This window comes from Thiomicrorhabdus sp. (genome assembly GCF_041583835.1).
Taxonomy (GTDB): domain Bacteria; phylum Pseudomonadota; class Gammaproteobacteria; order Thiomicrospirales; family Thiomicrospiraceae; genus Thiomicrorhabdus.
In genome coordinates, this window is record NZ_JBFHFC010000019.1 from 1 (window position 1) to 45,823 (window position 45,823).

General features: G+C 46.5%; 44 protein-coding genes, 3 tRNA genes, 1 pseudogene and 2 riboswitches. Of the genes and pseudogenes, 30 read left to right on the top strand and 18 right to left on the bottom strand.

Annotation, left to right across the window (positions count from 1 at the left end; genetic code table 11):
* The 4 genes and pseudogenes from ABY044_RS09255 to ABY044_RS09270 all read right to left on the bottom strand — a co-directional run.
* Positions 1–402: metallophosphoesterase (locus ABY044_RS09255; protein ID WP_373020116.1), on the bottom strand; the 402-nt coding region annotated here is incomplete at its 3' end.
* Positions 399–1,097 carry a metallophosphoesterase gene (locus tag ABY044_RS09260; RefSeq protein ID WP_373020118.1) on the bottom strand — a complete coding sequence of 233 codons (699 nt, stop codon included), beginning with the start codon at positions 1,095–1,097 and terminating at the stop codon, positions 399–401. The genes ABY044_RS09255 and ABY044_RS09260, both read right to left, overlap by 4 nt.
* A gap of 309 nt (positions 1,098–1,406) precedes the next feature.
* Positions 1,407–1,874: a hypothetical protein gene (locus ABY044_RS09265; protein ID WP_373020120.1), complete on the bottom strand. Its 468-nt coding sequence runs from the start codon at positions 1,872–1,874 to the stop codon at positions 1,407–1,409.
* 642 nt (positions 1,875–2,516) lie between these two features.
* Positions 2,517–2,912, bottom strand: a pseudogene (locus ABY044_RS09270) (thioredoxin family protein); the annotation flags it as partial.
* A gap of 101 nt (positions 2,913–3,013) precedes the next feature.
* Here ABY044_RS09270 and ABY044_RS09275 point away from each other — a divergent pair.
* Positions 3,014–3,442 carry a rhodanese-like domain-containing protein gene (locus tag ABY044_RS09275; protein ID WP_373020122.1) on the top strand — a complete coding sequence of 143 codons (429 nt, stop codon included), beginning with the start codon at positions 3,014–3,016 and terminating at the stop codon, positions 3,440–3,442.
* Positions 3,443–3,658: 216 nt separating this feature from the next.
* The gene (locus ABY044_RS09280; protein WP_373020123.1) at positions 3,659–4,561 is read left to right on the top strand and encodes an SMP-30/gluconolactonase/LRE family protein; all 903 of its coding nucleotides are present in this window, start codon (positions 3,659–3,661) and stop codon (positions 4,559–4,561) included.
* 93 nt (positions 4,562–4,654) lie between these two features.
* Here ABY044_RS09280 and ABY044_RS09285 read toward each other — a convergent pair whose 3' ends face one another.
* Positions 4,655–5,266 carry a superoxide dismutase gene (locus tag ABY044_RS09285; RefSeq protein WP_373020124.1) on the bottom strand — a complete coding sequence of 204 codons (612 nt, stop codon included), beginning with the start codon at positions 5,264–5,266 and terminating at the stop codon, positions 4,655–4,657.
* A gap of 158 nt (positions 5,267–5,424) precedes the next feature.
* A complete protein-coding gene (locus ABY044_RS09290; protein WP_373020126.1) occupies positions 5,425–5,721 on the bottom strand; it encodes a YcgL domain-containing protein in 297 nt (98 codons plus the stop codon).
* A gap of 128 nt (positions 5,722–5,849) precedes the next feature.
* Between ABY044_RS09290 and ABY044_RS09295 the strand changes: the two genes are divergently transcribed.
* Positions 5,850–6,821, top strand: coding sequence for an NAD(P)H-binding protein (locus ABY044_RS09295; protein ID WP_373020127.1), 972 nt, complete (start codon positions 5,850–5,852; stop codon positions 6,819–6,821).
* A gap of 91 nt (positions 6,822–6,912) precedes the next feature.
* Positions 6,913–8,160 carry a multifunctional CCA addition/repair protein gene (locus ABY044_RS09300; protein ID WP_373020129.1) on the top strand — a complete coding sequence of 416 codons (1,248 nt, stop codon included), beginning with the start codon at positions 6,913–6,915 and terminating at the stop codon, positions 8,158–8,160.
* A gap of 97 nt (positions 8,161–8,257) precedes the next feature.
* Here the strand turns inward: ABY044_RS09300 and ABY044_RS09305 are convergent, their stop codons facing one another.
* Positions 8,258–8,824 carry a DUF3365 domain-containing protein gene (locus ABY044_RS09305; RefSeq protein ID WP_373020131.1) on the bottom strand — a complete coding sequence of 189 codons (567 nt, stop codon included), beginning with the start codon at positions 8,822–8,824 and terminating at the stop codon, positions 8,258–8,260.
* Between the two features lie 312 nt (positions 8,825–9,136).
* On the opposite strand from ABY044_RS09305, the gene ABY044_RS09310 reads away from it, so the two are divergent.
* The 7 genes from ABY044_RS09310 (at position 9,137) to fba (ending at position 21,282) form a co-directional block, all read left to right on the top strand.
* On the top strand, positions 9,137–10,378 hold the full coding sequence (locus tag ABY044_RS09310; protein WP_373020133.1) for an efflux RND transporter periplasmic adaptor subunit: 1,242 nt from the start codon (positions 9,137–9,139) through the stop codon (positions 10,376–10,378).
* Entirely contained in the window at positions 10,375–13,578 is a 3,204-nt protein-coding gene (locus tag ABY044_RS09315; protein WP_373020135.1) for an efflux RND transporter permease subunit, read from the top strand. The genes ABY044_RS09310 and ABY044_RS09315 overlap by 4 nt, the downstream gene beginning before the upstream one ends.
* Before the next feature lie 336 nt (positions 13,579–13,914).
* A complete protein-coding gene (tkt, locus tag ABY044_RS09320; protein WP_373020136.1) occupies positions 13,915–15,903 on the top strand; it encodes a transketolase in 1,989 nt (662 codons plus the stop codon).
* A gap of 61 nt (positions 15,904–15,964) precedes the next feature.
* A complete protein-coding gene (gene gap / locus ABY044_RS09325; RefSeq protein ID WP_373020138.1) occupies positions 15,965–16,963 on the top strand; it encodes a type I glyceraldehyde-3-phosphate dehydrogenase in 999 nt (332 codons plus the stop codon).
* A gap of 278 nt (positions 16,964–17,241) precedes the next feature.
* Positions 17,242–18,423, top strand: coding sequence for a phosphoglycerate kinase (locus ABY044_RS09330; RefSeq protein ID WP_373020140.1), 1,182 nt, complete (start codon positions 17,242–17,244; stop codon positions 18,421–18,423).
* 249 nt (positions 18,424–18,672) lie between these two features.
* A complete protein-coding gene (gene pyk / locus ABY044_RS09335) occupies positions 18,673–20,115 on the top strand; it encodes a pyruvate kinase (protein ID WP_373020142.1) in 1,443 nt (480 codons plus the stop codon).
* 102 nt (positions 20,116–20,217) lie between these two features.
* Complete coding sequence (fba, locus tag ABY044_RS09340) at positions 20,218–21,282, top strand: class II fructose-bisphosphate aldolase (RefSeq protein WP_373020143.1); 1,065 nt, start codon at positions 20,218–20,220, stop codon at positions 21,280–21,282.
* Positions 21,283–21,409: 127 nt separating this feature from the next.
* Here the strand turns inward: fba and ABY044_RS09345 are convergent, their stop codons facing one another.
* The 5 genes from ABY044_RS09345 to ABY044_RS09365 all read right to left on the bottom strand — a co-directional run bounded on the left by ABY044_RS09345 (position 21,410) and on the right by ABY044_RS09365 (position 27,440).
* Entirely contained in the window at positions 21,410–21,973 is a 564-nt protein-coding gene (locus ABY044_RS09345; protein WP_373020145.1) for a hypothetical protein, read from the bottom strand.
* Between the two features lie 125 nt (positions 21,974–22,098).
* Positions 22,099–24,336 carry a nitric oxide reductase activation protein NorD gene (locus ABY044_RS09350; protein WP_373020147.1) on the bottom strand — a complete coding sequence of 746 codons (2,238 nt, stop codon included), beginning with the start codon at positions 24,334–24,336 and terminating at the stop codon, positions 22,099–22,101.
* A 161-nt stretch (positions 24,337–24,497) separates the two neighbouring features.
* Entirely contained in the window at positions 24,498–25,316 is an 819-nt protein-coding gene (locus tag ABY044_RS09355; protein ID WP_373020149.1) for a CbbQ/NirQ/NorQ/GpvN family protein, read from the bottom strand.
* 329 nt (positions 25,317–25,645) lie between these two features.
* Positions 25,646–25,999: a ribulose bisphosphate carboxylase small subunit gene (locus ABY044_RS09360; RefSeq protein WP_373020185.1), complete on the bottom strand. Its 354-nt coding sequence runs from the start codon at positions 25,997–25,999 to the stop codon at positions 25,646–25,648.
* A gap of 22 nt (positions 26,000–26,021) precedes the next feature.
* On the bottom strand, positions 26,022–27,440 hold the full coding sequence (locus tag ABY044_RS09365) for a form I ribulose bisphosphate carboxylase large subunit (RefSeq protein WP_279420572.1): 1,419 nt from the start codon (positions 27,438–27,440) through the stop codon (positions 26,022–26,024).
* Between the two features lie 221 nt (positions 27,441–27,661).
* Here ABY044_RS09365 and ABY044_RS09370 point away from each other — a divergent pair, with 221 nt between their 5' ends.
* The gene (locus ABY044_RS09370; protein ID WP_373020151.1) at positions 27,662–28,588 is read left to right on the top strand and encodes a LysR family transcriptional regulator; all 927 of its coding nucleotides are present in this window, start codon (positions 27,662–27,664) and stop codon (positions 28,586–28,588) included.
* Positions 28,589–28,683: 95 nt separating this feature from the next.
* Positions 28,684–28,953 carry a hypothetical protein gene (locus ABY044_RS09375; protein ID WP_373020153.1) on the top strand — a complete coding sequence of 90 codons (270 nt, stop codon included), beginning with the start codon at positions 28,684–28,686 and terminating at the stop codon, positions 28,951–28,953.
* On the opposite strand, the gene bioD is transcribed toward ABY044_RS09375, so the two are convergent.
* From bioD to ABY044_RS09390, 3 genes are read right to left on the bottom strand one after another with little or no spacing between them, the layout of a single operon-like run.
* Positions 28,930–29,589 (bottom strand): dethiobiotin synthase, encoded by a 660-nt coding sequence (gene bioD / locus ABY044_RS09380; protein WP_373020155.1) that lies wholly within the window; start codon positions 29,587–29,589, stop codon positions 28,930–28,932. The two genes, ABY044_RS09375 and bioD, sit on opposite strands and share 24 nt — an antisense overlap.
* A 52-nt stretch (positions 29,590–29,641) precedes the next feature.
* On the bottom strand, positions 29,642–30,529 hold the full coding sequence (locus ABY044_RS09385) for a phosphoribosylaminoimidazolesuccinocarboxamide synthase (protein WP_373020157.1): 888 nt from the start codon (positions 30,527–30,529) through the stop codon (positions 29,642–29,644).
* Between the two features lie 28 nt (positions 30,530–30,557).
* Positions 30,558–31,028, bottom strand: coding sequence for a phosphate-starvation-inducible protein PsiE (locus tag ABY044_RS09390; protein WP_373020158.1), 471 nt, complete (start codon positions 31,026–31,028; stop codon positions 30,558–30,560).
* Positions 31,029–31,208: 180 nt separating this feature from the next.
* Between ABY044_RS09390 and rpe the strand changes: the two genes are divergently transcribed.
* From rpe to ABY044_RS09445, 11 genes are all read left to right on the top strand, one after another.
* The gene (gene rpe / locus ABY044_RS09395; RefSeq protein ID WP_373020159.1) at positions 31,209–31,913 is read left to right on the top strand and encodes a ribulose-phosphate 3-epimerase; all 705 of its coding nucleotides are present in this window, start codon (positions 31,209–31,211) and stop codon (positions 31,911–31,913) included.
* 100 nt (positions 31,914–32,013) lie between these two features.
* A complete protein-coding gene (locus tag ABY044_RS09400; protein ID WP_373020161.1) occupies positions 32,014–32,694 on the top strand; it encodes a phosphoglycolate phosphatase in 681 nt (226 codons plus the stop codon).
* 252 nt (positions 32,695–32,946) lie between these two features.
* Positions 32,947–34,452, top strand: a complete 1,506-nt coding sequence (gene trpE, locus ABY044_RS09405; protein WP_373020163.1) for an anthranilate synthase component I — start codon at positions 32,947–32,949, stop codon at positions 34,450–34,452.
* 22 nt (positions 34,453–34,474) lie between these two features.
* On the top strand, positions 34,475–35,056 hold the full coding sequence (locus ABY044_RS09410; protein WP_373020165.1) for an aminodeoxychorismate/anthranilate synthase component II: 582 nt from the start codon (positions 34,475–34,477) through the stop codon (positions 35,054–35,056).
* 15 nt (positions 35,057–35,071) lie between these two features.
* On the top strand, positions 35,072–36,100 hold the full coding sequence (gene trpD, locus ABY044_RS09415) for an anthranilate phosphoribosyltransferase (protein ID WP_373020166.1): 1,029 nt from the start codon (positions 35,072–35,074) through the stop codon (positions 36,098–36,100).
* A gap of 28 nt (positions 36,101–36,128) precedes the next feature.
* Positions 36,129–36,530: a YbaN family protein gene (locus ABY044_RS09420; protein WP_373020167.1), complete on the top strand. Its 402-nt coding sequence runs from the start codon at positions 36,129–36,131 to the stop codon at positions 36,528–36,530.
* Positions 36,531–36,585: 55 nt separating this feature from the next.
* Positions 36,586–37,383: an indole-3-glycerol phosphate synthase TrpC gene (gene trpC / locus ABY044_RS09425; protein WP_373020169.1), complete on the top strand. Its 798-nt coding sequence runs from the start codon at positions 36,586–36,588 to the stop codon at positions 37,381–37,383.
* Between the two features lie 239 nt (positions 37,384–37,622).
* Positions 37,623–38,120 (top strand): adenosylmethionine decarboxylase, encoded by a 498-nt coding sequence (gene speD, locus ABY044_RS09430; protein ID WP_373020171.1) that lies wholly within the window; start codon positions 37,623–37,625, stop codon positions 38,118–38,120.
* On the top strand, positions 38,113–38,961 hold the full coding sequence (gene speE, locus ABY044_RS09435) for a polyamine aminopropyltransferase (RefSeq protein ID WP_373020173.1): 849 nt from the start codon (positions 38,113–38,115) through the stop codon (positions 38,959–38,961). Before speD ends, speE begins: the two co-directional genes overlap by 8 nt.
* On the top strand, positions 38,961–40,160 hold the full coding sequence (locus ABY044_RS09440; RefSeq protein WP_373020174.1) for a type III PLP-dependent enzyme: 1,200 nt from the start codon (positions 38,961–38,963) through the stop codon (positions 40,158–40,160). Before speE ends, ABY044_RS09440 begins: the two co-directional genes overlap by 1 nt.
* A 29-nt stretch (positions 40,161–40,189) precedes the next feature.
* Positions 40,190–40,609, top strand: a complete 420-nt coding sequence (locus ABY044_RS09445) for an OsmC family protein (protein ID WP_373020175.1) — start codon at positions 40,190–40,192, stop codon at positions 40,607–40,609.
* 60 nt (positions 40,610–40,669) lie between these two features.
* On the opposite strand, the gene ABY044_RS09450 is transcribed toward ABY044_RS09445, so the two are convergent.
* Positions 40,670–41,080: a DUF805 domain-containing protein gene (locus ABY044_RS09450; RefSeq protein WP_373020177.1), complete on the bottom strand. Its 411-nt coding sequence runs from the start codon at positions 41,078–41,080 to the stop codon at positions 40,670–40,672.
* 188 nt (positions 41,081–41,268) lie between these two features.
* Here ABY044_RS09450 and ABY044_RS09455 point away from each other — a divergent pair, with 188 nt between their 5' ends.
* Complete coding sequence (locus ABY044_RS09455) at positions 41,269–41,946, top strand: class I SAM-dependent methyltransferase (RefSeq protein ID WP_373020179.1); 678 nt, start codon at positions 41,269–41,271, stop codon at positions 41,944–41,946.
* Positions 41,947–42,002: 56 nt separating this feature from the next.
* Here the strand turns inward: ABY044_RS09455 and ABY044_RS09460 are convergent, their stop codons facing one another.
* Positions 42,003–43,289 (bottom strand): adenosylmethionine--8-amino-7-oxononanoate transaminase, encoded by a 1,287-nt coding sequence (locus ABY044_RS09460; RefSeq protein ID WP_373020181.1) that lies wholly within the window; start codon positions 43,287–43,289, stop codon positions 42,003–42,005.
* 274 nt (positions 43,290–43,563) lie between these two features.
* Positions 43,564–43,648: riboswitch (cyclic di-GMP riboswitch) on the top strand.
* A 115-nt stretch (positions 43,649–43,763) separates the two neighbouring features.
* Positions 43,764–43,846, top strand: a riboswitch (cyclic di-GMP riboswitch).
* Between the two features lie 73 nt (positions 43,847–43,919).
* Between ABY044_RS09460 and ABY044_RS09465 the strand changes: the two genes are divergently transcribed.
* Positions 43,920–44,240: a hypothetical protein gene (locus ABY044_RS09465; RefSeq protein ID WP_373020183.1), complete on the top strand. Its 321-nt coding sequence runs from the start codon at positions 43,920–43,922 to the stop codon at positions 44,238–44,240.
* A gap of 132 nt (positions 44,241–44,372) precedes the next feature.
* Here the strand turns inward: ABY044_RS09465 and ABY044_RS09470 are convergent, their stop codons facing one another.
* Positions 44,373–45,119 carry a pseudouridine synthase gene (locus ABY044_RS09470; RefSeq protein ID WP_373020184.1) on the bottom strand — a complete coding sequence of 249 codons (747 nt, stop codon included), beginning with the start codon at positions 45,117–45,119 and terminating at the stop codon, positions 44,373–44,375.
* Positions 45,120–45,306: 187 nt separating this feature from the next.
* Between ABY044_RS09470 and ABY044_RS09475 the strand changes: the two genes are divergently transcribed.
* From ABY044_RS09475 to ABY044_RS09490, 4 genes are all read left to right on the top strand, one after another.
* A tRNA-Tyr gene (locus ABY044_RS09475) sits at positions 45,307–45,391 on the top strand.
* Between the two features lie 5 nt (positions 45,392–45,396).
* Positions 45,397–45,471: transfer RNA gene (locus ABY044_RS09480), tRNA-Gly, on the top strand.
* A 73-nt stretch (positions 45,472–45,544) separates the two neighbouring features.
* Positions 45,545–45,620: transfer RNA gene (locus tag ABY044_RS09485), tRNA-Thr, on the top strand.
* Between the two features lie 62 nt (positions 45,621–45,682).
* Positions 45,683–45,823 (top strand): GTP-binding protein (locus ABY044_RS09490; protein ID WP_373020187.1); only part of this gene is annotated, 141 nt, incomplete at its 3' end.

Sequence of the window (45,823 nt, forward strand, 5' to 3'; positions counted from 1 at the left end):
ACCTTCTGGAATTTTGTTCCAGTGCTCTTCCACATTATGTGGATATAACTGAAACGCCCAGTTATTAAACGCGGGCGTATAGGGAGAGCCGTAGAATTTAACGCCATCAATTTCGACCGCTTCATCAATCAGCAAAGTGATCTCTTCGGGGACAACCCTGTTTCTCTCATGAGGATCTTTTTCAAGACGAACCATGAACCGATCGTGGTTCCCCGGCACAAGAATCTTGTGTTTAAAATCCAGGTTTTTGAACCACTGGAAAAACAATTTTGCCTCGCCCCATGTACCGCGGTTAGAAAAGTCACCGGAGTGTACGATCACATCGGCTTTAATTGTCTTCAGCCATAATTCAACTTCGCCTTCATGACACCCGTGAGTATCGGATAGATGTACAATTCTCATTTTTCGATTAGGTCCGCTATGTTCAACAAAGTTAATTTCCCTGTTTTGTCGTAAGTGTCTATAAAAAGGCTATTGCCAACTTTCTTGGGAGATTCAAAACAGGTATGACCATGAACTGTCAGAGCGATATTCTTTATGGTTCGATTCAATTTAGGTGCTTGGCGTGTTCGTAATACAAGTTCTCTAGTATTTCTATCATCAAGCTGAGACTTAAGTGCATTCCAGTCATTAATATCAGGAGGCACACCCGCATGGCAAATACCAACTGAACCATGTGTTGTTTCAAGTTCAATCAAATAAGGCAATTCGACGAGTTTGCGATAGAACCACCGACGATCATCCTCAGCCAATGCTGCAAACCACTCTCCCTCTAAGGCTAGATGAATCTCTTCAGGGCTATAACCTTCATATTGATACCGCAATACTCGCTCTTCATCATATTGATCAATGATGAACTGGTCATGATTTCCACGGACTGGAAAGAACCAAGTTTCATCAACTAACTCCGTTACAAGTCGGTGCTGATTTCCCCTATCAATTAGATCTCCTACCGAAAACAAACGGTCACAGGAGACATCAAATTCAATCTTTTGGAGTTCAAGCATGAGTTCATCGAAATGGCCATGGATATCGCCGATGATAAAGTCTTGTCCACGCTTGTTTTGACTAACTTTTTCTAAATAATTCTTTTCCATTTCACTATCGATTAAATGTATTTGTCGTAAGGATATCAAGAGAAGGGTTTTTCCAAAGGGGTTAGAAGGTTTTTTAAAAAAACTTCAGGGCAATGAAGCTAAAATATGGATAAGAGGGGGGATCATATGCAGACTTTTTTTCAAATTTTGTTCGGTTTTATTTCTTTGATTTTGGCCGCTAAAATTCTTTATAGCGGATTGAGTTGTGTTTTGTTTAATAAAGCAAACAAGTCAAATGACTTGGTCAAAACTTCATCTTGGTAGGCTTCTTTTTTCAGTATCAATCCCGTCAAGAATTACTTATAAGTATTAGGTGATTTGTCTTGCGGCCACTACTATCTGAACTGCATAATCTGTGAATTTTTCATTTACATACAATGGTTCATCTTCCTTGATATCGGATAACCGAACATTACATGTTTCATCCCAATAATCTTCACCATTATTGAGTTTGAATAAATACATAGGTTGGTTATTTCTATGTGATAGTAAAATTTCACATACTGACGATGCCATCCAGTTTTTACCTTCATGTGCAGGAATGAAGATCGCGATTGATACCCCTTCCTTTCTAGGATTATCAATACCCAAGGCAAGTAGCTTGTTAGATGTTGTAGCCATGATTGTCCCAGATCCCGGTGTTTCTCCCTCAGGAAAATCAATTATGAAAAATGGTGTCTTTAAAACTAGTTTTATGAATTTATAGTAGTGATAGTCTTGGCTGTATTCGATCTTAAAAAACTGGGATTCCTGATGGCAGCATGCTTCTAACATCACTAATGTTCTCTTTTCTAAATGTTTCTGAGTTATGCATTGTCGAAATGCTTTTACACTCATGGATTATAAATAGATTAAAAATGCGGTCAACTAAAAAATCATTTAAAAACAATAAGTTACGTTTGCGTAAGTGTGTTTTAGGTGTGTTTTTTCAGGTTTAATAATTAGTGAGTTGTGGGTGGGGGCTGTCCTGGGAGGGCGTGGGAGGCTTTGGGTGAAACCAGCGCTTAAAAAATGGAATATTGCATAATTGCCAATAGTTGTTGCAAATTTAAAATAAATTATCGACAATTTAATTGCAGTCCTGTTCCAGCAGTTAGCCTTTATGGAGCATTGATCTGAACTGGAGCGACCTACTAAGAGCCATGAAATCTTAGCCATGCGTGCCGATAGGGCTGTAAATTCATAAACTTTCCAAACTCATTTACCTTTCCCCTATGCTTAAGAGCTGATGCATGTTGCCACGTAAAATTTTTCATGAGTTGGAATGGTCAGTCATTGAATTAAGTTTTGAATAACTTATCTGCTTTCCTCAAGAATATTAATCTTCTTGACGTTATTGTTTCCCAAGGTATGGTTGTTAGTAATGTAGAAAGGGCGTGTCTATGGAGTAGTAAGTAAGGTGTTAATGTCTTATGCAGTTAACTCGCATGTATAGCCAAAGAAATCCGGGGTGCAAACTGCACCATAGGCTTTTGCAATCTCCTGACTCTCGTCCATGACATAAGGAAACGGAAACTGCCAAAGTTCTGAAACCTTCTTCATATTATAGAAGGAGTCTTCCTCGTATTCATTGGGATCGTTTGACATGATTGCGATGCTGTTGATGCCGAATTCGTCGCGCAGGATACGGGTATCCTCGACCAGACGTTTGTGAATGGCTTTGACATAAGGGCAGTGATTGCAGATGAACATCACCAGTAGGCCGTTCTTTCCTTTGGCTTTTTCCAACGTCCAGGTTTGTCCGTCTATGCCGGGAAGTTCGAAATCAATGGCAGGTTGGTCAAAGTCGCAGACCGGCGTGGTTAAACTAACCATATTTTTTTCCTTATTTTTTAATGTATGGGGTTTAAAATAAATTCGTCTTATTCCATATTATAGAAATGGGAAATAACTTTAATCAAAGCGGGAGAGTACAGTTGAAAAGTTTAATGGATTATATTGAAGCGGCCAAGAAAGAGATTCAAGAGGTTTCTCAGGAAGAAGGGCGTGAGCTGGTTGAGAAAGGGGTTAAGGTGCTGGATGTTCGTGAACCCGGTGAGTTTCTTTCAGGTGCGATCGAAGGTGCGATTAATGTGCCTAGAGGGGTTTTGGAACCGGCCGCTGATTTGAATTATCCAGGTGCAAATCCTGCTTTGCGTGATCATCGCGACGATGCGTGGTTGGTCGTGTGTAAGTCGGGTGGCCGTGCCGCGTTGGCAACGCAGACGTTAAAAGAGATGGGATTCGGTAAGGTTATTAATCTGATTGGCGGTATGGATGGCTGGCAGTCTCAAGGTTTTCCGATGGTGGCCCCGTCCGATGAAAGCATGGCGATCATGTTGAAAGAGCCTTGCCGTATCGACTGATTCCGTCCAAACGAAAGTTTTTGAGGCGGCGAATATAAGCAGCCGCCTCATCGGTTCTGTCGATTTAAACGATTGATATGTAAAACCCCGCGTTGCGGGGTTTTTAGGTTTGGCCTTGTCGTTGTATTATTATGTCTAAAGCTCAATGGGTGTGTTTATGAGCAGTCAGGATGTATCGAGTAATTAAATCAATATAACAATGTAAAAAGGGTGGTTATGAATTTAAACAAATTGCGTTTGTCTCATCTTGGTTTGAAAGCGTCGGTTTTATGGTTGGCGAGCTTGTCGGTATCGGCGGTGCATGCGGAGGATTTGGTGATTAAGGGCGTCGGATTCGCGACACCGGAGTCGGTTGAATATGCGGCGGCGCAAGATGAGTATCTGGTGACCAATATCAATAGTAGTCCTTTTGATAAAGACGATAACGGTTTCATTTCCCGTTTGTCGCCGAGCGGAGAAGTGTTGCAGCTTAAGTGGATTGCCGGCGGTCAAAACGGTGTGACGTTGGATGCGCCTAAAGGGATGGTATCAATCAAGGATCGTCTTTATGTGGCGGATATCGATACCGTCCGAGTATTCAGTCTGCCTTCCGGAAAGCCTTTGGCCGATTATAAGATCGAAGGCAGTTCATTCCTGAACGGAATCTGCGCTTCTTCGTTAGGCGGTGTATGGGTTACCGACAGTGGTATGGGGCCGGGGTTTGCTGCGAACGGTAAGGATGCGATCTATCATCTTTCGGAGTCGGGCAAGGTCACGACTTTAGTTAAGGGTGAGGATTTAGGGCGTCCGAACGGTATCGTGGAGACGGCGGATAAGCAGTTGGTCATGTTGTCGTTTGCCAGTGGTGAAGTTTATCGTTTTGACTTGAAAGGGAAGGTGATCGATAGCCTGCTTTTGGAAAGCAATAACCTTGATGGATTGGTTGTTGATAAGGAAGGAGACTTGATTTTTTCCAGCTGGACAGCGAAAGCGATTTTGAAAATGAAGGGCGACGATGAGCCTGAAGTGGTTTTTGCCGGTTTGGATTCACCTGCGGATATCGATATCGACACCAAGCGTAACCGTTTGCTGATTCCGTCGTTTAACGGAAACGAAGTTTTGATTAAGACGTTGCCGTGATGATTTGAATTGGAATCGATCTGTTTATCGATCTATTTAAGACATAAAAAAACCGGGTTTGTACCCGGTTTTTTTACGCTTGCAGTTTGCTTATTAAGCTTTTGCGGCAGAGTATAGTTCTGAAACTTTGTTCCAGTTAACCACATCCCACCAAGCTTGCATGTAAGCAGGGCGTAGGTTTTGGTAACGTAGGTAGTATGCGTGTTCCCAAACGTCCAATCCTAGAATTGGCGTGCCTTTTACTTCGGCAACGTCCATCAACGGGTTGTCCTGGTTAGGCGTTGAAGAGATTTCCAATTTGCCGTCTGCAGAGACAGTCAACCAGGCCCAGCCTGAACCGAAACGGGTTGCACCGGCCGTGTTGAATTTTTCTTTCATTGCGTCAAAGCCGCCGAAAGTCGCGTTGATGTCATCAGCTAATGCGCCGGTTGGTGCGCCCATGCTGTCACCGGTCATCACTTCCCAGAAGAAAGAGTGGTTCCAGTGTCCGCCACCGTTGTTACGTACTGCCGGAGAGATTGAACCGGCGTTGGCAATCAATTCTTCCAAAGACTTTTCTTCGTTTTCAGTGCCGGCGATCGCATTGTTTAGGTTGGTAATATAAGTGTTGTGGTGTTTTGTGTGGTGGATTTCCATCGTGCGCGCATCAATGGAAACTTCAAGTGCGTCGTAATCGTAAGGTAGATCAGGAAGAGTAAAGGCCATGTTAAATTCCTTTTAAAGTTAACAGTATTTGGAAAAGTATAGTTTGTAGACGTTTGCTATTGTAGTCAACCGTGCTGTTTTGTAAATAGTTGAGTTATTTTATCGGGTATTAGTGCGCCGGTCTTGAAGTGTCCGGCGCAAACCAGCGGGTAAAGGGTTTAGCAGATATTGTCCAGTCTCTCCGGAGGCGGAGCAATGTCGCTGAATTTTTCGACTTCGTTAGGCGGCATTTGCATGAAGTAGCCTTTTTTCAGCAAGGCTTCAATCACTTTGGCGCTCTCTTCGCGAGCCAGTTTACGCTCCGGCGAAAGTTCGAAGTCGATGACGTGGGCCGGTTCGCCGAACATGACCAATAATTCGTTAGGCAGTTTTTCCAGTCCGTCGTCTTGCGGAACGTAAAGGAACAATTCCTCTTTTTTTGGGCTTTTGAAGACAGATACATTAATGGTAGTCATATGTTTCTCTTAAATATTGATTCAATGAATTGCGGGTATTGTAACAAAAACTAAGGCTTAAAAGCTTGACCTTAAAACGGCGATTCCTTATCCTTGTCAGGTTTTGATTAAAGAAATTGGATTCGGGCATGATGTTAGGAAACAAAGTTACCGTCTTTAGTGGTACAGGCTATATTGGTCGCGAGATCGTAAATGCGTTATCAAAAGAAGGCTATGAAATTACCGTTTGCGCCCGTCGTCCTGAGCGTTACCGTGATTTCGCGTTGTTTGCGAACACCAAAGTAGCGAAGTTGTCGTCTTATGACAATGCAGAGGAATTGGGTGCGGTGCTTGACGGTGCGGATATTATCGTCAACCTGACTGCCGACCGTTTGAACGGAACCGAAATGGTGGCAATGGACGACTTGGTTCACGTCAATCAAAAAATTAAGCAGGCGGCGGAACACGCCGGTGTTAAGCGTGTATTGAGCTTGTCGCAAATCGGCGCGTCGTCGAATCAGGAAGAGAACGAATTCTTGTGCAAACTGGGTGAGGCGGATGCATTAATGCATACGACGGCCAGTGCTGACGTCACTATTTTTAGAACCAGTTTGTTGATTGGCGAAAACGACGATACTACTCAGCGATTTGTAAACCAGCTTAAGCGTTTCGGTTTGTTGATGGTGGCGGAAGGCGACACGGTTGTTCAGCCTGTTTGGGTCAGAGATTTTGCTGCGGCATTGGTGTCTTCCGTTAAAAAATCGGATACTTTTGGGCAGAAGCTTGAGGTTGCCGGCGAAGAGCGTTTGACGATGAAAGAGTTAGGCGAATTGGTTTCGGATCTGATGCAGAAAGACGTAATCGTATTTCCTATGTGCAGCCTGAATGCCAAGATTATGACTATGATGGGGGCGTTTGCTCCGATGGTTTCAGTCTCTAAGGCCCAGTTGTTGATGTTGGACCAGGACTTGGTTTCCGATGCCGATTTCGCGACTCAGTTCGGGTTTGCTCCAAGCAGTCTGGAATGGGTGATTTCGAATTATGCGGCTCCGCATCATATTCGCGAGCGTTATAATTTCTTCCGTAAAGAGGCGAAACGAAACTCGGAAGAGTTGGTTTGAAGCCGTCGATTTAATTCGATGAAGTTATGATTGAAAGCCGTCGAATGTGACGGCTTTTTTGTTTGTATTGTGCAGTGAGAAAGGATCCTTAATGGAATTTAAAGCCTATTTGGTCGGTGGTGCGGTGCGTGACGCCCTGTTGGGGATTGCGGTATATGATCGCGACTGGGTGGTGGTCGGAGCTACGCCGCAAGTAATGCTGTCCGCCGGTTTTGATCAGGTCGGTAAGGATTTTCCGGTTTTCCTGCATCCGCAGACCAGAGAAGAATATGCTTTGGCCCGTACCGAACGCAAGGCGGGCGTCGGTTATCACGGTTTTGAAATAAGTGCTTCTCCCGATGTGACGCTGGAAGAGGATTTATTGCGTCGTGATTTGACCATTAACGCAATGGCGCAAGACGAGTCCGGTAATTTGATCGATCCGTATGGCGGTCGACAAGACCTTGAAAATAGGATTTTGCGCCATGTTTCGCCGGCATTTTCGGAAGACCCTTTGCGGGTATTGCGCGTGGCACGGTTTGCCGCCAAGTTAAAGCCGTTTGGATTCGCTCTGCATGACGATACGCGATTATTGATGACGCAGATGGCCGAGTCGGGGGAGTTGGAAAGTTTGACGCCGGAGCGCGTCTGGCAGGAAGTCGTTAAGGCGTTGAGTACCGATAAGCCGAGTGTGTTTTTCGAGGTCTTGAGGGAAGTCGGAGCATTGAAGGTGTTGTTTCCCGAATTGGATTGTCTTTATGAAGTCACGCAACCGCCTCAATATCATCCCGAAGGCGATGTCGGTATTCATACGATGATGGTATTGGATGCTGCCGCCGAATTGAGTGACAGTATTGAGATACGTTTTGCAGCTCTGGTGCACGATTTGGGTAAAGGTGCGACGCCGCGTGAACTTTGGCCTAAGCACCACGGGCATGAAGCGGCCGGCGTGCCGATTGTAGCTAAATTGTGTCAGCGTTATCGAGTGCCTAAGAAAACCCAACAGTTGGCCGAGAAGGTGACCGAGTGGCATGGCTTGATACATAAGGGGCTGGATTCGGAGGGGCGGCCGGCTCTTAAACCTAAAACCTATCTTAAGGTGGTTCAGGCTTGTTCCTATTTTAAGAATGCGGATGTTTTGCAGTCGGTTCTGTTGGCCTGCGAAGCGGACGCCAAGGGACGAACCGGTTTTGAGTCGGTTGCTTATCCTCAACGTTTGTTTTGGTTGCAAGTAGCTGAAGCGGCCAGTCGCGTGGATAATCGTGAAATCATACAGAAAGGCTTCCAGGGAGCGGAAATCGCTCAAGCGATCGAGCAAAAACGCTTACAGTTGATTGCCGACTTTTTGGATGCCTTTTAATTTACCGCGGCTTTCGGGCAGGGTGCCTTAAGGATGTTGTTCGTTAAATAAAAAAACCGCCGAAAAGGCGGTTTTTTTGTGTAAGGCGATTCGAAATTTATTGTTTCAGCTGCTTGAAGCTGAAAGCACCTCGAATTTCGCCTTTGTGGTAACCGGTCGCTTTATCGTTTGGATAAAGTGCCAATACTTTTTCTTTAACGCTCGCAGGTACGGCGGTACCGTGGCAAGTTAAGCAGACATCGCCGGTCGGGATTGCTTTCATGTAGCGGTAAGTATCCTGGCCGTCCAGTTTTACGATTTCGAATTTTTCCAGTTTGGTGACGTCTTTGCCTGCAGCGGCTTGTTCATCAAACCATTTCAATGTCTGAGTTTCCCAGCTGTCCGGTTTTGCGGTCGTTGCGCGTGGTTTAAGACTTACGCGGTTGACTTTCCATCCCGTACTGGCGGATAGCTGTTGAGCGATCTCCGGTGAAATTTCATGGCATTTTCCTACGGCATGAACCGGGCCGCCGGTTTTCATGGCCTTGCCTAGTTCCGGTTTTAGTGTGCCCAGGAATTGCTTGGCGACTTGGCGGGCTTCCATTTGTTTCTCTGTCAGTGTGTCTTGGGCCATGAGTGTCATGGGTAGAGACATAAAGGCGGTGGCGATGATGAGCTTTTTCATTGTTGTTTCCTTTTGCTGATTCGATATTGGTTAATGAGGGTATAACTTAATTTTATGTTTTGTGAATATAGCAACTCGGAAGATCATTAACAACAATAAAAAAAGTGTGGTAATGGAGGTATTTCTTTTTGAATCAGGTTTGTTTTAGGGAAATGTCGGGGTGAATCAGATTGTTCATCCGTGTTGATTTATAGAATCAAATTAATCCCGGATAAAAGATGTCAAATAGAAAGCGTTTACTAATGTGGTGAAATTTATTCGAATTCCTTTAGAATGACGTGATATTTCATCACATAACCGGATAAGAATAATATGTGGACAACAACAGTAAAACGGTTTCTCCTGCCTGTCGGTATCGTCGCTTTGGCGATTGTTTTGTTTGTATATATGAAATCGACCAAGCCCGAGCAGCCTCCGGTTCAGGTGAAAGAAAAAGTGTGGATGGTCGAAGCGATGGAAGCCCGATATGAGTCTTTGGCGCCTGTCTCGCGTTTATACGGTCAGGTTGAATCCAATTCTTTGGTGGCGGCTTCTTCGCCGATTTCCGGTGTGGTGGAACACGTTTGGGTTAAAGAAGGGCAGGAACTTAAGGCCGGTGATCGATTGGTAGGCATGAATCAACAGGATTTGCAGATTCCCTTGCAGCAAGCTAAAGCCGACGTTGCGGATGTAGAAGCACAGTTGCGACTGGAAAAATTGGCCTATCAGGCGAATGTGGAACGTTTGGCGCACGAGAAGAAAGTTTTAGAGTTTAAAAAATCGGATGTAGTCAGAACGCAGAAGTTGTTGGATAAGGACTTGACCTCCACCACCGCACTGGAGCAGTCCAAAGAAGCGTTGGCCAAGCAAGAATATGTGGTGGTCGGTGCGCAGTTGGCCGTTGAAGAGCATAAATTGAAGTCTCAGCAGAATCAGGCGCGTTTGGACAAAGCGAAGGCCGTTCTGGAGCAAGCTGAGTTGAATCTGGAGCGCGGTACGGTTATTGCACCTTATGACGGGCGGGTTGCAAGTGTGAAAGTGAGTGCGGGCGACCGCGTTAATGCCGGTGCGGTTTTGATTGAATATTACGGGTTGGAAAGTCTGGAGTTGAGGGCGAAACTGCCGGTTGCTGAATTTCACGATGTCAATCAACGCATCCAGCATGGCGATACGGTAACGGCGCTGTATCGGAACGCTTCGGGTGCAAAACCGGTTTCCTTAAAGGTCGATCGTATGGCGGGTGAGGCTTCTACCAGTGGAGTTGATCTACTGTTTGCGTTGCCTGACGAAATGAAAGCGTTGCGTCCCGGTGATTTGCTTGAGGTGGAATTACAGGGAGCAAAACGCGATCGAGTGGTGGCTGTGCCTTATAGTGCGGTTTATGGAAACGACCGCGTTTACTTGGTCGAAGATCAGCGCCTTAAGGCGGTGAATGTTAAATTGCTGGGGGATTTGACGGTTGACGGCGCGTTGTGGGCGCTGATCGAACCGAGTTTCCCGCAAGGCAGTAAGGTCTGTATTACACATCTTCCAAATGCCGTGAGTGGGTTGAAAGTGTCTGAGGGGGCGGAATGAGTTCATTAGAAAGAAATGAACAGGAGGCTGTGACGGCATCCGCCAATCAGGCCGGTGACGATTTGGATAACGATTACCGCATTAAGGAAAAGTCGTTTAAATCGCACGGGTTGATCGGGATTTTTGCTCGACACAAGGTGGCGCCTAATTTATTGATGCTCATTATGATTTTGATGGGGGTGGTTGCCTTATTGAAGTTGAATGTGCAGTTTTTCCCTAATTTTGAGCTGGACTATGCCACTGTCAGAGTGGTTTGGCCGGGTGCCAACGCGGAAGATGTGGAGACCAGTATTACCGATCCGATCGAGCGCGTTTTGCGCAACTTGGACGGTTTGGACGAAATGACTTCCACTTCGGCTTTGGGGCTGTCTTCTATTTCGATGAAATTCAAAGAAGGCACGAATATGATCGAGGCGCGCAATCAGATCGATCAGCGAATAAGCGAGCTACGAAACTTGCCTCAGGATTCTGAAAGACCGATTGTGGAGCGGGTTATTCGTTATGAATCGATCGCGCGCGTGCTGTTGATGGGCGAAGATGCTTCTTTGACCGAATTGCGTTCCTTAGCCAGGGATTTCGAACGCCAGTTGCTGGCACTGGGAATCGATAAAATTAATTTTAAAGGATTGCCTACCCAGGAAATGGCGGTGGAAGTTCCTCAGCAGGCGTTAGAGCATTACGGGCTTTCGTTGGAACAGGTCGGGAACCAGGTTGCGGGTATGAGCCGTGATTACCCGGCCGGTTCGGTCGGGGATGATGACAGTATTCGCGATATTCGCGCACTGCAACAGAAGCGCAGCGAAACGCAATTCGCGCAAATGCCTTTGGTGGTGAATACCTCCGAGAATATCGCTTTGGGTGATATCGGCCACATTGAGCGCCGTCCGACTAAAAATTCGCCTTATCTTCAGGTTGACGGCAAACCTGCAATTGAATTGCAGCTTATGAGGGCGGAAAGCGGCGATACTTTAAAGTCGTCCCGGATTATGGATCAGTGGCTAAAAGAGACGTTGCCGCAACTGCCTAAGGGTGTGGATTTAAAGGTGTACGACGAAACCTGGTCGTTGGTGAATCAACGTATTATGTTGTTGGTCAATAACGGGGTCGGCGGTTTGATTTTGGTCGTGTTGATTCTTTACCTCTTTTTGAACGGACGCGTGGCCTTCTGGATTGCAATCGGTATCCCGGTTTCATTCATGACGACCTTGATGATTATGTATCTGGCGGGCGGCAGTATCAATATGGTGAGCCTGTTCGGCTTGATTATGGCGCTGGGGATCATCGTCGATGACGCCATCGTGGTGGGTGAAGATGCTTTGGCTCATCATGAAATGGGTGAGAGTCATTTGCATGCGGCCGAGGGTGGGGCGCATCGAATGTTCTGGCCGGTAACGGCTTCTTCGTTGACGACGGTGGCGGCGTTCTTGCCGTTGATGATGATCGGCGGAGAGATGGGAAATATCTTGTTCGCGATTCCGCTGGTTATTATTGCGGTAATTTTCGCGTCCTTGATTGAGAGTTTTACCATTCTGCCAGGGCATTTACGTCATGCATTGGCGGGTGTGAAACCGACTGTTGAAGGTTCTTTGCGGGATCGTCTGGAGCGCGGGATTGATCATTTGAGACATCATCAGTTCAGAATGATGATCCGTTGGGTGTTGCGAAACCGCGCCGCTACGCTGGCAAGTGCCTTGGCTTTGATGATTTTCGTTGTCGGGTTGTTGGCCGGTGGCCGTCTCGGTTTTGTGTTTTTCCCGTCGCCGGAGTCGACCAAGATTAATGCGGATGTGCGTTTTGTCGCCGGAACTTCGGCTGAAGTGACGGGCCGATATGTAGAGCATCTTTACGAAGCGTTGCTGGAAACGGAAAAGGAGCTGGAGCCGGGGATCGTTAAAACCGCTGTGGTGCACTTTAACGAAACCAGCCGTGAAACCGGGCCAAATTTCGGTGGCATTAATATTGAATTGGCGGAGCCGGATCAGCGGAACACTCGCAATACGGAGTTTATTCGGGTTTGGCAGCAAAAAGCCGGAACCGTTCCGGGCTTGGATGTGTTGACGATGGAAGCACCGCGTATGGGGCCTCCCGGTAGCGATATAGATATTCGATTGACCGGGGCGCAGCCGATGAATTTGAAACAGGCTTCACTTGATCTTCAAGAAGTGTTGAGCCAAATTTCGGGGGTCAGCGGGATTCGTGACGATTTACCTTTTGGTCGGGATCAGTTGGTTTATCAGTTGACGCCTCAAGGTAAAGCGCTCGGACTGACGTATGTCTCGTTGGGTCGGCAGTTGGCTGATGCGTTTTCTGGGCGTTTGGTGCAGATATTCACCGACAAAGAAGATGAAATCGAGGTTCGGGTGCAGTTTTCAAGATCCGAGCAGGCGACGTTGGCCACCATTAATCGCATGCAGGTGGTGACGCCGAGCGGTGAGCGTGTGGCATTGAGTTCCGTGGCCGATTGGCATACGCGCCGCGGTTTTGACGTTATGCGTCATGTGGACGGTCAGTTGGCGGTGACCGTGGTGGCTGAAGTCGACAAAATGGCCAATAATGCAAATCTGATTCTGGCTCAGTTGCAGCAAAGTACTTTGTCGGAATTGGTTCGAAAATATGGTCTGAATTATTCGCTTGAAGGGCAGAATGCGCGTCAAGCCGAAACCATGGCGGATATGAAGATCGGACTCTTGATCGGTTTGTCGATTATTTATATCGTGCTGGCCTGGGTGTTCGGTTCTTATGGCTGGCCTTTGGTGGTGATGATGGCGATTCCGTTCGGATTGGTCGGTGCGATCATGGGGCATTGGTGGATGGGGCTGGATATGACGATCCTGTCGTTGTTCGGTTTCTTCGGGTTGTCCGGCATCGTGGTCAATGACTCGATTATTTTGGTCAGTTTTTACAAGCGCTTGCGTGAATCCGGTTTGGGGGTTAATGAGTCTCTTGAAGAGGCGGCCGTTCAGAGGGTGCGTGCGGTTATGCTGACGTCTTTGACGACGATTGCCGGTTTGACGCCACTGCTGTTCGAGACTTCCGTTCAGGCTCAGTTTTTAATTCCAATGGCGACGGCGATCGCCTTCGGATTGATGTTTTCGACTTTCCTGATCTTGTTGGTGATTCCGGCATTACTTTCTTATTACGAGCACTCCCATGCAGCGATTGCCTCCTGGAAGAGGGTGCTTGTCACAAAATTTTCATAAAACCGTATTTAGGCCATAATCTGCAAACGGAACAATGTGGCTATCATGGTTCCGGCAGCGCTACGATGTTGCGGCGCAACCCGTAACATCGCGGTTTAACCGTTGTGGATTGAAAAAATGGCCTTAATACAACGGCTTCTGCTGCTCTGGGATGATTTCCGAATCGGCTTCTAAGGCTAATAATTACATAAGAAAACTTGATGATTTTATAGTTTTAGGAGAGAATAATCGTCCAAATTTATATTGTGGGACGAATTTTGGATGTGTTTTAGGGTGCCTTTTGGGGCATTTTTCGTTCTACAGACACCGAATTTTTTACAAAGTTGAGGAAGTTGTATGACAACTCGTAGAGATCTTGCAAATGCAATTCGTGCCTTGAGCATGGATGCTGTTCAAAAAGCAAATTCTGGTCACCCAGGTGCACCGATGGGTATGGCGGATATCGCTGAAGTTCTGTGGAATAGCCACATGAAGTATAATCCGACCAATGCAAATTGGGCTGACCGCGATCGTTTCGTATTGTCTAACGGTCATGGTTCTATGCTTATCTATTCTTTGTTGCACCTAACAGGTTTTGACCTAAGCATCGAAGACATTAAGCAGTTCCGTCAATTGCACGCTAAGACAGCAGGTCACCCTGAGTATGGTTATGCAGATGGTATCGAAACAACCACTGGTCCTCTTGGTCAGGGTATTACCAACGCCGTAGGTATGGCGATTGCCGAGCGCACATTGGCAGCTCAGTTCAACCGTCCTGGTCACGACATCGTTGACCACCACACTTATGTATTCATGGGTGACGGTTGTTTGATGGAAGGTCTATCTCACGAAGCAGGCGCAATGGCGGGTGCTTTGGGTCTAGGTAAATTGATCGCATTCTGGGATGACAACGATATCTCTATCGACGGTCACATCGGTGACTGGATGGAGCGTGACGTTGCAGGTCGTTTCGAATCATACAACTGGCACGTTATCCGTAATGTAGACGGTCACGATGCAGACGCAGTTAACAAAGCGATTGAAGAAGCGAAAGCGGTTACCGACAAGCCTACTTTGATCTGTACTCGTACTATCATCGGTTTCGGTTCTCCGAACCTATGTGGTTCTCACGATTGCCACGGTGCGCCTCTTGGAGATAAAGAGATTGCAGCAGCGCGTGAATTCTTGAACTGGCCGCATGCGCCGTTTGAAGTTCCTGATGACATTTATGCCGGCTGGGATCACAAAGAACAAGGTGCTAAAGACGAAGCGGAATGGAATGCCCGTTTTGAAGCATACCGTGCTGAGCACCCAGAATTGGCTGCTGAATTCGAACGTCGTATGGCGGGTGAGTTGCCGGCTAACTTCGAAGTTGAAATGGATAAGTTCATTGCGCACACGCAAGAAGAAATGCCAAACATCGCTTCTCGTAAAGCGTCTCAAAACGCAATCGAAGCAATGGGTCCTTTACTACCTGAAATGTTCGGTGGTTCTGCTGACTTGACCGGTTCTAACCTGACTAACTGGTCTGGTACGGTTAAGGTTAATCACGATAACGCAAACGGTAACTACATTTCATGGGGTGTTCGCGAATTCGGTATGGCTCACATGATGAACGGTATGGTTCTTCACGGTGGTTTCAAAGTGTACGGCGCAACGTTCTTCATGTTCATGGAATTCATGCGTAACGCTTTACGTATGTCTGCATTGATGAAGATCGGAACGATCTATGTTTATACTCACGATTCAATCGGTTTGGGTGAAGACGGTCCTACTCACCAGCCTGTAGAACAGTTGGCGACAATGCGTGTTATCCCTAACTTCCAAACTTGGCGTGCTTGTGATGCGATCGAGTCTGCGGTTTCTTGGAAGATGGCTATGATGCGTGGTAATGCTCCGACTGCATTGGTATTCTCGCGTCAGAACCTAACGCCTATGCCTCGTACTGCCGAGCAGGTTAAGAACATCGAGAAAGGTGGTTACGTACTGAAAGATTGCGAAGGTACTGCGGATATCATCTTCATCGCAACCGGTTCTGAAGTGGGTCTAGCGGTAGAAGCGGCTGAAGCGATGGATGCGAAAGTTCGTGTTGTTTCTATGCCGTCTACTTGTGCGTTCGATGCTCAAGATCAAGCTTATAAGGATTCTGTATTGACTCCTGGCGTTAAGCGCGTAGCGATCGAAGCCGGTGTTGCCGAGTCATGGTACAAGTACGTTGGTCTAGAAGGCGACGTTGTTTGCATGAAGACTTTTGGTGAATCTGCACCAGCTGGCGAACTATTCAAAGAGTTCGGCTTCACTGTAGAAAACGTTGTTGCAACTGCAAACGCGGTTTTAGCTAAGTAATAGATTTTAGTTTTCCAGGTTCGGAAGTTTAGCGGACCTGGTCATTTTAGGAGTAAAAAAGATGACAATTAAAGTTGGTATTAATGGTTTCGGCCGTATCGGTCGTATGGCTTTCCGCGCTGCAGCGAAAGACTTCAAAAACATTGAAGTAGTTGCAATTAACGATCTTCTAGATCCAGAATACCTAGCTTACATGCTTAAGTATGATTCCGTTCACGGTCGTTTTGACGGTGAAGTTTCTGTTGAAGGCGGAAACCTGGTTGTAAACGGTAAAACAATCCGTATTACAGCAGAGCGTAACCCAGCCGACCTTAAGTGGGACGAAGTTGGTGCAGATCTAGTTATCGAATGTACTGGTTTCTTCCTAACCGAAGAATCTTGTCAAGCGCACATCGATGCGGGTGCTAAGAAAGTTGTTCAGTCAGCACCTTCTAAGGATCACACTCCAATGTTCGTATACGGTGTTAACCATGAAGAGTACGCAGGTCAGGCGATCGTTTCTGCCGCTTCTTGTACTACTAACGGTTTGGCTCCGGTTGCTAAAGTATTGAACGACAACTTCGGTATCAAGCGTGGTTTGATGACTACTGTTCACGCTGCAACTGCAACTCAGAAAACGGTTGACGGTCCATCTATGAAAGACTGGCGCGGTGGTCGTGGTATCCTTGAGAACATCATCCCATCTTCAACTGGTGCGGCTAAAGCGGTAGGTAAAGTACTTCCTGCTCTTAACGGTAAGTTGACTGGTATGGCTTTCCGCGTTCCAACTTCTGACGTTTCTGTTGTTGACCTAACGGTTGAGCTAGAAAAAGAAGCAACTTATGAAGACATCTGTGCAGCAATGAAAAAAGCTTCTGAAGGTGAAATGGCTGGTGTTCTAGGTTATACAGAAGAAGCGAACGTTTCTACTGATTTCCGTGGTGATTCTCACCCATCTATCTTCGACGCAAATGCAGGTATCGCTCTAGATCCTACTTTCGTTAAAGTAGTTGCTTGGTACGACAACGAGTACGGTTACACTTGTAACATGATGCGCGTTGTAGAGCACGTCGGAAAATAATTCTGGCTTCATTCCATTAGCGGACGATTTCGTTGTCGGATTTCAGTCGTGTATTAAATATACACTCCTTCAATCCTCCTAGAACTCGATCCGCTACTGGACGAATCCAAATTTATTTTGTTTCGAAAGTGTGGCTACCATGCTTTCGGAATTAAATTTCCTTATCTGTATTTGTAACCGTTCGCGTTATGAGTATCGAAAAGCAAATTTAATTACTTTAAATCTAATGCCCTTCCGATTCTTGGGAGCGGCTTTTAAACCATAAAAGAGGACTTATTATGTCTGTTATTAAGATGTCTGATCTAGACCTAGCTGGTAAGCGCGTATTAATTCGTGAAGATTTAAACGTTCCAGTTAAAGACGGTAAAGTAACTTCTGATGCGCGTATCCGCGCTTCACTTCCTACGATCAAAATGGCGGCGGAAGCAGGGGCGAAAGTCATGCTTATGTCTCACCTTGGTCGTCCTACTGAAGGTGAATATGAAGAAGAGTTCTCTTTGGCTCCTGTAGCGGCTGATTTGTCTGCTAAATTGGGTAAAGAAGTACGTCTTGTTAAAGACTATCTAGATGGTAACTTCGATATCGCCGAAGGCGAAGTTGTTCTTCTTGAAAACGTTCGTTTCAACGTTGGTGAGAAGAAAAACGCTGAAGACCTATCTAAGCAGTACGCAGCACTTTGCGACGTTTACGTAATGGACGCTTTCGGTACCGCTCACCGTGCACAGGCTTCTACTCACGGTGCAGGTGCATTCGCTGATACAGCGTGTGCGGGTCCTCTTCTAGCGGCTGAATTGGATGCGCTAGGTAAAGCACTGAACAATCCTGCGCGCCCAATGGTAGCAATCGTTGGTGGTTCTAAAGTTTCAACTAAGTTGACCGTGCTTGAATCTCTATCTGAGAAAGTAGATCAGTTGGTAGTTGGTGGCGGTATCGCGAATACTTTCATCGAAGCGGCTGGTTACAATGTTGGTAAGTCTCTATCTGAAAGCGACTTGGTTCCAACCTGTAAGAAGTTGAACGAAATCATGGAAGGTCGCGGAGCGGCGATTCCTTTGGCTTCAGACGTTGTTTGCGGTAAAGAATTCTCTGAAACCGCTGCTGCGGAAACTAAGAACGTTGCCGATGTAGCTGACGATGATATGATTTTCGATATCGGTCCTGATTCTGCCGCTGAATTGGCGGAAATCATCAAAAATGCCGGTACGGTTGTTTGGAACGGCCCTGTTGGTGTTTTCGAATTCGACCAGTTTGGTGAAGGTACGAAAGCAATCTCTATGGCGATCGCTGAATCTTCTGCATTCTCAATCGCGGGTGGTGGTGATACTTTGGCTGCGATCGATAAGTACGACATCGCTGACAAGGTTTCTTATATCTCTACCGGTGGTGGTGCTTTCCTTGAATTCTTGGAAGGTAAAAAACTACCAGCTGTTGAAATGCTAGAAAAAGCGGCAGCTAAATAAGTCTGACGATTTATTTTTCACGATTTGTCCGGTCGTCCAAAGCGATCGGACAAGTTTAAATTTTAATGTTTCATCTTATTTATACTTGTAAAAAAGTGATATTCACCAAAGGGTGCCTCGGTAAGTAAACTTTCTTGTACACAGCAGCCAAAAGAATTGGCTGTCTTCGGTGTCGGGATGACAGTTTATTTTGCGAGACATCTTTTCATGTATAAACAAGATAAGTTCAAGAAAAGGTAAAAAGAAATTATGCCATCTGGTTTAAGAAGAACAAAAATTGTTGCAACCTTGGGTCCTGCTACCGATCGCGAAGGCGAATTGGAACGCATTATCAAGGCGGGTGTCGACGTTGTTCGAATCAATATGTCACACGGTAGTGCCGAAGAGCATAAGGCAAGAGCTCAGGCCGTTCGTGAATTGGCTGAGAAGCACGATCATGAAGTCGGTGTATTGGTTGACCTTCAAGGTCCTAAAATTCGTATTGCCCGTTTTGCAGAAGATAAAATCTTCTTGGAAACCGGCGATAAGTTCGCATTGGACAACAATGTCGGTAAAAATGACGGTAATCAGCACGAAGTCGGTTTGACTTATAAGAACCTGCCTTACGACGTGAAGCAGGGCGATAAGCTATTGTTGGATGACGGCCGTTTGGTGTTTGAAGTTGATAACGTTGAAGGTGAGCGTGTTAACTGTACCGTGGTTGTCGGCGGTACTTTGTCAAACAATAAAGGGATCAACCTGCAGGGCGGTGGCTTATCTGCTGCAGCTTTGACCGATAAAGATAAAGAAGACATTATTACGGCTGCCGAAATGAATGCCGACTATTTGGCGCTTTCTTTCCCGCGTTCTGCAGAAGACGTCGAGTACTGCCGTTCATTGGCACAACAGGCCGGTTTGAACTGCAGCATCGTTTCTAAAGTTGAGCGTGCGGAAGCGGTTGCCGACGACGAAACTTTGGACGGTATTATTTTAGCCTCCGACGTGATCATGATTGCCCGTGGTGATTTGGGTGTTGAAGTCGGTGATGCTCAATTGCCGGCGCTTCAGAAGAAAATGATTAAACGTTCTCGTCAGCTGAACCGTGTCACTATCACGGCGACCCAGATGATGGAAACCATGATCGAGAATGCCATCCCGACTCGTGCCGAAGTATTCGACGTTGCCAACGCGGTAATGGACGGAACCGATGCGGTTATGTTGTCAGGTGAAACGGCAACCGGTAAATCTCCAAGCTTGGTTATCGAAACCATGGGTCGTATTTGTCGCGAAGCTGAAAAAGCACGTTCTACGCGTGAATCGACACACCGTATCGATGAGTCGTTCACAGCAGTCGATGAAACCATTGCGATGGCTGCGATGTATTCTGCAAACCATTTCGGCGTGAAATGTATTGCTGCATTGACGGAATCCGGTAATACGCCTTTGTTGATGTCGCGTATTAGTTCCGGGATGCCTATCATTGCTTTAACTCCGCATTTAGAGACTCGCCGCAAGGTGACGATGTTCCGTGGCGTCTATCCTTCTTCGATTGACTATTCAGGTTTGAACGACGAAGAGATTCAAGCGATGATCCTGAATCGAATTAAAGAATTTGGTATTGCTAAAGAAGGCGATCTAGTCTTGTTGACCCGTGGTGAATCACGTGGATTAATGGGTGGAACCAACCGTCTTGAAATCGTTAAAGTTCCTTAATCTATAAGGATTTAGGGATCGAATTATTATTTGGACAGCCTTTAAAAGCTTGTTAGAATAACGAAAATATTTTTTTGAAAACCAACTAGAGGAGTCTCGCACATGGCGATGATTACACTTCGTGAATTAATGGACTACGCAGCAGAAAACAACTTCGGTATGCCTGCGTTTAACGTAAACAACATGGAACAGGTTCGTGCGATCATGCGTGCGGCTGAAGCTTGTGATTCTCCAGTAATCCTTCAGGGTTCTGCTGGTGCACGTAAGTACGCTGGTGAGCCAATGTTGCGTCACATGATCGCAGCAGCGGTTGAAATGTTCCCTAACGTTCCAGTTGTAATGCACCAAGATCACGGTTCAGATGTAGGCGTATGTTTGCGTGCTATCCAGTCTGGTTTTACTTCTGTCATGATGGACGGTTCTCTAGAAGCGGATATGAAAACACCTGCTTCTTACGAGTACAACGCCGGTATCACTGCTGAAGTAGTTAAGATTGCACACGCTGGTGGTGTTTCTGTTGAAGGTGAGCTTGGATGTCTAGGTTCTCTTGAGACTGGTAAGATGGGTGAAGAAGACGGTCACGGTTCTGATGACGTTCTAGATCACTCTTCATTGTTGACTGATCCTGAAGAAGCAGCTCAGTTCGTTAAAGATACTAACGTTGACTGTTTGGCGGTTGCAGTAGGTACTTCTCACGGTGCTTACAAGTTTACTTCTAAGCCTTCTGACGACGTTCTTAAGATCGACCAGATCAAAAAGATCCATGAGCGTATCCCTACTACTCACCTTGTAATGCACGGTTCTTCTTCTGTTCCTGAAGAGTGGCTAGAAATCATCAACAACTACGGTGGTGATATGGGTCAAACTTACGGTGTTCCTGTTGAAGCAATCGTTGAAGGTATCAAGTACGGTGTTCGTAAAGTAAACATCGATACTGACCTACGTATGGCGTCTACTGGTGCGATCCGTAAGCACTTGCATGACAACCCAGCTAACTTCGACCCTCGTAAGTTCTACAACGCGGCAGAAAACGCGATGATGGAAATCTGTAAAGCGCGTTTCGAAGCATTCGGTTGTGCCGGTCACGCTTCTAAGATCAAATCTGTTGGTCTTGAAGAAATGCAAGCTCGCTATGCAGCTGGTTCACTAGATCAAACTGTACGTTAATAGACAGTTTTATTTAGAGACTAAAAAGCCCGCTTTATGCGGGCTTTTTTTTACCTAAGAAAAAGGCGAGGTGGCGTGTTTAGTCTGTTGGGTTAAGACGGAACTACGCTCTCGTTATGCCGATCATTTAGATATATTCACTTGGGTCCATGTTCTCCATGTCCATGCTGCTGAAACGGCAAACATTGACGCTGATATAGTCGCCATAAGCACTGCCGGATTGAATCCAGTTCTTCACCTTGTTCGAAATCGCCAGAGGCGGCATTTTATCTTCCAAGTGTAATTCAATGCCGTATTTGAAACGTGGGCTCTCAGGACCTTCGCTGATGACTTGGTCGTTGTCGACAAATATTTTCAATTCAGCTTCTTTGCCTGGCATGGCAACGAATGCTTCATTGCCGTGTTCGGCGATCAGTGCGGTTAAAGCTCGGTCAAATGCCACTTTGCTTAACGGATTGTATTGGTAATATTCTTGAATTAAATCCTCGGCTCTTTCGATTAAAGAGGCCTTGAGTTCGGAAATGGAATCAAAGGATTCGTCGCCTAATTCAAAGATCACATAGGCGTCTTCGGATTTACCAACGGTTAAGTCCTCATCTTGGAATACAACCATTGAAGCACCGTTTAGAATGGCTTGATAGTTCTCATCAGAATAGTCATTTAATGCTTGTTTGAATTGTTCTGCGTTCATTATGTTATTCCTAATTTTAACGATAGTACGACAAGGATAAATTTTCGTGCGGATAAAAAAGAGCCTTAGACAGTAAACTGACTAAGGCCCATTTAAACCGACTGCGATGACAACGTCAACGAATGTTATGTCGTCAAGTTTGCAAACAGCGACGGCAGTTTCTCAGGTAGGCGCATGACGTTGTCCACAATCGCATAACGGTTCTGACCGAAGATGTTCTGCACGTATTTGTCGGCAAATTGGTCGATCGTCAAACAGTATGAGTAGATACCTTTGGTTTGCAGTTCTTCGACCGCTTTCTTGGCATCCTGTTTCAAGTACTGGCTGTCTTGTTCGTCAATATCCGCCGGTTCACCATCGGTGATGACAAGCAGCAACTTCTGCTTGCTGGCCTGTCTATCCAGATAGGCTCCTGCGTGACGCATTGCCGCACCCATACGTGTAGACAAACCACCTTTCATCCCCGCCAATTTAGCATGCACTTCAGCGTCAAACGGTTCATCGAACTGTTTGAAGCGAGTGTACTGCACGTCGTGACGTCCGTCGGACGAGAAGCCGTGGACTGCAAACTGGTCACCGATACCGTTGATGGCGTGAGATACCAGAATCGCAGCTTCCTGAGTCACCTGCAGGATCGTCTTGTCTTCCCCGGTTACGAATTCGTTAGTCGACTCGGACAGATCCAGTAGAATCACTACCGATACCTCTCGCGAACGGATAACGTTTTTCATCGTGATGCGCGGATCCGGTTCCTGCCCCATTCTCAAGGAAGTAATGGCTTCAACGCAGGCGTTCAGATCCAGCTCGTCACCGTCTTCAATTCGGCGGATACGTTGCAGACCAACAGCCTGTAACTTGTCGACGATTTGTTTGATGCGGTGGGCGATACCCTTATTGGCATCCAAAATACTGTTATACAGTTCAGGATCACCTTTCTTTGCACGGTGTTCATAAAGCGTTACCCAACTCGGACGGTTCAACTGTACTCGGTAGTCCCACTCGTGATAGTGGAACGGATCGGAAATCGGTTCGATCCCTTCCATCTCATTGTAGGAAACACCGTTGTCCTCATAAGGGTACAATTCGGAACCCAGTACCCAGACTTCATCGTGGTCGACGTCAACCAGCTCGGAATCGAGTTCGTTGATCATTTCCATAACCGATACGTGTTTACGAACGGTCTCTTTGTATCCCGTCGAGCCGGCTTCCATATCTGCCCATTCATCAGATGCCCAAATCAAACGGTTGTCATCTCGGTATCCGATGCGCTGTCGACGAAGCTCTGTTAAGGAAACCCATTTATTGGTTGCAATGTTCATGGTGTTAAACAGGAGAATTCCCATTGTCCAAGACCATTGTTCATTGTCCAGGTTGTCTTCGATTTCTTCATAGAAACGATCGGCAATAAAGTTCATTTGATCGTCTTGAAGTTCAAAGTCCTTGTCCAAAAGCTTGATCATCAGTTGTTCTAAACGATACGCAGTGGTTTTTTCGGACAGATTGGTAGCTTCCTGACTGGCGCGAATGACCTTCATCCACAGGTTCTTCAACCCTGGGAAGTTTTTAACCGCATTGTATTCAATACGCGCGTCTTCCATGATTTCAATAAAGAACATTTGCTGAGGTGTCAGCTGTTCCATTGAAATGGCCGCCTTGGTATAAGCAAGGTGGGAAGCCATGTGAGCCGCCATCGCACGGTAAAGTTCCGCCCCTTTTACGTTTTCGCCCAAATCGTTCAATGCATCCGGTAGGTGCATCGCCAGATTCTCGAAATACGGCTTGAAGTCTTCAAAGTCGGCCGCAGCCGGACGAATGAAGAAATCACGTGCCCAGAAAGCGCGAAGGTAAAAGTTGATTGGTCGATGGTAATCGATAAACAAAGAACCTTTACGCTGCTGTTGGAATACGGCCTTGGAATCTTCTGATTCCAGACCGAAGTATTTAATTTGTACCGCAAAGTCACGGGCGTGTGCCTGCGCACCCCATTGGGCCCAGCGTCTAAGACCGGAAACGGTCAGCTTGGACATCATGTAATCCATGTTGGCCAACATAGGACGCATTCCGCGAGGGGTCTTGGAGCCGATCTGATAGATCAATGCCAAATATTGGCGCATCAAATCAATGTCGCGAGTTTTATCCGCTACGGTCGGCAATGAATCCAAAACCAAAGCAACAACATCCCCTGAAGTCACCGAAGAGAGCTTCATGACGTTTTCATGAATGTCATCCAGAATATCATCGTCGATTAAGGCGATAACCTGCGGAATCGATTCAAGATAGCTCACGACCACATTTTGACCTTTGCCCAGGTATGCAATGGCATTGGCATTTTCCAGCCATGTTTCGCGAGAGGCTTCATTCATGGAATGAGAAGCCTCCTGGATCAGTGAGTCAAACATATCCTCAAGCTGAGGAACGCTTTTTATCAATGATGCCCTGATTTCTTGTAGATCAAAACTCATAACATTATCCTATACATTTTTATATTGGTCGGGTCCCGGCAGAACTCACCGGGCCAGGCTGCTTATTCAAAAAATGTATCGACCGTGGTGAGTAAGGTGTCTAGGATGTCGTCGTCGTCGGTTAAAGGAGTGATCAATGCCATCGTACAAGCTTTCTTCGCCGGTACGCCTTTGTTGATCAACTGTCCTGCATAGACCAATAGACGGGTAGAAATCCCTTCGTCCAAACCGTGACCTTTCAAGTTACGTGAACGCTGTGCAACTTGAACCAGTTTTTCGGCCGTCGCTTTATCGATACCCGCTTCTTTAGAAACGATTTCCGCTTCGATTTCTTCCGCAGGGTAGTCAAACTTGAAACCACCAAAACGTTGCTTGGTCGATTGTTTCAAATCTTTCATCATTGACTGATAACCCGGGTTGTAAGAAATAACCAACTGGAAGTCAGGGTGAGCTTCAACCAATTCACCTTTCTTATCCAAGGGCAGAACGCGACGGTGGTCAGTTAACGGGTGGATAACAACCGTGGTATCTTGACGTGCTTCAACCACCTCATCCAGATAACAGATCGCACCGATACGCGCCGCAACGGTCAAAGGGCCGTCCTGCCAGCGCGTACCGTTGATGTCGATCAGGTAACGTCCGACCAAATCGGATGCAGTCATATCTTCGTTACACGCTACGGTGATCAGAGGCTTACCTAGCTTATGCGCCATGTACTCTACGAAACGAGACTTACCACATCCGGTCGGACCTTTTAGCATGATCGGCATGCGAGATTGATAACCGGACTCAAACAGTTCTACTTCATCAGCAACCGGCTGATAAAAAGGTTCTTCTTTAATGATGTATTGTGATGGGTCTATAGCGTTGATTTCTGACATGATCGTTTCTCCGTTAACAGCTCATATTCAAAAGGAATTTAAAACCTTTAGATTTGGCCACTTAGGTTAGAAGTGAACAAATCTAAAGAAGATAAAAGGTCAGTCGGTTTCGGGGCCGACTGACCGCGTCACTAAATCGAGAGGTAAGAACCGATTCAGTAAACCAGGTTAAAAATCCCCGCCTCACATCAGAGTACGGGGATTCTCGGAATTTGGGTCGGCTGGAAAATTACTTTTCCAGCCTGATTCGTTTAAGGTCATTCCAACTTGATTTGACCGGTTACGGTCAAATCAAGGGCCAAGGAATCACCTCGAGCCGAACTCAGCTCTTACATATCACCACGCTTGATAAGCATGTTTGCACCTTGAGACTGTGCAAAGTTATCGTAACCAATCAAACGAACGTGGTTGTTTGGGTTAGCTGCGATACAGTTGTTTACTTCAGTAAGAACTGCGTCTGCATCAGTTTCACCGAACATTGGAAGCTTCCACATATACCAGTAGTAAGAGAAAGCGTTCTCTGGTTCAGAATGTTCGATCGCAGGGTTCCATCCTTTATCAATGATGTATTGAACCTGTGCTTTGATCTGATCAGCGTCCATCTTCGGAAGGTAAGAGAACGTCTCAGCCTTGCGAGATTGTGGATCTGAAAGACGAGATGGGTAATCTTGAATACTCATTATTATATTCTCCTAATTTCATCAATTACTTATGCTTAACATCAAGCTTGTCAACTGTGTCGAATTCGAACTTGATTTCTTTCCAAGTTTCCATTGCGATCTTAAGTTCTGGGCTAGATTTAGCAGCGTTAGTAAGGATGTCCTTACCTTCTTTCTCAACTTCGCGACCTTCGTTACGTGCTTGTACACACGCTTCAAGAGCAACACGGTTTGCAGCCGCACCAGCAGCGTTACCCCATGGGTGACCTAGCGTACCACCACCGAACTGAAGAACAGAGTCATCACCGAAGATAGTAACAAGTGCAGGCATGTGCCATACGTGGATACCACCAGAAGCAACCGGCATAACACCAGGCATCGCACCGAAGTCTTGGTCGAACATGATTCCGCGTGAACGGTCTTCAGGGATGAAGCTGTCGCGCATGATGTCGATCCAACCTAGAGTCGCTTCACGGTCACCTTCCAACTTACCAACAACCGTACCAGAGTGTAGGTGGTCACCACCGGATAGACGAAGTGCTTTCGTCAATACGCGGAAGTGGATACCGTGGTGTGGGTTACGGTCGATTACACCGTGCATCGCGCGGTGGATGTGCAACAACAGACCGTTCTTACGGCAGTAGTTAGCAAGACCGGTGTTCGCAGTGAAACCACCAGTTAGGTAATCGTGCATGATGATCGGAGTACCGATCTCTTTAGCGAACTCAGCACGCTCGTACATTTCTTCAGGCGTACCAGCAGTACAGTTCAAGTAGTGACCTTTACGCTCACCCGTTTCTGCTTGTGCTTTTTCGATTGCATCCTGACAGAATAGGAAACGGTCTCTCCAGCGCATGAATGGCTGAGAAGTTACGTTTTCATCATCCTTAGTGAAGTCAAGACCACCACGAAGACACTCATATACTGCACGACCGTAGTTCTTAGCAGATAGACCAAGCTTAGGCTTGATAGTACAACCCAACATAGGACGACCGTACTTATCCATCTTGTCACGCTCAACTTGGATACCGTGTGGAGGTCCACCACAAGTCATAACGTAAGCTAGCGGGAAACGGATATCTTCAAGACGACAAGCACGTAGTGCTTTAAATCCGAATACGTTACCAACCAAAGAAGTCATAACGGATACAACTGAACCTTCTTCGAAAAGGTCGATCGGGTATGCGATGAACGCGTAGAAACAAGAGTCGTCACCAGGAACGTCTTCGATTCTGTAAGCACGACCTTTGTAGTAGTCAAGGTCAGTTAACAAGTCAGTCCATACTGTTGTCCAGGTACCAGTTGAAGATTCTGCAGCTACCGCAGCAGCGATTTCTTCACGTGGAACTCCTGGCTGTGGAGTAACTTTAAAACATGCTAGAAAATCTGAGTCTTTTGGCTCGTAATCTGGCATCCAATATGTTTCGCGGTATTCTTTAACACCGGCATTGTAAGTCTTAGCCATGTTTTTACCTCTTTTCATTTTGAAGGATATTAAGTAAAGAGTTTCTGAAAAACCTTGGTTCGAAAATTTAATTTCAAACACTGTGCGGTTTCATTGGGGTGTATCTTAGTGAATAATTTGCATGGTTAACAAGACAACGTTGGTTATACTGTTTATATACATTTGTTTATACAAAATGTGGTTTTGTTCAGAATTTAGGCAATCGTAAGGAAGAAAAAGTTATGCATAAGCTGCACATTACATCCCAGCAAATCCGCATATTTGAAGCGGTTGGGCGGCTTTTGAGTTATACCAAAGCGGCGGAAGAATTGAATCTTTCCCAACCTGCGGTTTCGATCCAAGTTAAGCGCTTGGAAGAGAATAATGACGTGAAATTAATAGAGGTTGTTGGTAAAAAACTCTTCTTGACTCAAGCCGGTGAACGCATGTTTAAGAGTTGTCAGAAGATTTTGGAGGAGTTAAAAGAGCTCAATGTCGACATAAAATCCGGTCAGGAGAGAGTCGATGGAGAGTTAAGAATTGCGGTCGTAACCCCTGCAAAATATTTCATGCCTTATATTCTTAAAGCGTTTCTTAACCGTTATCCGGATGTGAAACCCTTGATTACGGTCATCAATCGACGCCGTATTTTGGATGAAATTAAACAGAATCAATACGACCTGTCTATTATGGGACGTGTTCCCGAAGACCTTAAGATGGAAGCCTTTCCGTTTTTCGAAAACGAACTGGTGGTTGCGGCGCCGCCTAAACATCCGTTGTCGAAAGAAAAGAATATTCCGATTAAGGCGTTGGCAAACGAGCGTTTTTTAATGCGTGAGAAAGGTTCCGGGATACGCGATTCGGTGCAGGATCGTTTTGCAGAAAACGGTATTGAAATCGAACCTTATATGGAGCTGGGCAGTACGGAAAGTATCAAACAGGCGGTCATGGCCGGTTTGGGTATTTCGGTTTTGCCCAAGCAGGCCATACGTTTGGAAACGCGCTATAGACATATGGATGTTTTGGATGTGCAAGGTTTCCCGATTACCCGCCATTGGTATGTTGCAAAATTAACCAGTAAGTCGAAGACGCCTGCTGCCGAGGCCTTTTTAAATTTTCTTCATAGCGTCGATATTAATAAATTGTTGGCGATGACCGATACACGATAATTTGTCGGTATTGGTCAAGGCTGGCCGCTGTCACGCAAAGTGACTGTGGTGATTTCTTTGTGTTAACTTCTTATATTTGGGTTGGTGGTTTTTGCATGTGTATTGTGATTCTCGGAATCTTGTTGGTTTTATTGTATTACTCCGATGCATTATTGATTGATTATCAGTTGGCGGAAAAGGTGCTTGATCAGTCGGTTGTCATTGCTCAGGGCTGGGGGATTGTTTACGAGATTTGGCCTGTCTTGTTATTTTTCTTTTTGCTTGGCGTGTTTATGACTTTGTTGGCTTTTAGGTTTTTTTCGATGTGGCGCGAAAGGCAGGAGAGCAGAAAGAAATCGGAGTCAGACGCGGAGGTCGGGGAGTAACGCGGTTTGTTTTAAAGGATTGAAGGCTAGGTGGTGACAGCCAATGTTCTTTTCGGAAAGATAATGTTTCAGATCTTTGAAATTAGCCAAGTCCGCTTGAGGAGCGATGTCGTTGACGATCACGCTGTGAAGCGGCAGCCCGGCGTGTTCAATGGCTTCAATCGTCAATAAAGCATGATTAATGCACCCCAGACGATTACCAACCACCAGAATGACCGGTAATTGTAATAGCTTTGCCAGGTCAACATTCAAGCCGTCGCTGGAAAGCGGCGAATAGAATCCTCCAGCCCCCTCTACCAGTGCAAATTTTCCTGGATCAACTTCGCAGGCTTTAGCCAGATCTTTTGAGGTAAGCGTGATGCCGGCCTGCTGCAAAGCGCGCTGCGGTGAAATCGGCGGTATGAATTGATTAGGGCAGATTCGTTCGATGGGTTCTTCGGACTCGCAGGCCTGTTTCAGAAAGACCGCGTCTTCACAGTATAAAGAATTGTCCGCCTGGGGAATGCATCCGGAAGCGATCGGTTTGCGCGGGCTGACATCAATGCCTTGTTGAATTAACGTATGACCGATACAGCCGCTGGCGTAGGTTTTGCCGACATCCGTATCGGTGCCGGTCACGAAAAAGCCGGCCTTCATCGTAGACTCCGGACAAGTCTTTCGAGTGTTGCAAGGCGGCTTTTCATGGGCGTTACATATTCTCGGTTAAACGAGCTTGGGCTTCCTGATACTTTTCTAACGTCTTAAGCACGATCTCTTCAGGCAGTTCCGGTGCCGGTGCTTTTTTATCCCAATCAAGCGATTCAAGATAGTCTCGAATGAATTGTTTGTCGAAGCTTTCCGGGTTTTTGCCAACCTGATACTGAGAGGCCGGCCAGAAGCGTGAACTGTCCGGTGTAAGGGCTTCGTCAATCAGGTGAATCGTGCCGTTCTCATCTTCGCCGAACTCAAATTTGGTGTCGGCGATGATGATGCCGCGTTCCAAGGCGAACTCGGCGGCGAACTTGTACAGCTGGAGACTGAAGTCACGGACTTTTTCCGATTTTTCTTGTCCCATGATTTCGACCAGCTGTTCAAAGCTGATGTTCTCGTCATGGTCGCCCACTGCCGCTTTAGTCGATGGAGTAAAGAGCGGTTGCGGTAGTTGCTGTGCTTTTTTAAGACCGGCTTCCAACGGGATGCCGCAAACGCTTTGGCTTTTCTTGTATTCTTTCCAGCCGGAACCGACCAAGTAGCCACGAACGATGGCTTCAACCGGCAATGGTTTTAGCTTACGCACCACCATTCCTCGGCCGTCCAGTTGCTTGAGTTCTTCTGGGGTCAGGTAATCCGCCAGGCTGATATCGGTAACCAATTGGTTAGGAATGATGTCTGCGGTTTTTTTCATCCAAAATTGCGCCGTTTCCGTCAGGATACGGCCTTTGCCCGGAATCGGGGTCGGCAGTACGCAGTCAAATGCGGAAATTCTGTCTGTGGTAACAATTAACAGATGTTTGTCATCGATATCATAGATGTCGCGAACCTTACCTTTGTTGATTAAAGGGAGGCTGGTTAGATTTGACTCATATAATGGGTGCATAAATGCTTTCCTAACGTATTAATTCGGTTCAATCTTTCGGACGACGTTGAGCGGCAGCGCGAGTATTGTCGTAAGGGTATTTAATGTGTCCGTAGCGTAGTATCAAGGTCGCAATCGTAATCAAGGTGATGGTTACGCCAATGGCAATCATTTGCCATTCAGACAAGCCTTTAAGTTCCAGAATCAGGTAACGCGCCAGAGCGACGATGGCGATATAAAGCGGAAAACGAATCGGCAGCTTACCGGAATCCAGATAGATCGCAATCATGGCGAGCACTTCCAGATAAAGGAAGAGTAGTAATAGATCGCCCAAAGTGACTTGGGCATGATTGATCATGGACATTACTTCCTGGGCACCGGCGTAGATGGTCGCGAGCGCAATGACCGTCAGCCCCACGAATTCGAAGAAATGAATCATTTGTCCAAGCAGGCTTTCGGCCTTGTTGGGCCGTCTTTCGGTGGCCTTGTTCAAGGGGATGTCTGTCGTTTCAGTGCTCATTGAAATCGTCCGTAATGATAGAAAATCATATATTGATACATAGGGTTATATATAGGAGGTGCGCTTCGCTGCCGTTGTGGAACAAGGCATCTGTGCCCCTCCTTTTTTTTGCCCATTTTATAGGATACTGTTAAAATGCACGAATTAATTTTCAAAAAATTTAATTAAGGAACGACTAGCATGGCTAAGCAAGAAAACTGGATTGCCCCATCAATTCTATCAGCGGATTTCGCGCAATTGGGTAAAGATGTTAAAGATGTAATTGCAGCGGGCGCTGATGTGGTGCATTTTGATGTAATGGACAATCATTATGTCCCTAACTTGACTATCGGACCTTTGGTTTGTGAATCTTTAAAGAACTTTATGGTTAAAGAAGACATCAAAGCCCCGATCGACGTGCATCTGATGGTTAAGCCGGTTGATCGTTTGATTGGTGATTTCGCTTCTGCGGGTGCGGACATCATTACTTTCCACCCGGAAGCTTCCGAGCACATCGACCGTTCTTTGCAGTTGATCAAGGCGGAAGGTTGTAAGGCGGGCTTGGTATTTAACCCGGCAACGCCATTAAGCTACCTAGAGCACGTTATGGATAAAATCGACATGATCTTAATTATGTCGGTTAACCCTGGTTTCGGTGGTCAAGCATTCATCGAGCAGGCGTTGGAGAAGCTGCGCACAGCTCGTCAGCTGATCGACGCTTCCGGTCGCGATATCCGTCTTGAAATCGACGGTGGCGTTAAGGCCGAGAATATCGCAGAAGTTGCAGCCGCAGGTTGTGATACGTTTGTATCCGGTTCCGGAATCTTCGGAAACGCAAATGCTTCCGATCCTAACCGTTATGACAGCATCATCAAACAAATGCGTGAAGAGTTGGCTAAAGCTTAATCACCAAGCATTAATGACAGCCTAATGCGAAACGCTGAGGTGCGAATCTCGGCGTTTTGTTGTATTAGGGTGACGGTAAATAAGAATTTAAGAGATTATTATGGAAAAGTTTAAGCCAGGATTTGTGTTGATCGATTTGGACGGCACTTTAATTGACAGTGTGCCGGATTTGGCCTACTGCGTAGACGAAATGATGAAGCAGTTGGATATGCCTGTTCGTGGTGAAGATGCTGTGCGTAACTGGGTTGGAAACGGCGTTGAACGTTTGACCGAGCGTGCGTTGATTAATGCGGTTGACGGCGAACCGGATGCGGAATTGATGGCTAAGGCCTATCCGATCTTCTTGGAGCTGTACAAAGACAATACCTCTCAGCGTAGCCGTGTATACGATGGTGTGGTTGAAGGAATCGAGTGGATGATTGCACAGGGTTACCGTGTGGCGTGTGTCACCAATAAAGCCGAAGCGTTTACGGTTCCTTTGTTAAAAGACAAAGGTTTGTATGATTACTTTGAAGTCATCGTCAGCGGCGATACTTGTGCCGAGAAGAAACCTCATCCAATGCCTTTGTTGCACGCGGCCAAGCAGTTGGGTGTCGAACCTGAAAATGCATTGATGATCGGTGATTCCAAGTCGGATGTAAAAGCGGCTCGCGCTGCAGGTTTCCACATTTTTTGTATGACTTACGGTTACAATCATGGTGAAGATATCCGTGATTACGAACCGGATGTGGTCATGGATTCATTTGCAGAGTTACCAAATTACCTTGAAGCTAAGGCATAATTAGCTTTAAAGGTTTTTAGGGCGGTCTAAAAGATGTCCTAAAACAGCGGTAAATAAAAATGAGCAGCAGTGCTCATTTTTATTTATAAATAGGCTGTTTATTTTTGACGAGAGATTTGTAATAACGGGTGGTGATTTAAATGGCTTTTCTGAAAGCGCTGTTACTAGAGATTTTTCGTCCACTGATTTGTGCATTGTCCGGTATTCGTCGGGCACTGTTATTTAGAAAACTGACAAAGGCAAAACATAACCATGAGTGACGCTCACTTTGCAAATTTGGCAAAACAGGGCTATAACCGCGCACCGGTAATGCGTACGGTTTTATCTGATTACGATACTCCTTTAAGCGTTTATCATAAATTGGCCAAGGCTCCTTATTCCTACCTGTTTGAATCGGTTCAAGGCGGAGATAAGTGGGGTCGTTATTCCATTATTGGCTTGCCTTGTCAGCGCCGTTTGTTAATACGCGGTCATCAAATTGAAGAGTGGAACGGTTCGGAGCTGGTTCAGAAACAGGTTGCCGACGACCCGCTGGCGTGGATCGAAGCCTATCAGAAGCAATTCAACGTCTATGATCAGCCGGGATTGCCTGCATTCAGTGGCGGCTTGGTTGGTTATTTCGGTTACGACACTATCCGCTACGTGGAACAACGTTTACAGAAAACAGCCCCCGAGCGTGATGATATCGGTGCGCCGGATGTCGAGTTGTTGGTTTCGGAAGAATTGGTGGTGTTCGACAATCTTAGCGGGCAGGTGCATGTAATCGTGCATGCGGATCTCTCGAAACTGAACGGGTATTCTGAAGCACAAGTTCGTTTGGACGAATTGCAGGGCTTGTTGAGTCAGCCGTTGCCCTTGCCGATGGATGAACCAAGCGGTCGTACAGTGGACGAGGAAGATTTTGTATCCAGCTTTGGCGAAGAAGCTTTCAAAGAAGCTGTTGCCAAAATCAAGGAGTATATTTTTGCCGGAGATGCCATGCAGGTGGTCATCTCGCAGCAGATGTCGCTGCCGTATGAAGAGGCGCCGATCGATCTTTATCGCGCATTGCGTTATCTAAATCCGTCACCATATATGTTCTTCATGGATATGGGCGATCTTCAGGTCGTCGGTTCGTCGCCCGAGATTCTGGTTCGTCTGGAAGACAATCAAGTTACGGTGCGACCGATTGCCGGAACCCGTCGTCGAGGCCTGACACCGGAAAAAGACCGTGCATTGGAAGCAGACCTACTTAACGATCCTAAAGAAGTCGCCGAACATTTGATGTTGATCGATTTGGGACGTAACGATGTCGGGCGTATCGCCCAGATCGGTTCGGTTGAATTGACCGAGAAGATGGTGGTGGAACGTTATTCTCATGTCATGCACATTGTCTCTAACGTTAACGGTATTGCCAAGCCGGGCATGTCTGCGATGGATGTGTTGCGTGCGACGTTCCCGGCGGGAACGGTTTCCGGCGCGCCAAAGATCCGCGCGATGGAAATTATCGACGAATTCGAGCCGGTTAAACGTGGTATCTACTCCGGTGCGGTCGGCTATCTGGGCTGGCACGGTAACATGGATACGGCGATTGCGATCCGTACGGCCGTCATTAAAGACAAGCGTTTATTTGTGCAGGCCGGGGCGGGAATCGTTGCCGATTCCGTTCCGCAGTCGGAATGGGACGAAACTATGAACAAAGGGCGCGCTATTTTCCGGGCGGCTGAATTCGTCGCCGAAGGTTTGCAGACTAAAAATCCGGATGCAGGGCATCGATAAGCGAGTAAAGGATATTAAAGATATGTTGTTGATGATTGATAACTACGACTCGTTTACCTATAACATCGTGCAGTATTTTGGCGAGTTGGGACAGCACGTAGAAGTGTATCGAAACGATCAGATTACGATTGAAGAGATTCAGACCATGAATCCGGAGTTTCTGGTGATCTCTCCGGGGCCTTGTACTCCGACAGAAGCAGGGATTTCGGTTGAAGCGATCAAGCATTTCGCCGGCAAGATTCCGATTTTGGGTGTATGCCTTGGGCATCAGTCCATCGGTCAGGCATTCGGCGGAAAGATTGTGCGCGCCAAACAGGTTATGCACGGTAAGACTTCGCCGGTTTACCACAAAGATGTCGGCATGTTTACGGGCTTGCCAAACCCGGTTCAGACTACGCGTTATCATTCATTGGTGATCGAACAGGCCTCGCTGCCGGACTGTCTTGAAGTTACGGCTTGGACGCAGGACGAGCAAGGCAATATGGACGAGATCATGGGGGTACGTCATAAAACCTTGCCGATTGAAGGTGTGCAATTTCACCCCGAATCGATTTTGACCGAGCAGGGACATCAGATGTTGCAGAACTTTTTGGATCAGAAATAAGAGACGGGATAGATTATGGAACTGAGCACCGCTTTAGAACAGTTGTTGAACCGACAGGATTTGCATGAAGATCAAATGGACGCTGTCATGCGTAAATTGATGTCGGGTGAAGCGACTGATGCACAGATCGGTGCGATTCTCGCTGCGTTGCGTATGAAGAGCGAAAGTGTTCCGGAAATCGTCTCTGCGGTCAAAGTCATGCGTGAATTGGCCGCACCGGTTGTAATTGAAGATAAGTCTCACTTGATCGATACCTGTGGTACGGGTGGGGACGGCGCCAGCACCTTTAATATTTCTACCGCCAGTGCATTTGTCGTCGCGGCGGCCGGGGGACGCGTCGCCAAGCATGGTAATCGTTCCTTTTCGAGTAAGTCAGGCAGTGCGGATGTGTTGGAAGCGGCGGGCGTCAACTTAGCGTTAACACCTGAACAAGTGGCTGAATGCGTTAATGAGATCGGGGTCGGTTTTATGTTTGCTCCGAGCCACCACAGTGCCATGAAGCATGTAATCGGCGCGCGAAAAGAGATGGGCGTACGTACCCTGTTTAATATGTTGGGGCCTTTGACGAATCCGGCCGGTGCGCCTTATCAGGTAATCGGCGTGTTCAATAAGGATTTGGGCCCGGTGTTTGCGGAAGTATTGCAGCGTTTAGGGTCCAAGCATGTCATGGTAGTGTGCGCGGAAGACGGTCTGGACGAAATCTCGATTGCCAGTGAAACCTATGTGGCCGAGTTGAAAGACGATGAAATCAGTCAGTGGAAAATCGATCCGTTTGATTACGATATGGATCACCCGGATCTGTCCGAACTGAAAGTGGAGTCGGCACAGGAAAGTTTGAATATCATTCATTCCGTGTTTGCCAATAACGATTCAGCGGCAAAAGACATTGTTTGCTTGAATGCTGGAGCGTCGATTTATGTTGCCGGTTTGGCTGACACCTATGCCGACGGCGTTAATATGGCGCGTAAAGTCATTGCCGACGGTTTGGCCAAGAAAAAATTCAATGAATTTGTCGAGAAGACTCAGTCCTTCAGCGGACATTAGCCGTTTTAGCAGGGCTGTTGAATCTAAGATGACGGCGACGATAAAGCGACACTTGTTTTTCCTGAGCGGCGTTCTATTTTTTATGATCGGACTTGTCGGCGTGGTGTTGCCGGTGTTACCGACGACCCCGTTTATGATCCTTGCGGCAGGCTGTTTTGCGAAAAGTTCCCCGCGCTTTCATCAGGCTTTGTTGAATAACCGTTGGATCGGCGCCGACCTGCAGCGTTGGGAACGGGAACGAACCATGTTGCGCGCGACCAAAAAGAAAGCGACATGGGTGATCGTCGTGATGTTTTCGATTTCCATTGCCGTACTAGCAGATAAGCCCTGGTTACAAATCATGTTGGTGACCATCGCCGTTATCCTGCTGTTTTTCTTGTGGCGGGTTCGCGAGCAGGTTCCGGCCGGAACAAAAGAATTTAGTGTTTGATATATAGTGCGCGACAATCCGGGAGAGCCCCGGGCGCAAATTAAAGGATAACAATATGAGTGGTACGCCTACCATTTTGAAAAAAATCATTTTCCGAAAGCTGGAAGAGATTCAGAAAGGTTGTGAAAAAATCTCTTTGCGCGAGATGAAGCAGAAAGCCATGATGGCACCTCCGGCAAAAGGCTTTGCCGAAGCGATGCAGGCTAAGTTGGATGCCGGGCAGTCTGCGGTGATTGCAGAGATTAAAAAAGCCTCTCCCAGTAAAGGCATTCTGCGCGATCCTTTCGATCCGGTCGAAATCGCCAAGAGTTATGCCGAGCACGGAGCCGCTTGTCTCTCGGTGTTGACCGATCAGGATTTCTTTCAGGGTTCAAACGAGTATTTGCAGCAGGTACGCGCGGCGGTTGATTTACCGATTATCCGAAAAGATTTTATCGTCGACGACTATCAAGTGTATGAAGCTCGTGCCATCGGTGCGGATTGTATTCTGTTAATTGCGGCGGCAATCGGTGACGCGCAGATGTACGAGTTGACCCAAACCGCCATGCAGTTGGGTATGGATGTATTGATTGAAGTCCATAATGAAGAAGAGCTTGAACGTGCCTTGCGTTTGCCTCTGCCGATGATTGGAATCAACAATCGTGACTTACATACCTTTGACGTTTCGTTGGAAACCACGATCCGTATGTTGGATAAGATTCCGGATGATCGAATCGTGATCACCGAAAGCGGAATTTTAGGGCCGGAAGACGTGCAGAAAATGCGTGAAAATAAGGTGAATAGTTTCCTAGTGGGCGAAGCCTTTATGCGCGCCGAGAACCCTGGTGAAAAGCTGGCGGAGTTGTTTCAATAAGTTGTTGATTTAGCGGTGAATAAATTATTTTAAATTCCGTTAAAAAACGCTTGCAAATCTATCGAAAAGGAGAATAATACGCTTCTCCTTTTTTCCAAAAGAAAAATGGTTAAACCTCACGTTAGAAAAAACGTGGCTGGGGTTCGGCAAGCTAGCCTTGTCTTGTCGAATTTTCATTAATCATTCATCCGCATTCAATTCTTTTTCATGCGGGTGTTTTAGTAAGGTACTCACTACAAATGCCAAACTCAGAAAATATCCTGGTTACCGGGAACGAACACTTCGAAGTTATCGAAAAAACCACCATTATCGACAATACTTGGCCGACTCACGATCAAGCGGTTGAAGATCAAACATTGGATCATTTTATTTGTCGCGATGGTAAAACGTTTGCCGGAACGCATTTAATTGCCGATTTTTGGGGTGCAAGTCACTTGGACGATTTGCAATTGATGGAAAATGCATTGCGCGAAGGCGTTGAAAAAGCGAAAGCGACTTTGTTGCATATCCATTTACACCACTTTACTCCGAACGGCGGAATTTCCGGTGTGGCTGTGTTGGCGGAGTCGCACATCAGCGTGCACTCTTGGCCTGAAAGAAACTATGCGGCATTTGATGTCTTTATGTGTGGCGAAGCCGAGCCTGAAAAGGCGATTGAAGTGCTTAAAGCCGCGTTTACACCTTCCGATGTTAAGGTCGATACAATCTTACGCGGTGAGGTGGTAAAAGATGACTAATACGTATTTAGAAACGTTATACCCGACCTGGGGTCAGCAGTTCGTTATGGATGAAGTGTTGTTCGAGGTGGATACGGGTCATCAGCACCTGGTTATCTTTAATAATGCTCAGTGGGGCACGGTGATGGCGCTGGACGGCGTCATTCAGACCACGGAAAAAGACGAGTTCATCTATCATGAAATGATGACGCATGTACCGATGCTGGCGCATGGCAATGCCAAGAAGGTGTTGATTATCGGCGGCGGTGACGGCGGTATTCTGCGCGAAGTGTTGAAGCACGAGAGTGTTGAGTCGGTGACTCAGGTTGAAATCGATCAGCAGGTTATTGATATGTGCATACAGTATTTGCCGAACCATTCGGCAGGTGCTTATGACAATCCAAAAGCCAATATTGTTATCGATGACGGCGTGGAGTTTGTAAATAACTGTACAGAAAAGTTTGATATTATTATTTCGGATTCAACAGACCCGATGGGGCCTGGAGAAGTGTTGTTTACCTCGCGTTTCTATCAGGGAATTAAGAACTGTTTGAATGACGATGGGGTTTTTGTTGCACAAAACGGTGTCAGTTTCCTACAAACTGATGAAGTGAAGACCACGTTTAAACGTTTGTCGCCGTTATTTAAAGAAGCCGGTTTTTATTCAGGCGCGGTACCTACCTATGTCGGTGGGATTATGACCTTTGCTTGGGCAACTGATAATTTGGCGCTGAAACAGGTGGATGTGGCGACATTGGAGTCGCGTTTTGCACAAGCGAATATAAAAACGCGTTTTTATACACCTGCATTGCATAAAGGAAGTTTCGCGCTTCCGCAATATATTTTGGACGCATTAATATAATGGATAAACAATCAATTGTAGAACAATTTGCCGAAGAAACGCATCCGGACGTACTGGAGCAGTTTGACCGTGCAAGTCTTGAAGACTTAGTAGCTAAGCACGAGACGCCGTTTATGGTGCTCGACTTGGAAGAGTTGGATTATCAATATAAATCGTTACAGGCTGCATTGCCTGGCGTTAAATTGTTCTATGCGTTGAAATCGTTGTCTCATCCCGAGTTGATTAAGCGACTAAAGTCTTTGGGCTGTAGTTTTGACTTGGCAACCATCGGTGAAGTTGAGTTGGTAGAGTCTTTAGGAATTAAAGGCGACCAGTGTATACACACTCATCCGATTAAAAAAGATAAAGAGATTAAGCGTGCGCTTGAGTTTGGTTGTAACCGTTTTGTAGTCGATAACGTCGAAGAGATGAAGAAGTTCTACAAATATGCGGGTCAGGTTGAATTGATTATTCGTGTGAGCTTCCGTAGCAAACAGGCGGTGGTTGATTTGTCACGTAAATTCGGTTGCTCTTTGGAGGAGTTGCCGGTGTTGGTGGATATGGCCCAAAGTAACGGTATTGAGGTGGTTGGATTGTCTTTCCACGTTGGTTCGCAGTCACTTTCACCGATGACTCAGGTTAATGCGATTCGTTCGAGTATCGCAGCGATGAAGGTCATGAACGGTGTTAAATGGAAGTTTTTGGATATTGGCGGAAGTTTCCCGGTCTCGTATCAGGAAGAAGTGATGCCGATTGCGGATTTCTGTGCTCCGGTAATGGAAGCGCTTTCTGAATTGCCTGATGGTGTGGAAGTGTTTGCTGAACCTGGCCGCTTTATCTCGGCTCCTTCAATGATTGAAGTGGTGTCGATTGTTGGTAAGGCTAAGCGCGGCGCCAGAACTTGGTATTATCTTGATGATGGCGTTTATGGCGGTTTTAGCGGTCAGATGTTTGATCATGCAAAATATCCGATTGCCCCGTTGAAGCCTGTTGATCCTATGGGTGAGTTTTTCCCGAGTGTATTGGCGGGGCCGACTTGTGATAGTATCGATGTCGTGTCAGAAGATATTGAACTGCCGGAGATGGAAGTAGGGGATATTCTGATTGGTAAGCAGATGGGAGCTTATACTCTCGCATCTGCAACGGAATTTAACTATTATCCAAAACCAAAAGTCGTTGTGGTGGAAGATATTTTTGACCCGGAAACAGAAGCGTTATAAGAGTTGAGTAAGCAATAAGGAGCGAATTGGTGAAATCGGTAATCAAGTGGCAAGGCGGTATGGCGTTTGAAGGCGCAACGGACAGTGGGCATTCGGTTTTAATGGATGCGGCGCCGGAAGTTGGCGGCGAAAACCGCGGACCGCGTCCGATGGAGATGGTTTTGTTAGGATTGGGTGGTTGTACCAGCATCGATATTATTATGATGCTGAATAAAAGTCAGCCAGGACTGGTCAAAGACTGTCAAGTTGAAGTCACTGCCGAACGTGCCGATTCGATTCCTAAAGTGTTTACCAAGATTCACGTACACTTCAAAGTGTTTGGAGAGGGGCTGAACGAGAAAAAGGTCGCGCGCGCCGTTGGGTTGTCTGCCGATAAATACTGTTCGGTTTCTAAAATGTTGGAAGCTTCGGTGGAGATGTCTCACGACTTCGAAATCATCGAAGCCTGATTTTTAGATTGATTGTTATATTAAAAATGCCAGCTTTACGCTGGCATTTTTGTTTTGGCATTAGAGCGTTAGCGTCTCTGTTATTTCGTCGTTTGCATACTTGGGACTGATGCCATATTTGTTTTCAAGTTTCTCGCTGTCAAGCAAAGTGAAAATTAGGATAATGAGTGGGCCGAACGGAATTAAAAGCAAAAGCATCCACCAGGCACTGTATCCTGCATCGTGTAGTCTGCGTGCTAAGATCCCGAAATAGGGTAAAAGTAAACGGAGTGTGTAAATGGTTGAGAATAGGCCGACTTCCGCAGTTTTGTCATATACTCCTAATAAGTTGTCTATGAGTAACAGTAGGAAAAAAAATATCACGTAAAACAGCGTGAACATCCAATATTGTTTGCGGGTTGAACGACTTGAAAAGTCGTTATAATGGTTTTTAATTTCGTCTATGAAATAGTTAATGAATAAATTTCTCATTCAAGCCTCTTATGATGCTGTGTGCGATTAAATACCTATAGTATTGTTGTTGTCTTTTCGGTGTGAGTCAATTTCAATATCTAGGTCTGGTATGTGGTTGCCTTCGGGTTTTTAAAGTTCTACCGGTGAAGGGTGTGTCATCGAAGCCTGATAGATATTCCATTCATATGAATTAGGGGAGGTGTCTGATGCCGGGTTGGTTGTTGAAGTTCAGTATGTCTTTTCTGCGAATTGTGATGACTCCGAAAGGCTTGGCTAAACAGGCGCGCAAACCTTCGGGCTGGTATGGCAAATATGTTGCCCAGCCACTGTTTCTCAGTGGCAACGCTGCACTCAACCAGCTTATTTTCGATAAGCTGGACTTGTCTTCCAAAGAAGTTGTACTGGAGATCGGTTTCGGTCCCGGTGCGCTTTTGGGACAAATTGCCGAAACGGTCAATCGATCCAATCAAGTGTTCGGTCTGGATTTTTCGCCAACCATGATGGCGGAAGCACAAAAACGTAATCGTCACCTGATTGAAAGCGGTCTTCTGCATCTTCAGCAGGGTTCATCCTCAAGTATGCCTTTTACGGATAGCCACTTCACCAAAATCTGTTGTTCCAATGTTTTGTATTTCTGGCAGCCACCGGAACCACACGTGTCCGAAATATTACGCTGTCTACGGCCGGGCGGAAAATTGGTGATGGGGTTTCGCAGCGCCGAACAGATCAATGCCATGCAGTTGGATGCTGAGGTGTTTGCGCGTTACAGTAATGAACAGCTTGGGCAGCTGTTGAAGCGGGTCGGTTTTTCTGAAGTAAACATTATTCATCAGGCTGCCGAACCTTTGGATTCTTATGTGGCGATTGCCACCAAGCCTGTTTGATACGGCTTGGCGGGTAAGGATCCGAATCAGCCCGTCAAAATGAATGTAAGTCACTTTTATAGTGCCGATTTCACCGACGCGATGATGCCGGAGCTAAGTGTTTTTAGGTCGTTGTCATTGATGTTGTAGGCCGGCATGCTGTAAATCAGTTTTCCGAAGGGTCTTAGCCAGATTCCGTTTTCGATTGCGGCCGCCTGAATTTGAGGGCCGAGATCGTCTCTTTCCAATTCAATCACGCCGATGGCGCCGAGTACGCGGGCATTCGCTACCCCCACCAAGTCGTTCAGCGGCAAAAGTGTTTCTTTGAAGTGGGTTTCGATGCGCCTGATGTTGGCCTGCCAGTCCGATTCGAGCAGTACGTCGATGTTGGCAATTGCGGCTGCACAGGCCAATGGATTGGCCATAAAGGTCGGACCGTGAGCGAGAATGCCCGGATTTCCCCGATTCAGTGTATCGCTGATTTCACTAGTGGCCAGTGTGGCGGCCAAACTGATATGTCCGCCGGTCAAGGTTTTTCCTAGTGTGATGATGTCCGGTTGAATGTCAGCCCATTCGCTGGCGAACAATTTTCCGGTACGACCGAACCCGGTTGCAATCTCATCGACGATCAGGAGTACGCCGAACTCGTCGCAGAGTTGGCGCAGCTGTCTGAGGTAGTCGGGGCGATAAAAGCGCATGCCGCCGGCACCTTGTACGATGGGCTCGATAATGACGGCAGCGATGTGGTCGATGTGCGCCTCAAGTTGATGGCGTACTGATTCAATGTCGGCATTGTCGCTTTCCGTGTCGAATCCCATTTGCGGCGCTTCGGCAAAGAAGTGTTGGGTCAGAACTTGTGAAAAAAGGCTGTGCATGCCGTTCACGGGGTCGCACACGGCCATGGTTGCGAAGGTGTCGCCGTGATATCCGTTTTTAACCGTTAACAGGCGGTTTTTTTCGGGTCTATCTTGGCTTATCCAAAATTGAAGTGCCATTTTGATGGCGACCTCGACCGCAACGGAGCCGGAGTCGCAAAAAAAGACTTTATCCAATCCTTTCGGCGTTAATTCAATCAGGCGTTTTGCAAGTTCGATTGCCGGTTCGTGCGTTAAGCCGCCGAACATGATGTGCGGCATGGTGTCGATCTGTTGATGCATCGCTTGTTGGATCTTCGGATGATTGTAACCATGCAGGGTTGCCCACCAGGAACTCATGCCGTCAACCAGCTTGCGGTCGTCGGCCAGTGTGATGATGGAACCATTGGTTTTTTTGACCCCGATTGCCGGGATCGGGCTTGGGGTTTTGGCGTAGGGATGCCATATGTGTTCTTGATCGAATTCAAGGAGTGATTTCCAGTTGCTCATCGTGGGGGCCTGTTCTGCATTTGGTTTATTTTGTGAAATGTTGATTGTTATATGATACAGAACGTAGGCGTTTATTTCACAGGGCATCATGGAGAAGTTGCCGATATTACCTGCTTGAATCAAGTTTCAGGTTTGAAAAAATACTCTAAGTTATAGGGTTATAAGAAAGAAATTGCATTAGTTTCTTGAAAAGTGGGGTTTTTTTTGTAAAATGTCTAGTAAGTTTTCGTAAAGTCTCATGGATGTTACGCTACGGAAACGATTCAAAGTAGAAAATTTGTTGTGCCAAACTTGTTGTGAAGCAAGGACGGAAAGCCATGGGTCTCGGGATATGAAGTCGAGATCGCCAGGTTGCCAAATTGAACTCTTCTCTAAATGTTGAGCCATACTCTCGTGCTCGGCGTTTTCTGACGGTGTGTCAATCCCTTCCGTTTTGTTTTGCTGGTTAACTTAATTTCTATTGTTTTTGTATAACGCTTTATTTGCCAAACTTGTTGTGAAGCAGGGACGGAAAGCCATGGGTCTCAGTGTGGATGTGAGATCGCCAGGTTGCAAAAGCGAAGGTCGCTTGATATTTCGAACCAGACTTCTTTACATGTTTCGCTTGAGTTTATCTCGGGGAGGCTGTGAATGTTAGTCCAGAAATTGGAAATTGGGCAAACCTATCTGATTGAGTTAATCATCAGTGGTTTGCTGTTAATGGCGCCGGATGCGTTGGCTGCGGATTATGCAGTCAATCGTATCGATGCCAGTGCTTCGTATAGGGATGGGTATGTCGGTTCAGGGATGAACGGAACTTCTCATCTTAACCTTGCGAGGCCAGGTGTGGAAGACAGAACTTTGTTGTTGTCCGAAGGGCGGACTTGGAATATGTCCGTCGGTTTGGATAGAGACAAGGGGGATCAGAGCCAGTGGAATCTGGTGGTCTATTTTACCTCGGCATTTAAATAGGACTTATTTGTCGAGTTGATGTTTTAAAGCCCGGCCAGGGAAGGCTGGGCTTTTTTATGTCCGAATTTCAGGAATTGTCCATGCTTGTTCAGAGAAACGGTAAAGGTTCTGTATGGGTGTGCAGATTGCCGTTTAGGTGTGTTGGCTAAAATCGAGTCGTTCGACTGCGTATTGAAATGACGCTTCAAGTGGGGCTTCGATAGTGATGGGTTGGTTGGTGGCAGGGTGAATGAACTTCAGTGAAGTTGCAGCCAAATACAGACGGTGTTGTCCAAGCCATTCATAAAAGAAGTGGTTGTGATGACGGTCGCCGTATCTGACGTCGCCGATAATGGGGTGGCTAATATGGTTTAGATGACGGCGAAGTTGATGTTTTCGGCCGGTCTTGGGTTTGAGTTCTACCAACGAGTAGCGTTGCTGCTCGAATTTCCCGATCTTATGCTCAACCGTGGTGTGGGCGATTGTTTTGTACTCTGTTTGTGCTGATTGTGGCTCGAGCTGTTCTTGTTTGAATTTATCGGCGATTTTGTCTTTTTGGTATTTTAAAGGTTTATCAATGAGGCCGCTGGATTCGGTCCATCCACGACAGATGGCATGGTAAGTTTTTTCGATGGTATGCTGGCTGAACTGTTCTCCGAGATTGCGTGCAGAATCCGAATCCAGCGAAAATAACAATAAACCGGACGTTGCTTTATCGAGTCTGTGAATCGGAAAAACGGGCTGTCCGATCGCATCCCGGGTCATTTGAACGGCGAAAAGGGTTTCATGTTTGTCGATCGGTGAGCGATGAACCAATAATCCGGCCGGCTTATGGATGGCCACGATGTGGTTATCGCTGTAGATGATTTTAAATGCGTCTAGGTTGAGTTCTGTCTGCACTCGATATTCCTGTGTGATCAAAAGTGTGAATGCTTAAAGTGTATCAACTCGGTGTTTAACAACAAAGATAATGTGTGAAAAAGCGCCGAATTAACGGTATCGGCAGCAAAAATTTAAAATAATGAACTTTTCTGGAATTTATTATTGACAGCCGTTAAATAATCTATAAAATACGCACTCACAATTCGGAGGGTTTCCCGAGCGGCCAAAGGGGGCAGACTGTAAATCTGCTGGCTCAGCCTTCGGTGGTTCGAATCCACCACCCTCCACCAGTTTTGCGGGTATCGTATATTGGCTATTACCTCGGCCTTCCAAGCCGATGAGAGGAGTTCGATTCTCCTTACCCGCTCCAATTCTTAAAGAGGCTCTCTTGGTTGATTTGCAGATTGCAGGTTGATGGGAGGGCCTTTTTAATATTAGTTACCGCTTCCATAGCTCAGTAGGTAGAGCGCATCCATGGTAAGGATGAGGTCGCCAGTTCGATCCTGGCTGGAAGCTCCATTTTTTAACCAGAGTGGTTCTTTGTCTTAACGGGCGGGAAGCTGCTTAACGGAGTTTGCATCATGGCAAAAGAAAAGTTTGAAAGAACGAAACCGCACGTAAACGTTGGAACTATCGGTCACGTTGACCATGGTAAGACAACTCTAACAGCGGCATTGACAATCGTACAAGGTAAGAAATTTGGTGGAGACGTAAAAGACTAC

Excerpts from the sequence above, each read along its gene's own strand:
- ABY044_RS09460 (WP_373020181.1), bottom strand. The coding sequence starts at position 43,289 with ATGAGCAACTGGAAATCACTCCTTGAATTCGATCAAGAACACATATGG.
- ABY044_RS09385 (WP_373020157.1), bottom strand. The coding sequence starts at position 30,529 with ATGCACCCATTATATGAGTCAAATCTAACCAGCCTCCCTTTAATCAAC.
- speE (WP_373020173.1), top strand. The coding sequence starts at position 38,113 with ATGACTAATACGTATTTAGAAACGTTATACCCGACCTGGGGTCAGCAG.
- pyk (WP_373020142.1), top strand. The coding sequence starts at position 18,673 with ATGCCATCTGGTTTAAGAAGAACAAAAATTGTTGCAACCTTGGGTCCT.
- gap (WP_373020138.1), top strand. The coding sequence starts at position 15,965 with ATGACAATTAAAGTTGGTATTAATGGTTTCGGCCGTATCGGTCGTATG.
- ABY044_RS09410 (WP_373020165.1), top strand. The coding sequence starts at position 34,475 with ATGTTGTTGATGATTGATAACTACGACTCGTTTACCTATAACATCGTG.
- ABY044_RS09455 (WP_373020179.1), top strand. The coding sequence starts at position 41,269 with ATGCCGGGTTGGTTGTTGAAGTTCAGTATGTCTTTTCTGCGAATTGTG.
- ABY044_RS09465 (WP_373020183.1), top strand. The coding sequence starts at position 43,920 with ATGTTAGTCCAGAAATTGGAAATTGGGCAAACCTATCTGATTGAGTTA.
- ABY044_RS09345 (WP_373020145.1), bottom strand. The coding sequence starts at position 21,973 with ATGAACGCAGAACAATTCAAACAAGCATTAAATGACTATTCTGATGAG.
- ABY044_RS09390 (WP_373020158.1), bottom strand. The coding sequence starts at position 31,028 with ATGAGCACTGAAACGACAGACATCCCCTTGAACAAGGCCACCGAAAGA.
- ABY044_RS09350 (WP_373020147.1), bottom strand. The coding sequence starts at position 24,336 with ATGAATGAAGCCTCTCGCGAAACATGGCTGGAAAATGCCAATGCCATT.
- bioD (WP_373020155.1), bottom strand. The coding sequence starts at position 29,589 with ATGAAGGCCGGCTTTTTCGTGACCGGCACCGATACGGATGTCGGCAAA.
- ABY044_RS09310 (WP_373020133.1), top strand. The coding sequence starts at position 9,137 with ATGTGGACAACAACAGTAAAACGGTTTCTCCTGCCTGTCGGTATCGTC.
- ABY044_RS09300 (WP_373020129.1), top strand. The coding sequence starts at position 6,913 with ATGGAATTTAAAGCCTATTTGGTCGGTGGTGCGGTGCGTGACGCCCTG.
- ABY044_RS09420 (WP_373020167.1), top strand. The coding sequence starts at position 36,129 with ATGACGGCGACGATAAAGCGACACTTGTTTTTCCTGAGCGGCGTTCTA.
- ABY044_RS09295 (WP_373020127.1), top strand. The coding sequence starts at position 5,850 with ATGATGTTAGGAAACAAAGTTACCGTCTTTAGTGGTACAGGCTATATT.
- ABY044_RS09305 (WP_373020131.1), bottom strand. The coding sequence starts at position 8,824 with ATGAAAAAGCTCATCATCGCCACCGCCTTTATGTCTCTACCCATGACA.
- ABY044_RS09365 (WP_279420572.1), bottom strand. The coding sequence starts at position 27,440 with ATGGCTAAGACTTACAATGCCGGTGTTAAAGAATACCGCGAAACATAT.
- ABY044_RS09375 (WP_373020153.1), top strand. The coding sequence starts at position 28,684 with ATGTGTATTGTGATTCTCGGAATCTTGTTGGTTTTATTGTATTACTCC.
- ABY044_RS09260 (WP_373020118.1), bottom strand. The coding sequence starts at position 1,097 with ATGGAAAAGAATTATTTAGAAAAAGTTAGTCAAAACAAGCGTGGACAA.
- rpe (WP_373020159.1), top strand. The coding sequence starts at position 31,209 with ATGGCTAAGCAAGAAAACTGGATTGCCCCATCAATTCTATCAGCGGAT.
- trpC (WP_373020169.1), top strand. The coding sequence starts at position 36,586 with ATGAGTGGTACGCCTACCATTTTGAAAAAAATCATTTTCCGAAAGCTG.
- speD (WP_373020171.1), top strand. The coding sequence starts at position 37,623 with ATGCCAAACTCAGAAAATATCCTGGTTACCGGGAACGAACACTTCGAA.
- ABY044_RS09290 (WP_373020126.1), bottom strand. The coding sequence starts at position 5,721 with ATGACTACCATTAATGTATCTGTCTTCAAAAGCCCAAAAAAAGAGGAA.
- fba (WP_373020143.1), top strand. The coding sequence starts at position 20,218 with ATGGCGATGATTACACTTCGTGAATTAATGGACTACGCAGCAGAAAAC.
- ABY044_RS09315 (WP_373020135.1), top strand. The coding sequence starts at position 10,375 with ATGAGTTCATTAGAAAGAAATGAACAGGAGGCTGTGACGGCATCCGCC.
- ABY044_RS09330 (WP_373020140.1), top strand. The coding sequence starts at position 17,242 with ATGTCTGTTATTAAGATGTCTGATCTAGACCTAGCTGGTAAGCGCGTA.
- ABY044_RS09355 (WP_373020149.1), bottom strand. The coding sequence starts at position 25,316 with ATGTCAGAAATCAACGCTATAGACCCATCACAATACATCATTAAAGAA.
- ABY044_RS09400 (WP_373020161.1), top strand. The coding sequence starts at position 32,014 with ATGGAAAAGTTTAAGCCAGGATTTGTGTTGATCGATTTGGACGGCACT.
- ABY044_RS09440 (WP_373020174.1), top strand. The coding sequence starts at position 38,961 with ATGGATAAACAATCAATTGTAGAACAATTTGCCGAAGAAACGCATCCG.
- ABY044_RS09285 (WP_373020124.1), bottom strand. The coding sequence starts at position 5,266 with ATGGCCTTTACTCTTCCTGATCTACCTTACGATTACGACGCACTTGAA.
- trpE (WP_373020163.1), top strand. The coding sequence starts at position 32,947 with ATGAGTGACGCTCACTTTGCAAATTTGGCAAAACAGGGCTATAACCGC.
- trpD (WP_373020166.1), top strand. The coding sequence starts at position 35,072 with ATGGAACTGAGCACCGCTTTAGAACAGTTGTTGAACCGACAGGATTTG.
- ABY044_RS09370 (WP_373020151.1), top strand. The coding sequence starts at position 27,662 with ATGCATAAGCTGCACATTACATCCCAGCAAATCCGCATATTTGAAGCG.
- ABY044_RS09450 (WP_373020177.1), bottom strand. The coding sequence starts at position 41,080 with ATGAGAAATTTATTCATTAACTATTTCATAGACGAAATTAAAAACCAT.
- tkt (WP_373020136.1), top strand. The coding sequence starts at position 13,915 with ATGACAACTCGTAGAGATCTTGCAAATGCAATTCGTGCCTTGAGCATG.
- ABY044_RS09280 (WP_373020123.1), top strand. The coding sequence starts at position 3,659 with ATGAATTTAAACAAATTGCGTTTGTCTCATCTTGGTTTGAAAGCGTCG.